The sequence below is a fragment of the Thalassospira sp. TSL5-1 genome, from assembly GCF_001907695.1.
Lineage (GTDB): Bacteria > Pseudomonadota > Alphaproteobacteria > Rhodospirillales > Thalassospiraceae > Thalassospira.
Genome location: NZ_KV880638.1, coordinates 574,255 through 631,925, shown reverse-complemented (window position 1 = coordinate 631,925; position 57,671 = coordinate 574,255). Strand labels below are relative to the sequence as shown.

58 protein-coding genes (2 of these 58 only partly in view) are annotated in these 57,671 nt (G+C 55.3%); 12 read left to right on the top strand and 46 right to left on the bottom strand.

From position 1 onward, the window contains the following. The 10 genes from ureC to LF95_RS12320 all read right to left on the bottom strand — a co-directional run. Positions 1-1,034, bottom strand: partial view of an urease subunit alpha gene (ureC, locus tag LF95_RS12365; protein WP_073955414.1) — the 5' portion only. The gene continues 676 nt to the left of window position 1, outside the view; only the first 1,034 of its 1,710 coding nucleotides appear in the window; it begins with the start codon at positions 1,032-1,034; its stop codon lies off the left edge, out of view. A gap of 2 nt (positions 1,035-1,036) precedes the next feature. Continuing rightward, positions 1,037-1,348 carry an urease subunit beta gene (locus tag LF95_RS12360; protein WP_073955413.1) on the bottom strand — a complete coding sequence of 104 codons (312 nt, stop codon included), beginning with the start codon at positions 1,346-1,348 and terminating at the stop codon, positions 1,037-1,039. 16 nt (positions 1,349-1,364) lie between these two features. Beyond that, on the bottom strand, positions 1,365-1,667 hold the full coding sequence (locus LF95_RS12355; protein ID WP_073955412.1) for an urease subunit gamma: 303 nt from the start codon (positions 1,665-1,667) through the stop codon (positions 1,365-1,367). 38 nt (positions 1,668-1,705) lie between these two features. Further along, positions 1,706-2,611, bottom strand: coding sequence for an urease accessory protein UreD (locus LF95_RS12350; RefSeq protein WP_073955411.1), 906 nt, complete (start codon positions 2,609-2,611; stop codon positions 1,706-1,708). 248 nt (positions 2,612-2,859) lie between these two features. Continuing rightward, complete coding sequence (urtE, locus tag LF95_RS12345; RefSeq protein ID WP_073955410.1) at positions 2,860-3,555, bottom strand: urea ABC transporter ATP-binding subunit UrtE; 696 nt, start codon at positions 3,553-3,555, stop codon at positions 2,860-2,862. 2 nt (positions 3,556-3,557) lie between these two features. After that, positions 3,558-4,346, bottom strand: coding sequence for an urea ABC transporter ATP-binding protein UrtD (urtD, locus tag LF95_RS12340; RefSeq protein WP_252509806.1), 789 nt, complete (start codon positions 4,344-4,346; stop codon positions 3,558-3,560). A gap of 2 nt (positions 4,347-4,348) precedes the next feature. Next, positions 4,349-5,545, bottom strand: a complete 1,197-nt coding sequence (urtC, locus tag LF95_RS12335; RefSeq protein ID WP_073955409.1) for an urea ABC transporter permease subunit UrtC — start codon at positions 5,543-5,545, stop codon at positions 4,349-4,351. Positions 5,546-5,548: 3 nt separating this feature from the next. Continuing rightward, positions 5,549-7,213, bottom strand: a complete 1,665-nt coding sequence (gene urtB / locus LF95_RS12330; RefSeq protein WP_168173698.1) for an urea ABC transporter permease subunit UrtB — start codon at positions 7,211-7,213, stop codon at positions 5,549-5,551. Positions 7,214-7,354: 141 nt separating this feature from the next. Beyond that, positions 7,355-8,632, bottom strand: coding sequence for an urea ABC transporter substrate-binding protein (gene urtA, locus LF95_RS12325; protein ID WP_073955408.1), 1,278 nt, complete (start codon positions 8,630-8,632; stop codon positions 7,355-7,357). 206 nt (positions 8,633-8,838) lie between these two features. Then, positions 8,839-9,813, bottom strand: coding sequence for a LysR family transcriptional regulator (locus tag LF95_RS12320; RefSeq protein ID WP_073956237.1), 975 nt, complete (start codon positions 9,811-9,813; stop codon positions 8,839-8,841). A 123-nt stretch (positions 9,814-9,936) separates the two neighbouring features. Here LF95_RS12320 and LF95_RS12315 point away from each other — a divergent pair, with 123 nt between their 5' ends. Further along, on the top strand, positions 9,937-10,848 hold the full coding sequence (locus LF95_RS12315; protein WP_083607667.1) for an MBL fold metallo-hydrolase: 912 nt from the start codon (positions 9,937-9,939) through the stop codon (positions 10,846-10,848). 73 nt (positions 10,849-10,921) lie between these two features. Here LF95_RS12315 and LF95_RS12310 read toward each other — a convergent pair whose 3' ends face one another. Further along, complete coding sequence (locus LF95_RS12310; RefSeq protein ID WP_073955407.1) at positions 10,922-12,112, bottom strand: urate hydroxylase PuuD; 1,191 nt, start codon at positions 12,110-12,112, stop codon at positions 10,922-10,924. 329 nt (positions 12,113-12,441) lie between these two features. On the opposite strand from LF95_RS12310, the gene LF95_RS12305 reads away from it, so the two are divergent. After that, positions 12,442-13,365, top strand: coding sequence for a LysR family transcriptional regulator (locus LF95_RS12305; RefSeq protein WP_073955406.1), 924 nt, complete (start codon positions 12,442-12,444; stop codon positions 13,363-13,365). Positions 13,366-13,376: 11 nt separating this feature from the next. Here the strand turns inward: LF95_RS12305 and LF95_RS12300 are convergent, their stop codons facing one another. Both LF95_RS12300 and LF95_RS12295 read right to left on the bottom strand, forming a co-directional pair. Then, positions 13,377-14,081: an LrgB family protein gene (locus LF95_RS12300; RefSeq protein WP_073955405.1), complete on the bottom strand. Its 705-nt coding sequence runs from the start codon at positions 14,079-14,081 to the stop codon at positions 13,377-13,379. Further along, entirely contained in the window at positions 14,068-14,640 is a 573-nt protein-coding gene (locus LF95_RS12295; RefSeq protein ID WP_083607770.1) for a CidA/LrgA family protein, read from the bottom strand. Before LF95_RS12295 ends, LF95_RS12300 begins: the two co-directional genes overlap by 14 nt. An 88-nt stretch (positions 14,641-14,728) precedes the next feature. Between LF95_RS12295 and LF95_RS12290 the strand changes: the two genes are divergently transcribed. Then, positions 14,729-15,628 (top strand): LysR family transcriptional regulator, encoded by a 900-nt coding sequence (locus LF95_RS12290; protein WP_073955404.1) that lies wholly within the window; start codon positions 14,729-14,731, stop codon positions 15,626-15,628. A 22-nt stretch (positions 15,629-15,650) separates the two neighbouring features. On the opposite strand, the gene LF95_RS12285 is transcribed toward LF95_RS12290, so the two are convergent. The 3 genes from LF95_RS12285 to LF95_RS12275 form a co-directional block, all read right to left on the bottom strand. Then, the gene (locus LF95_RS12285) at positions 15,651-16,757 is read right to left on the bottom strand and encodes a histone deacetylase family protein (RefSeq protein ID WP_073955403.1); all 1,107 of its coding nucleotides are present in this window, start codon (positions 16,755-16,757) and stop codon (positions 15,651-15,653) included. 68 nt (positions 16,758-16,825) lie between these two features. Further along, a complete protein-coding gene (locus tag LF95_RS12280) occupies positions 16,826-18,004 on the bottom strand; it encodes a methyl-accepting chemotaxis protein (protein WP_073955402.1) in 1,179 nt (392 codons plus the stop codon). A 25-nt stretch (positions 18,005-18,029) separates the two neighbouring features. After that, positions 18,030-18,563, bottom strand: coding sequence for a PAS domain-containing protein (locus LF95_RS12275; protein ID WP_073955401.1), 534 nt, complete (start codon positions 18,561-18,563; stop codon positions 18,030-18,032). Between the two features lie 387 nt (positions 18,564-18,950). Here LF95_RS12275 and LF95_RS12265 point away from each other — a divergent pair, with 387 nt between their 5' ends. Next, positions 18,951-19,562, top strand: a complete 612-nt coding sequence (locus tag LF95_RS12265; RefSeq protein ID WP_073955399.1) for a hypothetical protein — start codon at positions 18,951-18,953, stop codon at positions 19,560-19,562. A gap of 103 nt (positions 19,563-19,665) precedes the next feature. Here LF95_RS12265 and LF95_RS12260 read toward each other — a convergent pair whose 3' ends face one another. Continuing rightward, complete coding sequence (locus tag LF95_RS12260; protein WP_073955398.1) at positions 19,666-20,859, bottom strand: helix-turn-helix transcriptional regulator; 1,194 nt, start codon at positions 20,857-20,859, stop codon at positions 19,666-19,668. A 135-nt stretch (positions 20,860-20,994) separates the two neighbouring features. On the opposite strand from LF95_RS12260, the gene LF95_RS23055 reads away from it, so the two are divergent. Beyond that, positions 20,995-21,501, top strand: a complete 507-nt coding sequence (locus tag LF95_RS23055; protein ID WP_073955397.1) for a hypothetical protein — start codon at positions 20,995-20,997, stop codon at positions 21,499-21,501. A gap of 88 nt (positions 21,502-21,589) precedes the next feature. Here the strand turns inward: LF95_RS23055 and LF95_RS12250 are convergent, their stop codons facing one another. The 9 genes from LF95_RS12250 to uraH all read right to left on the bottom strand — a co-directional run bounded on the left by LF95_RS12250 (position 21,590) and on the right by uraH (position 32,490). Then, on the bottom strand, positions 21,590-22,660 hold the full coding sequence (locus LF95_RS12250; protein ID WP_073956234.1) for a BMP family ABC transporter substrate-binding protein: 1,071 nt from the start codon (positions 22,658-22,660) through the stop codon (positions 21,590-21,592). Positions 22,661-22,783: 123 nt separating this feature from the next. Then, on the bottom strand, positions 22,784-23,704 hold the full coding sequence (locus tag LF95_RS12245; protein ID WP_073955396.1) for an ABC transporter permease: 921 nt from the start codon (positions 23,702-23,704) through the stop codon (positions 22,784-22,786). Beyond that, complete coding sequence (locus LF95_RS12240; protein ID WP_073955395.1) at positions 23,704-24,783, bottom strand: ABC transporter permease; 1,080 nt, start codon at positions 24,781-24,783, stop codon at positions 23,704-23,706. The genes LF95_RS12245 and LF95_RS12240 overlap by 1 nt, the downstream gene beginning before the upstream one ends. After that, positions 24,770-26,380 (bottom strand): ABC transporter ATP-binding protein, encoded by a 1,611-nt coding sequence (locus tag LF95_RS12235; RefSeq protein WP_371440822.1) that lies wholly within the window; start codon positions 26,378-26,380, stop codon positions 24,770-24,772. Before LF95_RS12235 ends, LF95_RS12240 begins: the two co-directional genes overlap by 14 nt. A 103-nt stretch (positions 26,381-26,483) precedes the next feature. Then, positions 26,484-26,936 (bottom strand): nucleoside deaminase, encoded by a 453-nt coding sequence (locus LF95_RS12230; RefSeq protein ID WP_073955394.1) that lies wholly within the window; start codon positions 26,934-26,936, stop codon positions 26,484-26,486. Positions 26,937-27,096: 160 nt separating this feature from the next. Further along, positions 27,097-28,206, bottom strand: coding sequence for a xanthine dehydrogenase accessory protein XdhC (gene xdhC / locus LF95_RS12225; protein ID WP_073955393.1), 1,110 nt, complete (start codon positions 28,204-28,206; stop codon positions 27,097-27,099). 5 nt (positions 28,207-28,211) lie between these two features. After that, positions 28,212-30,650 (bottom strand): xanthine dehydrogenase molybdopterin binding subunit, encoded by a 2,439-nt coding sequence (gene xdhB / locus LF95_RS12220; protein ID WP_083607665.1) that lies wholly within the window; start codon positions 30,648-30,650, stop codon positions 28,212-28,214. Then, on the bottom strand, positions 30,643-32,121 hold the full coding sequence (xdhA, locus tag LF95_RS12215) for a xanthine dehydrogenase small subunit (protein ID WP_073956232.1): 1,479 nt from the start codon (positions 32,119-32,121) through the stop codon (positions 30,643-30,645). Before xdhA ends, xdhB begins: the two co-directional genes overlap by 8 nt. Positions 32,122-32,136: 15 nt before the next feature. Next, positions 32,137-32,490 (bottom strand): hydroxyisourate hydrolase, encoded by a 354-nt coding sequence (gene uraH, locus LF95_RS12210; RefSeq protein ID WP_073955392.1) that lies wholly within the window; start codon positions 32,488-32,490, stop codon positions 32,137-32,139. Positions 32,491-32,904: 414 nt separating this feature from the next. Between uraH and puuE the strand changes: the two genes are divergently transcribed. The 4 genes from puuE to LF95_RS12190 all read left to right on the top strand — a co-directional run bounded on the left by puuE (position 32,905) and on the right by LF95_RS12190 (position 36,083). Next, the gene (puuE, locus tag LF95_RS12205) at positions 32,905-33,819 is read left to right on the top strand and encodes an allantoinase PuuE (RefSeq protein WP_073956231.1); all 915 of its coding nucleotides are present in this window, start codon (positions 32,905-32,907) and stop codon (positions 33,817-33,819) included. Positions 33,820-33,908: 89 nt separating this feature from the next. Continuing rightward, positions 33,909-34,466 carry a 2-oxo-4-hydroxy-4-carboxy-5-ureidoimidazoline decarboxylase gene (gene uraD / locus LF95_RS12200; RefSeq protein ID WP_073955391.1) on the top strand — a complete coding sequence of 186 codons (558 nt, stop codon included), beginning with the start codon at positions 33,909-33,911 and terminating at the stop codon, positions 34,464-34,466. Between the two features lie 35 nt (positions 34,467-34,501). Next, a complete protein-coding gene (alc, locus tag LF95_RS12195) occupies positions 34,502-35,521 on the top strand; it encodes an allantoicase (protein ID WP_073955390.1) in 1,020 nt (339 codons plus the stop codon). A gap of 31 nt (positions 35,522-35,552) precedes the next feature. Then, complete coding sequence (locus tag LF95_RS12190; protein ID WP_073955389.1) at positions 35,553-36,083, top strand: ureidoglycolate lyase; 531 nt, start codon at positions 35,553-35,555, stop codon at positions 36,081-36,083. Positions 36,084-36,099: 16 nt separating this feature from the next. On the opposite strand, the gene LF95_RS12185 is transcribed toward LF95_RS12190, so the two are convergent. The 3 genes from LF95_RS12185 to LF95_RS12175 all read right to left on the bottom strand — a co-directional run bounded on the left by LF95_RS12185 (position 36,100) and on the right by LF95_RS12175 (position 39,456). Then, complete coding sequence (locus LF95_RS12185) at positions 36,100-36,771, bottom strand: HAD family hydrolase (protein WP_073955388.1); 672 nt, start codon at positions 36,769-36,771, stop codon at positions 36,100-36,102. A gap of 36 nt (positions 36,772-36,807) precedes the next feature. After that, the gene (locus tag LF95_RS12180) at positions 36,808-37,575 is read right to left on the bottom strand and encodes a tetratricopeptide repeat protein (RefSeq protein WP_073955387.1); all 768 of its coding nucleotides are present in this window, start codon (positions 37,573-37,575) and stop codon (positions 36,808-36,810) included. An 87-nt stretch (positions 37,576-37,662) separates the two neighbouring features. Beyond that, positions 37,663-39,456, bottom strand: coding sequence for a DUF4153 domain-containing protein (locus LF95_RS12175; protein ID WP_073955386.1), 1,794 nt, complete (start codon positions 39,454-39,456; stop codon positions 37,663-37,665). Here LF95_RS12175 and LF95_RS22960 point away from each other — a divergent pair. Both LF95_RS22960 and LF95_RS12170 read left to right on the top strand, forming a co-directional pair. Then, a complete protein-coding gene (locus LF95_RS22960) occupies positions 39,449-39,928 on the top strand; it encodes a hypothetical protein (RefSeq protein WP_168173697.1) in 480 nt (159 codons plus the stop codon). The genes LF95_RS12175 and LF95_RS22960 overlap by 8 nt on opposite strands. 12 nt (positions 39,929-39,940) lie before the next feature. Continuing rightward, the gene (locus LF95_RS12170; RefSeq protein ID WP_073955385.1) at positions 39,941-40,492 is read left to right on the top strand and encodes an NADPH-dependent FMN reductase; all 552 of its coding nucleotides are present in this window, start codon (positions 39,941-39,943) and stop codon (positions 40,490-40,492) included. Positions 40,493-40,604: 112 nt separating this feature from the next. On the opposite strand, the gene LF95_RS12165 is transcribed toward LF95_RS12170, so the two are convergent. From LF95_RS12165 to LF95_RS12110, 12 genes are all read right to left on the bottom strand, one after another. Further along, the gene (locus tag LF95_RS12165) at positions 40,605-41,387 is read right to left on the bottom strand and encodes a succinate dehydrogenase iron-sulfur subunit (RefSeq protein WP_073955384.1); all 783 of its coding nucleotides are present in this window, start codon (positions 41,385-41,387) and stop codon (positions 40,605-40,607) included. 25 nt (positions 41,388-41,412) lie between these two features. Then, positions 41,413-43,209, bottom strand: coding sequence for a succinate dehydrogenase flavoprotein subunit (gene sdhA / locus LF95_RS12160; RefSeq protein WP_073955383.1), 1,797 nt, complete (start codon positions 43,207-43,209; stop codon positions 41,413-41,415). Between the two features lie 3 nt (positions 43,210-43,212). Further along, positions 43,213-43,596: a succinate dehydrogenase, hydrophobic membrane anchor protein gene (gene sdhD / locus LF95_RS12155; protein ID WP_073956230.1), complete on the bottom strand. Its 384-nt coding sequence runs from the start codon at positions 43,594-43,596 to the stop codon at positions 43,213-43,215. Positions 43,597-43,622: 26 nt separating this feature from the next. Further along, positions 43,623-44,003, bottom strand: coding sequence for a succinate dehydrogenase, cytochrome b556 subunit (sdhC, locus tag LF95_RS12150; RefSeq protein WP_073955382.1), 381 nt, complete (start codon positions 44,001-44,003; stop codon positions 43,623-43,625). A 244-nt stretch (positions 44,004-44,247) separates the two neighbouring features. Then, positions 44,248-45,306 (bottom strand): MaoC family dehydratase, encoded by a 1,059-nt coding sequence (locus LF95_RS12145; RefSeq protein WP_073955381.1) that lies wholly within the window; start codon positions 45,304-45,306, stop codon positions 44,248-44,250. A 50-nt stretch (positions 45,307-45,356) separates the two neighbouring features. Continuing rightward, the gene (locus LF95_RS12140) at positions 45,357-46,238 is read right to left on the bottom strand and encodes an HpcH/HpaI aldolase/citrate lyase family protein (RefSeq protein WP_073955380.1); all 882 of its coding nucleotides are present in this window, start codon (positions 46,236-46,238) and stop codon (positions 45,357-45,359) included. Between the two features lie 271 nt (positions 46,239-46,509). After that, on the bottom strand, positions 46,510-47,409 hold the full coding sequence (locus tag LF95_RS12135) for an efflux RND transporter periplasmic adaptor subunit (protein WP_073955379.1): 900 nt from the start codon (positions 47,407-47,409) through the stop codon (positions 46,510-46,512). 3 nt (positions 47,410-47,412) lie between these two features. Beyond that, positions 47,413-47,619, bottom strand: a complete 207-nt coding sequence (locus LF95_RS12130) for a DUF1656 domain-containing protein (protein ID WP_083607662.1) — start codon at positions 47,617-47,619, stop codon at positions 47,413-47,415. Then, entirely contained in the window at positions 47,616-49,859 is a 2,244-nt protein-coding gene (locus LF95_RS12125) for an FUSC family protein (protein ID WP_073955377.1), read from the bottom strand. The genes LF95_RS12130 and LF95_RS12125 overlap by 4 nt, the downstream gene beginning before the upstream one ends. A 9-nt stretch (positions 49,860-49,868) precedes the next feature. Beyond that, positions 49,869-50,345 (bottom strand): MarR family winged helix-turn-helix transcriptional regulator, encoded by a 477-nt coding sequence (locus LF95_RS12120; protein WP_073955376.1) that lies wholly within the window; start codon positions 50,343-50,345, stop codon positions 49,869-49,871. A gap of 224 nt (positions 50,346-50,569) precedes the next feature. Continuing rightward, positions 50,570-51,685 (bottom strand): serine hydrolase domain-containing protein, encoded by a 1,116-nt coding sequence (locus tag LF95_RS12115; protein ID WP_083607661.1) that lies wholly within the window; start codon positions 51,683-51,685, stop codon positions 50,570-50,572. Between the two features lie 167 nt (positions 51,686-51,852). Next, positions 51,853-52,212 carry a hypothetical protein gene (locus LF95_RS12110; RefSeq protein WP_143182026.1) on the bottom strand — a complete coding sequence of 120 codons (360 nt, stop codon included), beginning with the start codon at positions 52,210-52,212 and terminating at the stop codon, positions 51,853-51,855. Positions 52,213-52,455: 243 nt separating this feature from the next. Here LF95_RS12110 and LF95_RS12105 point away from each other — a divergent pair, with 243 nt between their 5' ends. Next, complete coding sequence (locus tag LF95_RS12105; protein ID WP_073955374.1) at positions 52,456-53,799, top strand: DUF4123 domain-containing protein; 1,344 nt, start codon at positions 52,456-52,458, stop codon at positions 53,797-53,799. A 1-nt stretch (position 53,800) separates the two neighbouring features. On the opposite strand, the gene LF95_RS12100 is transcribed toward LF95_RS12105, so the two are convergent. From LF95_RS12100 to LF95_RS12080, 5 genes are all read right to left on the bottom strand, one after another. Continuing rightward, a complete protein-coding gene (locus LF95_RS12100) occupies positions 53,801-55,081 on the bottom strand; it encodes a T6SS phospholipase effector Tle1-like catalytic domain-containing protein (RefSeq protein WP_252509805.1) in 1,281 nt (426 codons plus the stop codon). A 42-nt stretch (positions 55,082-55,123) separates the two neighbouring features. Then, positions 55,124-55,780, bottom strand: coding sequence for a hypothetical protein (locus tag LF95_RS12095; protein ID WP_073955372.1), 657 nt, complete (start codon positions 55,778-55,780; stop codon positions 55,124-55,126). Then, the gene (locus tag LF95_RS12090; RefSeq protein ID WP_143182025.1) at positions 55,777-56,658 is read right to left on the bottom strand and encodes a hypothetical protein; all 882 of its coding nucleotides are present in this window, start codon (positions 56,656-56,658) and stop codon (positions 55,777-55,779) included. The genes LF95_RS12095 and LF95_RS12090 overlap by 4 nt, the downstream gene beginning before the upstream one ends. 82 nt (positions 56,659-56,740) lie before the next feature. Further along, positions 56,741-57,379 (bottom strand): EndoU domain-containing protein, encoded by a 639-nt coding sequence (locus LF95_RS12085; RefSeq protein WP_073955370.1) that lies wholly within the window; start codon positions 57,377-57,379, stop codon positions 56,741-56,743. Positions 57,380-57,436: 57 nt separating this feature from the next. Further along, positions 57,437-57,671 carry the 3' portion of an ATP-binding protein gene (locus LF95_RS12080; protein WP_073956228.1) on the bottom strand. 1,142 nt of this gene lie beyond the right edge of the window, so the window shows 235 of its 1,377 coding nt (coding positions 1,143-1,377); its start codon lies beyond the right edge, outside the window; its stop codon occupies positions 57,437-57,439.

Genomic DNA, 57,671 nt, shown 5'->3' with positions numbered 1-57,671 from the left:
GCAATGGTTTCGCGGCGAATACGGCTTTCGGCAAAGGCCACATCTTCGGGAATTTTCGGATCGAGATGGTGACACACCATCAGCATATCCAAATGCTCGTCGATGGTATTGACCGTAAAGGGCCGGGTCGGGTTGGTGGAGCTGGGCAGCACATTGGCTTCGCCGCACAGCTTGATGATGTCGGGCGCATGGCCGCCACCGGCCCCTTCGGTATGGAAGGTATGGATGGTGCGGCCCTTGAACGCCGCCCGGCTATGTTCGACAAAGCCACTTTCATTAAGCGTATCGGTATGGATCATCACCTGCACGTCAAGGTCATCGGCAACCGACAGGCAGCTATCAATCGTGGCGGGGGTTGTGCCCCAATCCTCATGCAGTTTCAGGCCACAGGCACCGGCCTTGACCTGTTCGATCAGCGAAGCGGGCAGCGTGGCATTGCCCTTGCCAAAATAACCGACATTCACCGGCAGGCCATCAGCCGCCTGCAACATCCGGGCAATATGCCAGGGGCCGGGGGTGCAGGTGGTGGCATTGGTGCCCGCCGCCGGGCCGGTACCACCGCCCAGCATGGTGGTGACACCGGAATAAAGCGCCTCGTCGGCCTGCTGCGGGCAGATCCAGTGAATATGCGCATCAATGCCGCCTGCGGTAACGATATTGCCTTCCCCGGCAATCACCTCGGTCCCCGGACCAATAATAATATCCACATCGGGCTGAATATCCGGGTTCCCGGCCTTGCCAATGGCGGCAATGCGGCCATCGCGCAGGCCAATATCGGCCTTCACAATGCCCCAATAATCCAGGATCAGGGCATTGGTAATAACCGTATCAACCGCGCCCTCGGCACGCGATGCCTGGGATTGTCCCATGCCATCGCGGATAACCTTGCCGCCGCCAAATTTCACTTCCTCGCCATAGGTGGTGAAATCCTTTTCCACCTCGATGATCAGGTCGGTATCGGCCAGGCGCACCTTGTCGCCCACGGTCGGGCCAAACATGGCGGCATAGGACGGACGATCAATTTCATAAGCCATTTTCAGCCCCCCAACGCGCCATTGATTTTGCCATTAAACCCGTAAACCACGCCCTTGCCGGCATAGCGCACCAGTTGCACCTCGCGGGTTTGGCCCGGTTCAAACCGCACCGCACTGCCTGCGGGCACATCAAGGCGAAAGCCGCGGGCGGCCTCGCGGTCAAAATCAAGGCCGGGATTGGTTTCGTAAAAATGATAATGCGAGCCCACCTGCACCGGGCGATCGCCGGTGTTTGAGACGGTCAATGTCAAGGTTTCACGCCCGTCATTCAGGGTCAGGGTGCCAGAAGCCGTGATAATTTCACCAGGGATCATGATCTTGCCCTTCCTGTTAGCGAATGGGTTCGTGAACAGTCACCAGCTTGACCCCGTCGGGAAAAGTGGCTTCAACCTGAATTTCCGGGATCATTTCGGCAATGCCCTCCATCACCTGATCACGGGTGATCACCGTTGCCCCGTCGCGCATTAGATCGGCAACAGAAACCCCGTCACGCGCGCCTTCGACGACATAATCGGTAATCAGGGCAATGGCCTCGGGATAATTCAGCTTCACCCCGCGCTCCAGCCTGCGGCGCGCCACCATCGCGGCCATCGCGATCAGCAATTTGTCCTTTTCACGCGGCGTCAGGTTCATGACATCATCCCTTTTGCATTTAATGCTTTACGCATTGCTTAAATCTCCCACATGCGCGGCAGGCGGGCGGGCAGGTTATTCACCCGGTTGCGAAAGGCCGCCCACCAGATGCCATAGGCGCTGCGCAACCGCATGGGTTCGACCGCCAGCCACCGCACAATCACAATATTTGTCATTGCGGTAGCGGCGGCCAAAACGCCATCCCCCTGTTGCACAGCGCCCTCCAGGCACTCACGGGCCGTGCCCAGCGTTTCTTCGGCCCCCCGACCGACAAAAACCGCCGTCGCACTGGCCCGCGCCCCATTAAAACAGGCTGGATGATCCAGCACCGGTAAAATATCACCTTCAAGATGCAGCGCATCGCGCCAGACCGGGCGACCATCCAGCGACACATCCCAGGCATCGCGTGCCAGCCCGCGGGTAAAAACCTCACCCCGGGCGAGGCGGCCAAACACCATCATTTCCCCGGCCAGAACCCGGCCAGAACCCGAAACCGAAACCGACGTGGTGCGACGCAGACGCGCCCCGTCAAACAGGATGGTTTCCTGTGGCAGCCATTCCAGCCAGGAATGGTTATCGGCGGTTAGCGCCACCTGCATTTTGCCATCCGGCCCCAACGACCGGTAAACCTTCTCGGCAGCCTGGGCGGTAATGAGAAGGCGGGCATTTTCCCCCGTGCGCCCGGCAAATGAAAGCTGGTCGCCGCCGACCATGCCACCCGATGTTGTGGCCAGCACCGCCTGGCTGATATCGCCGGGCTGCGGGCGCGGAAACAGCATTTTCATTGGATCGCGGTAATAAAGATGATCCAGGCTGGAAGGCATATGGGAAACGGGTGCGGCCTTGAAGGCCACCTCGGCCCGGCCATCGGTCACGATTGGGCGCAGGGATGCCAGCATGGCAGCGTCATTGCGCGCAGAATTTTCAATCTTGCCGAGTTGCACGAACCCACCCAACGCCGTTTACCACTGTAAAACGCCCCGTGGCAGCCAATATTCAATCCTGAATTTACCATACAGGACCAACCATGCGCCACAGCACGTTTCACGAGTAAAAGCAAAATGCGGGCCAGAATCCCCGTTCATCACAATGTGCGGCAATGCGGGGCAATACCGGCCAATCTGACAGACAATGCACCCGCCACGTCACAACCACGCCCGCCCCCATTGTGCGAATTTTAGGCAAATGCTGATCAAACAGTCAGATAGCTGCGTACATTTTCACGCTCCAAGGCGTCCTTTTTGCCCGCCAGCACCACTTCACCGCGTTCCAGCACCACAATTTCATCGGCCAATTCATGAGCAAAATCAAAATATTGCTCGACCAGCAAAATCGCCATATCGCCCCGATCGGCCAACTGTTTGATCACGCGCTGAATATCCTTGATGATGGAGGGCTGAATCCCCTCTGTCGGTTCATCAAGCACAAGCAAGCGCGGGCGGGTCACAAGGGCACGACCAATGGCAAGCTGCTGTTGCTGCCCGCCCGAAAGGTCGCCCCCGCGCCGCCCCAGCATGTCGCGCAGGACGGGGAAAAGCTCGAATATTTCATCGGGGATATGCCGCATGGCACGCGGCAGGGCAGCAAAGCCGGTTTCAAGATTTTCCTTTACGCTCAGCAGTGGAAAAATCTCGCGCCCCTGGGGCACAATGGCAATACCGGCTGCCGAACGTTTCCAGGCCGGATCACGCGATATGTTTTTGCCTTCCCAAACAATATTACCGCCCGCAACCGGATGCTGCCCGACAACAGCGCGCATCAGCGATGTTTTCCCCACCCCATTGCGGCCCAAAACCGCCGTCACCCTGCCGGTTTCCGCCTGCAACGACACAGATCGCAACGCCTGGGAAGCCCCATAGAAAAGGTCGATATTTTCAACATTTAACATGATCAGCGCCCCAGATAGACTTCAATGACACGCGGGTCTTTTTGCACACTATCGAGCCGCCCTTCCGCCAGGACCGATCCTTCATGCAGCACGGTTACCTTGCAATCCAGGTCGCGGACAAATTCCATGTCATGTTCCACCACCACGACCGACCGGTTTTTGGCAATGTCGCGCAGCAAAATGGCCGTTTGCTCGGTTTCGGAATCCGTCATGCCCGCCACGGGTTCATCCACCAGCAGCAATTGGGGTTCCTGCATCAGCAACATGCCAATTTCCAGCCACTGCTTTTGCCCGTGCGACAGGTTTGCCGCCATCATATCGCGCAAATCCCCCAGGCGGATGGTGGCAAGGGTTTCCTCGATCCGCTGCTTTTCGCGGTTTGCCAGCCGGTGAAACAGCGCCTGAAACACCCCTCGCCCGCCCGAACAGGCCAGAAGCAGATTGTCAAACACCGTATGGCTTTCAAAAACGGTGGGTTTCTGAAACTTCCGCCCAATGCCCAAATTGGCAATGTCGGCTTCATCCAGTTTGGTCAGGTCCACGTCGCTTTTAAACAGCACATCGCCGCTATCGGGCCGGGTTTTACCGGTGATAATATCCATCATCGTGGTTTTGCCTGCCCCGTTAGGGCCGATAATGGCGCGAAGCTCCCCCGGTTCGACATAGAAGCTCAGGTTATTGAGCGCGCGAAAGCCATCAAACGTGACCGACACCCCATCGACATACAGGATGGTCGCAGCCTTTTCGCTTTGGATCATGCGGCTTTCTTCAACCAGTAAATCTTCTGCCATGCTCATGCTTTGCCCCCCTGATTGCCCCGCCAGGCTGCCAGCCTGTCACGCCAGCCGCCGGATGTACCCGATGCCCCGACAGCACCTGCCCCACCAAAGGCCGGGACCGCACCAATCACCCCCTTGGGCAAAAACAGGGTGACGGCAATAAACAACCCGCCCAGGAAAAACAGCCAGAAATCGGGCATCACGCCGGTAAAAAAGGTTTTGGCATAATTAACGATAAACGCGCCCAACACCGCGCCATACAATGTGCCGCGCCCGCCAACCGCGACCCAGATCACCACTTCGATACTGGCCGCCGGGGCAAATTCGCCGGGGTTGATGATGCCGATTTGCGGCACATAAAGCGCCCCGGCAATGCCCGCCATCACGGCCGAAACGGTAAAGACAAACAGTTTGTAATATTCCACCCGATAACCGGTAAAACGCACCCGGCTTTCGGCATCGCGAATGGCGATCAACACCTTACCCAGCCGGGACTGGGTAATCCCGCGCGACACCACATAACAAATCCCCAGCATGATGGCGGACGCCACCACCAGCACACAGCGCGTCTGGTCGGACTGCAAATCAAAGCCCAGAATATCCTTGAAATCCGTCAGGCCGTTATTGCCGCCAAACCCCATATCATTGCGGAAAAACGCCAGCAGCAGCGCATAGGTCATCGCCTGGGTAATGATGGAAAGATAAACCCCCGTCACACGCGACCGAAACGCCAAAAAGCCAAAGACAAAGGCCAGCAATCCCGGCACCAGCATCGCCATGATCACGGCAAAGCTGAAATGATCAAACCCGTACCAGTACCAGGGCAGTTCCTTCCAGTTTAGAAACACCATGAAATCGGGCAAAACCGGGTCGCCATAAACGCCGCGATCGCCGATCTGGCGCATCAGATACATGCCCATCGCATAGCCGCCCAGGGCAAAAAACGCCCCATGCCCCAGGCTGAGAATGCCGCAAAAACCCCAAATCAAATCAACGCTTAGGGCCAACAGCGCGTAACACAGATATTTACCCAACAGCCCCAGCATCCAGGTCGGCACATGAAAGGCCGACCCTTCGGGCACTACAAGGTTGCCGATGGGAATAAGGATGCAGCCCAGCAGCAAGATGCCCAGCAGGATCATCCCGCCCCGGTCCTGCAGCAACCAGCCCAGAACCGGCGTCATTTTATATTTCTGGCGATAGTCGGTCATGGATCAGGCCTCCACCGCGCGGCCCTTAAGGGCAAACAACCCTTTGGGACGTTTCTGGATAAACAGGATCAGTGCGACCAGAACAAAGATCTTCGCCAGCACCGCGCCTGCCGCGGGTTCCAGGAATTTATTGACAATCCCCAGGCTAAACGCGCCCAAAACCGTGCCCCACAAATTGCCAACACCGCCAAACACCACGACCATGAAACTATCGATGATATATCCCTGGCCCAGATTGGGGCTGACATTGTCAATCTGGCTGAGCGCGACACCGGCTATCCCGGCAATGCCAGAGCCCAAACCAAATGTCAGCGCATCAACAGTGCCGGTGCGAATACCGACGGAGCCCGCCATACGCCGGTTTTGCGTTACCGCGCGCATTTGCAGGCCAAAGGCGGTGTAACGCAGCACAAAGGCAATGCCGGCAACAACAATGACACTAAACAAAATGATCCACAGCCGGTTATAGGTCAGCACCAGGCCGGTTGAAAATTCGATGGCACCACTCATAAAATCCGGGGCAACAACCTGGCGGTTGCTGGCGCCAAAGAGGCTGCGAATGGCCTGCTGCAACATCAGGCTCAAACCCCAGGTTGCCAGCAGGGTTTCCAGCGGGCGACCATAAAGAAACCGGATAATCACCCGTTCAATCACGACACCTACCCCGCCCGAGACCAAAAACGCCATTGGCACCGCCACGGCCAGCGACCAGCCAATCCCGGCGGGCCAAAAGGCGGCAAAGGCCTGCTGCACCGCATAAGTGGTATAGGCGCCAATCATGATCATTTCGCCATGCGCCATATTGATCACCCCCATGACGCCAAAGGTGATGGCCAGCCCGACGGCCGCCAACAGCAGAACCGAGCCCAGGCTGATACCACGATACACATCCCCGGCGGTCTGCCACATTTGCAAACGCCCCTCGACCGAGGCCACCGCATCCTTCGCCGCCGCAACCACCTTGGGGTCGTAATTCTCGCTTTCGGCGGCATTAACAAATTGCAGCAGCACGGCACGAATTTGCGGGGTGGTCTGGCTGGCAAGAACATCAATCGCGTCAAGCCGTTCTTGCGACGTTTTTCCCGCTGCCAGCGCCATTGTCGCCTGTGCCAGTTCCATTCGCGCCAGAAGGTCCGGGTCTTCTTCGCGTTCGATGGCACGTTTCAAAAGCGGGGCTATTGCCGGGTCGCGAGAATCCATTATGGTTTCCACCGCTGTCCGGCGGGTTGCCAAATCCGGGCTAAACAAATTCAGGCTTGCCAGCGCATCGCGCAGCGCCCCGCGCAGCCGGTTGTTAATGCGAATTTTATCAAGATCGCGCGAGGCACTTTCGCCCGTTACCTTGCCGCTGACCACATCAATATGCTGCCAGACTTTGCCCTGCTTTTTGCCAATCACCACCCGGCCATCGGCCTTGCTGACATAAAGATCACCTTCCAGCATCGCCTGAAGCACAGGCACCGCACGCGGGTCACCATCGGCGGCTATTTTATCAATGACCTCAAGTTTCCTGTTCGAGCTTTTGCTATCAAGTTCTTCAACAATCTGGCGCAGTTCTTCATCGCTAAAGGCCCAGGCAGGCCGGGCGACCGACAGCACACACATCACGGCCAGCATGGCAACAATCGCCAACATCGACAAACAGGGCAGGGACTTATCTTGACGCATGATCAAAACCTTTGCATCGCGCATTCAAGGAAACAGGCATGCCGGAAAATTCAGCCAGACCGGCATGGCCTGACCGTAAAGCAGCAATAAAACGGGCCGGAATACACTCAAATTCTGGCGCATCCGGCCCGTCAGGTCCGATTAATATTTCGGTGTTTCGCAGTTGCCGCACACCCAGGGATAGGTCCAGTCCGCCGTCAGCTTTGCGCTTTCAGGAATGAAATCCGACCAGGAATCCCCCACGACCACGTCATCGGTGCTCCAGACGGTATCAAACTGGCCGTTATCCTGCACTTCGCCAATCAATACCGGCTTGGACAGGTAATGATTGGTATTCATCACGGCGACACCGCCGGTCAGGTTCGGCACTTTCTGGCCATACATGGCCTGGCGCACGGCATCCACATCGGTGGTGCCCGCCTGCTCAACGGCCTGTTTCCACATGGTAAAGCCAATATAGGTGGCTTCCATCGGGTCGTTGGTCACACGTTTTTCATCGCCAATATAGGCATGCCATTTTTTAATGAAGGCGGCATTGGCGTCGGTATCGACACTTTCAAAATAGTTCCACGCGGCCAGATGGCCGACCAGCGGGGCGGTATCAATCCCGGCCAGTTCCTCTTCACCGACCGAAAAGGCAACAACCGGAATGTCCTCTGCCTTGATGCCCTGGTTTGCCAGTTCCTTGTAGAACGGCACATTGGCATCACCATTGATGGTGGAAACCACAGCGGTTTTCTTGCCAGCAGAGGCAAAGGTTTTTACGTCGGCAACAATCGACTGCCAGTCGGAATGACCAAACGGCGTGTAATTTTCCATAATGTCTTCATCGGCGACACCCTTGCTGTGCAAATAGGCGCGCAGGATTTTGTTGGTCGTGCGCGGATAAACATAATCCGTCCCCAACAGGGCAAAACGCTGTGCGCCGCCGCCATCTTCGCTCATCAAATAATCCACAGCCGGGATCGCCTGCTGGTTGGGCGCAGCCCCGGTGTAAAACACATTGCGCGAGCTTTCCTCGCCCTCAAACTGGACCGGATAAAACAGAAGACCGTTATCTTCTTCAAAAACCGGCAGGACCGATTTGCGCGAAACCGACGTCCAGCAGCCAAAAACAGCGGCAACCTTGTCTTTTTCCAGAAGTTCACGCGCCTTTTCGGCAAAAAGCGGCCAATCGGATGCCGGATCCACCACAACGGCCTCGACCTTTTTACCCAGCAGACCGCCATTTTTATTAATATCATCCACCAGCATCAGGACGGTATCCTTCAGCGTGGTTTCCGAAATCGCCATCGTCCCCGAAAGAGAATGCAGAACGCCAATTTTAATCGTGTCATCAGCAGCCTGTGCAGGCGTCATCGCCATCGCAGACCACGCCAGCGCCCCCGCGCCAGCGATTGCCTGAAGCATCGTTTTCATTAGTAGCCTCCACTGCATGTTTTTTATTGCACCGCAGCAGCACTAGCCAAAACCATGCCAGATTTTGAAATTTTATGCTTTTTTGGCAAATCCGAAGGGATTCAACGCAATTTCCCGATAGCACAATCCAGTTCCGTAGAAAATTATTGCGCAACGCTTATTTGATGTGACTATTTTTCATTCAATTGATTTTTTATGACTGTTTTTTAATCAACCCTGAAGTGTTTCCCTTCATCCGACATATCCCCACCGGCACCCTCAACATCTTTCAGGCAGGCACGAATACAGGCCCGCAACCAGGACAGGGCCACGTCATGTTCGGTATGACTGGCCCAGACCATATGCGACGATGAAAACCCCGATCTTGCGGGGACCGGGCCAACCGTCAGGCCAAATTTGGCGGCATACAGGCGGGCAATCCTTGCGGGGACGGTGGCAATCAGGGGGGCCTGTGCCGCCACGGCCAGCAAGGGCAAAAAGGCCGGTGCGGCAAAACCAACATCAAGCACATGGCCGGTTGCGCGGTAAATTTCGCCAACGCATCCTGATATATCGCCCACTTGTGAAAACACGGCATGGCGGCCCGCAAAATAGGCCGCATCATCTAAGGCCCCCTTAAGGCCAATCAGATCGGAGCGAAAACAGCAACAGGCCTCTGCCTCAAACAGGCGCTCGCCCATAAACGCCCCTTGCGGAACATAGGGCACACCAACGGCCACATCAATCTCGCTGCGGCTTAGCAACTGCTCAACCGTTGCCAGGCTTAGATCGCGGGTCAAAATGCCAATATGGGGTGCCTTTTGCGCCAGATCGGCCATCAAAGCGGGCAAAAGCACCTGTGCCATTTCATCGGAAACACCAATGCGAAAAACCCGCTTTTCCGTTGACGGGTCAAAATGCAGGCCCACTTTCAGGGCAGCCTGGGCCTGATGCAGGGCCTCGCGTATGGGACCTGCCAGGCTTTGCGCCCGGGCGGTTGGCTGCATTTTCTGGCCCATACGCACAAAAAGATCGTCGCCCAATAACAGGCGCAGGGTTGCCAGGCTGTGGCTCATGGCGGGCTGGCCGATCCGCAGCTTTTCGGCCGCACGGGTCACACTGCCTTCGCTGATCAGCGCATCAAAGGCCACCAGCAAATTCAGGTCAAAGGACCGCAAATTGAAATGGTCGATGTTTTTCATTACCCGCATCGATTTGATTGATGATAATGGCAGATATACCCTGTTTGACACGAATTCAAAAGCATCAACCGCCCTGCCTGCCCCCTGCCAGCAGAAATCAAACAGATCAAACAGGAAACCATCATGGACGTTTCAGCCCATCACCCTGCCCGCCCCAATGCCGCCCCGGGATTTCACCTCACCCGGCAGGGTAACACCGCCATCATCGCCCTGTGTGATGGCAGCCTGCCCTTTCCGCTAGACAAGCTGTATCTGAACACCACGCCCGAACATGTGCGCGAAAGGCTAAGCGCACACCGGCAGGAACTGCCAGCGCCGGGGGCCTTTAACGCATTTTTGATTGTGCAACATAGCCACGTCATCCTGATTGATACCGGCAGCGGCGATTTGGGCGGCCCGGCGCTAGGCCAACTGGCGGGCAACCTTCAGGCGGCGGGATATCATCCTGATCAGGTCGATGATATTATCCTGACCCACCTGCATAGTGACCATTTTGGCGGGTTAATCCGCAACGGTGACATGGCATTTGCCAATGCCCGTGTGCATATCCCCAAACGCGATGCCGATTTTTTCCTGGACCCCGCGCAAATGGCAAAGGCACCCGCCCCCATGAAGCCGCATTTCAAAAATGCGATGGCCTGCATCACCCCCTATGCCGATGTCGGACGCGTTACCCTGTTTAATGATAACGAAGCCCCGCTTCCCGGCATTGCCCGCTCTGCTCTGCTGCCCGGCCATTCACCGGGGCATAGCGGCATTATCATTAAAACGGGGGCGAGTGATGTTTTCTGCTGGGGCGATATAATGCACGGTGACGTCCTTCAATTTGAAGACCCCGATATCGCCATTTGTTTTGATGTTGATGCCAGGGTCGCCATTAGCAGTCGCAAACAGGCCCTGGACCTGGCCGCGCAGAAAAACTGCCTGGTGGCAGGCAGCCACATTGCCTTTCCGGGCTTGGGCCATGTTTCGCGCCATCAACATGAAAATGCCTATTGCTGGCACCCGGTTGCTTTTGAAAACAGCCCTGAATAAGCCGCAAATACAAACAGGGATGCCACTTGGTCATCCCTGTTTGATGGCGGCGTCAACCCAAATGGAAGAGGGTCTAGTCCGGCATTTTCGCCCGGATCCACTGACCAAGCTTTGCCCGTTCATCGTCGGTCATTTCGGTCAAATTGCCCAGCGGCATGGATTTGCCAATCACCGCCTGGGCCATAATGCGCTGCGCATTGGCATGGACCTGATCAAGGTTATCAAACATCACCCCGGCCGGGGCTTCGTCAAAGCCATCCTCGGTCGGATGCGCGGAATGGCAAACGGCACAGCGGGTTTGAATAATGCCAATCGCCTCGCTTGAGGAAATCACATCGCCCGCGCGTGGCGCATTGGGATCGTAAGAAACAAACACCACCAAAATTGCCATGAAAACGGCAGCAGCGGGCAATTGCCAGGCAATGGCGCTGCCACTGCCGCCCGCATTGCGGGTATTGAAAAAATGCCGCACCAACCCGCCAACAATCAGGATCAGACCAATCACGATCCAGGAATGGTCATGGGCATAGGTCATCGGGTAATGGTTGCTGATCATCATCGCCAGCACCGGCAGGGTGAGATAGTTATTGTGCGTTGAACGCTGCTTGGCTTGCAAACCCAGTGCCGGGTCCGGTTTTTCCCCGGCCATCAGCGAGGCGACAACCTTTTTCTGATTGGGAATGATGATGCGAAACACGTTTGCCGCCATGATGGTGCCGATCAGCGCGCCAACATGAATAAACGCGCCACGCCCGCTAAAGACATGGGTGTAAAGCCAGGCAAAGGCCATGATCTGAATAAACAGCGCCACCGCAAGGGTGCTGGTTTTCCGGCCAATCGGGCTTTTGCAGATCAAATCATAAATAAACCAGCCCGCAACTAGGCTCATCAACCCGGTCAGGATCGCATCCCATTTGGTCATCGGCATCACCGATGGATCAATCAGGTAGGATTCCGCACTCCAGTAATACATCGTCACCAGCAGGGCAAAGCCGGTCAGCCAGGTGAAATAGGCCTCGTATTTGAACCAGTGCAGGTCATCGGGCATTTTGGCGGGTGCCACCATCCATTTATTGACATGGTAAAAACCACCGCCATGCACCATCCAGGCTTCGCCATAGACCCCCTCATCCATACCGGGTCGCTTGCGCAGCGACAGGTCCAGCCAGACAAAATAAAATGACGAGCCAATCCACGCGATACCCGTAATCACATGCGCCCAGCGCAGGATCAGATTGATCCAGTCCTGAAACAGAATGTCCACCTGTTTGATCCCTCTCTCTTACCGGGGGCACCGCAATGTGCGCCGTCCCATCCCCGGTTCCCGTCCCTGATATTGCCTTGCAGCATATTATGAAGCGCGTTTTCAGAATTCTTATAACCCTATTTTCCTAACACAGGGCTGGCGGACGCTCTATTATTTAGCAAGCCTGCATAATCGAAATGACTTTCAAGACATTTTTTAAAATGGCACAGTATCGGAAGGGTTCCCCTGCCCGTCAGGGGCTTCGCCATCGCAGCAAAAAATACGGGTACCTGTCAAAATGCCCGATAAAACAGCCTTTAAACCGACAAGAGTGAGATCATAGTGCCATGTCCGATTTTGAGGACATCCAGATTTTTGTCCGTGTTGCCGAACTGGGCAACCTTTCGGCCGCCGGGCGCGAATTGCGCCATTCCGCTGCGGTGGTGTCAAACCGCATTGCCCGGCTGGAAGAACGGCTGGGTGTACGTTTGCTGAACCGCACCACACGACGGGTGGGCCTGACGACGGAAGGCGACATTTATTATCGCCATTGCCAGCGTATTCTGGCCGAAATGGAAGAGGCCGAAAACGCCATTGCCAACCAGAAAAACACCACCCGTGGCCCCGTGACCGTGACCTGCCCGGTGGCGTTTGGTAATATGTTCGTCGCCCCGATCATTCCCAAATTCGTTGAAAAAAACCCTGATGTGCAAGTGCGCCTGCATCTGTCCGACCGGCTTCTGGACCTGTTGCAGGACAAGGTGGACCTTGCCATTCGCATTGCCGAGCTTAAGGAAAGCTCGCTAATTGTGCGCAAACTTGCAGCCAACAAACGGGTGCTGGTGGCAAGCCCGGCTTACCTGAAGCGCAATGGCACCCCGCGCACGCCATCGGACTTGCTGGATCATAACTGCCTGTTGCTGCGCTTTCCCGGTTCGCGCCAATATCAATGGACATTGCAGCGCGAGGGTGACGAGGCCCCAACCACCCTTTCGGTATCGGGTTCAATGGATTCGGACAATGGCGAGGTTTTAACCCGCTGGTGCCTGGACGGGCACGGCATTGCCCTGAAATCCATGTGGGAGGTTGGGCCGCATATTCAGTCCGGTGCGTTAAAAATCGTGCTGCCCGACTGCATACCGCCATCACACGCGGTATATACGCTGTATCCTGAAAATCGCTATCTGCCGACACGGGTGCGCGCCTTTGTTGATTTTCTGGTTGCCGAATTTGGCGGCACGCCGCCCTGGGAAAGACTGAACGCGGATTAAGGCAACCATTGTTACCCGCGAAAAAACAGCGCAATCGCCGGTGCGACCAGTACATTCAAAAGACCAACCAGCACCATGATCAAACCGGCGACTGATCCTTCCTCGGTGCCAATTTCATGGGCCTTGGCCGTACCCGCGCCATGTGCGCCCATCCCCAGCGCCGCACCGCGCGCCAGGCTGGAGCTTACCGGCAGGCGGGCCAGCATGATTTCACCCAAAACGGCCCCCAAGACACCGGTAATCACGACAAAAACAGCCGTTAAATCCGGGATACCGCCGATATCGCCCGAAACCTCCATTGCAAAAGGCGTGCTGATGGATCGGGGCAGCAAACTTAACCGCAAGGCCCCATCCAGCCCCAAAAATGTTGCCAGGCACCAGCCGGTGATCATGGCCGTGGCACTCCCGGCCACTGCCCCCACCGCCAGGACCGGCCAGTGGCGCAAAATGAATTTGCGCTGTTCATAAATCGGGATGGCAAAGGCCACCATTGTCGGCCCCAGCAGCGTCACCAGCCAGCCGGTTCCGCGAATATAATCGCTGTAATTTTCATGCAGCAGCAAGGCCAGCGCCATCAAAATTACCGGTGTGATCAAAAGCGGGGTTAACCAGCCATGTTGCCAGCGCCGGTGCAGCTTGCGCGCGACCAGATAAAATCCAATGGTGGCAAACGACCAGAAAACACCCTGCACCACCGGGTTTTCAAACCAGACCATGCCGCCCCCGAAACCGCATAAACAGGTCCATCACCAGCGCCGTCACCGCAATGACAGACGCCGTACTGCCCAAAATCACCAGCAACACCTTGGCCCCCAAAAGGCCAAACAGTTCATGATGGTTCAAAAGCGCCAAAACGGCCGGAATAAAAAACAGCAGCATTTCCGCCAGATACCATTGTGCGCCGCGGCGCATGCTGTGCAGGCTGATCCGGCGGCTGGCCAGCAGGACAAACACAATCACCATGCCAATAATGCCGCCCGGCACGGGAATGCCCGCAAAACGGACAATCGCTTCGCCCAACAGCCAAAAGGCAAAAATCGCCGCGATTTGCAGGATCGGACTGTGGCGCAACACATATCGCCCCCGCACCGACAAACCGGCCAGCGGCAGCACCGGGCGCACTGCCGGGCTGGCACAACCTGCCGCCCCACCGGTAACGTGCAAACGGGATACAGGCGCGGCACGCCCGGCGTCATTGACGGCATTGGTGGCATTGGCCGTGCCGGAATCCGATTTCCTGAAGGGGGTAAAAAAGCTGTTTAAACGATGGGTCATGGTGTTCTCCTTGACCCACAGCATAGAACCATCCATTTTATGATAAAAATGAATTGATTTACTCAAATCTATTCCCAATAGGAATATTATGGATATCCGAACCCTTCGCGCCTTTGTCGAGGTTGTTCGCCAGGGCGGGTTTTCGCAGGCGGCAAAAACCGTTTTCGTGACTCAATCCGCCATCAGCAAGGCCGTGCGCCAGCTTGAAGACGAAATTGGCATTCCATTGCTGGAGCGCATCGGCCACAGTAGCCGCATGACGGCGGCAGGCGAAGTTGTTTATGCCCGCGCACTGCGCATCCTGGCAGAACGCGAAGACCTGCTGGCCGAACTGGATGAAATTCGTGGCCTGAAACGCGGGGCCCTGCATTTGGGGCTGCCCCCCATTGGCAGCAACACACTGTTTGCCCCGGTTTTTGCCATCTATCGCAAACGCTTCCCCGGCATTGATATTCGCCTGGTTGAACAGGGCAGTACCAGATTAGAAGAAATGCTTGAAAGCGGCGATATCGAACTGGGGGCATCACTGTTGCCAACAATGGCCGGCTTTGCCTTTCAACCTGTCCGGTGCGAACCCCTTGTCGCCCTGCTGCCGGCCACGCACGAGGCCGCCCATAAAACCCGCATAAGGTTTGAGGACCTGGCCGATACCGCGCTGATCCTGTTTGAAAAGGGGTTTGCCCTGAACCGTGTGCTGATTACCGCGGCACGGCGCAAAAATATCGAACCCGACATTGCCGCACGCAGCAGCCAGATCGATTTCATCACCGAGCTGGTTGCCGCCAATCTGGGGGTCAGCTTTTTGCCCCGCATGATCGCCCGGCAACGCCCGCATCCTAACGTGCGCTATATCGAGCTTAATGAACCCGACACCCAATGGGACATGGCGATGATCTGGCGGCAAAACGGCTTTTTATCGCACGCTGCCCGCGCCTGGCTGGAAATTGTCCGGGAGATTTACCCCGCTTCGCCAACCGATCCGTCATAACTCGACGTCACAGAGCACAGACTTAACGTTCGGCTGCACCGCCAACACCCGCCAAATACCCCGCCAGTACCGCCGCAACATTTTGCCCGATCACATCATGGGCATAGCCCCCTTCCATGACAAACAGGGTGCGAAGGCCAATTTGGGCAATCTGCCCGCCGATTTTTTCATAATCGGCTGTCGTCAGGTCGAGGCGACCAAAAGGTTCAAATTCGTGGCCATTAACACCCAGCGATACAATCAGCATGTCGGCATTAAAACGGGCAATTTTTGCCGCTGCCTGCGCCATCGCGGCCTCAAATCCTTCAAACCCGACGCCATCGGCAAGGGGAAGGTTCAAATTGGCACCATATCCTGCATCTGCCCCCTGTTCACGAGCATAGCCGGTAAAAAAGGGAAAATGACTATCCGGATGGGCATGGATGGATACGGTTAATACATCACTGCGCTGATAAAATATCTGCTGGGTACCATCGCCGTGATCCTGGTCAATATCCAGAATAGCAATGCGTGCGACGCCCTGTGCCCGCATATGCTGCGCGGCAATGGCAGCATTGTTTAACAGGCAATATCCGCCATAGCGTGCGGCATGGGCATGATGCCCCGCCGGACGCCCCAGGCAGAAGGCGGCTTCACCATCCTGCAATACCGCGTCGGCTGCCGAAATGGCAGTTTGTGCGCCCCAATAGGCGGCCTGCCAGCTACCCTCGCCAATCGGGGTATCAATGGCATAGGCATAATATCCCAGCTTTTTGAGGATATGAATTGTCGCGGGTGATTGTGCGGCACTGTTACCATTTTTGACGGCAGGCTGATACAAATTTGTATCACCGTCATTCAGGCAGCGCGCAGGCCAAATCGCGGGGATGGCATCGCCATCATAACCGGCCTCTTGCCAGTCGTGCCAGGCATGGGCCAGAAACTGAAGATACCCCGTATCATGCACAGCGCAAATCGGGGCCATCCCATGATCGGTGGGGTCCACAAGACGGGCGGAAATTTTATGGGCCAGGGCATCACGAATGATGCCCATCCGCCGTGGATCATCAAGCGGCGGGATCGTATGGCCGTGATAAAACTCCGATTTAACGTCATGGGCGTCATGACGTGCATTGAAAAACACCCGCATTGTCATATCCCCGGTCCGCTCCACAAGCCCTGACCGGCCCGAATACATACCGGAGATTTACTTGCGGATTATTTTTTACGCTCTGAAGTATACAGTACTTTTGTAATATTATCGAGAAAACTGCCAAGCTGGCTACGCAGGCTTTCGGCCTGGCGGGCAAGATCGGTTGCCATTTCGCGGGTGGTTTGGGCGGCCTGCCCGGTTTGCGACGTCATATCAGAAACAACCGAAATATTATCGGTCACTTCGCGCGCCCCGCCCGACGCCTGTTCAACATTGTGGATCATATCACTGGAAAGCGACGTTTGTGTCTGCACATTGGTTGAAATCAGGTCCGAACGCGCAGCAAGATCATCAATTACCCCGGCAATCTCGCGAATTGATCCGACCGAAAGCTCGATCGCGGTTTGAATATCCTGAACTTTTTCCTCGATGCTTTCGGTGGCCTTGCTGGTCTGATTGGCGAGCCCCTTGACCTCGTTGGCAACCACGGCAAAGCCTTTGCCCGCCTCGCCCGCGCGGGCGGCCTCGATGGTGGCATTCAGGGCCAGAAGGTTGGTTTGGGCGGCAATATCACGAATGAAGCTGACAACCTCGACAATCTCGACCGCGGCGGTTTCAAGCTGGCCGATGCGGCCATCGGTTTCGCGCGCCAGGCCATTGGCACGGTGCGCAATATCAACCGATTCCCGCGCCTGCTCGCTAACATCGCGAATGGAATGGTTCAGTTCCTCGGAGGCTTCGGAAACACCCGATACGTTATCTGCTGTCTGGCGGGCTGCCGCCGCCACCGCCATTGACCGGCTGCTGGTTTCCTGGGCGATACGGCTGGCATCATCCGATGCGCCTTCCAGCGCGACCGATGCGTCGGCAATGCGGTCCACCGCGCCAAAAGAACCGCTGCGGAAATCATCGACAACCTTTTGGAACCCGCCCAGTTTCTGCTCGATCATGCTGGTGGCACCATTGATTTCGCGTGCCGACGTCAAATAAGACCCGACAAGGCCGGTTTCGACGATGCGCCGGTAATACCGGTTTTCGGCCACCGCCGCCATCGAGGCGGCGCTTTCGCGCAAAAACGCATCATTACGGTCAATCAGCCGGTTGATCGCATTAAACAGGTCACGCATTTGCGGATGGCTGTCAACATGGGTGATTCGCTGCTCATAGTCGCCATTTGCCGCCGCCTCGACCACTTCCAGCGCCTTTTGAATTCCCGACTTTGTAGACCCGCCAAACAGGGACATCTTCTAACCTCGGCTTTAACGTTACTTACAGGCTTTGCACAAACTGGTCGTAATCAAGGCCCAGATCCTTGACCTTTTGCGCCATTGCGCGTGCCGCCATATTCATGCCGTCCTTGCGGCTGGGCTGGCTTTCCTCGATTTTGCGCAATTCGGCATAAAGCGGTTTGACAACTTTATCGACCACCCCTGCTTCTGGCACACGACGGTTGGAATGATAGCCCGTGATGGTTCCATGCGGGTCAAAGCTGGGCGTTACATGGGCATAAACCCAGTAATGATCCCCGTTTTTTGCCAGATTGACGACATAGGCAAAAATCTCGCGCCCGGCTTCGATTTCAGACCATAACAACTGAAACACGCAACGCGGCATGTCCGGATGACGGATAATCGAGTGGGGCTGCCCTAAAAGTTCTTCCTCGGCGTAATCGGCGACACGCAAGAACACATCATTGGCATAGGTGATCCGGCCCTTCAGGTCGGTTTTGCTGACAATCAGTTCATCGGCACCAAAATGGCGTTCAACGCCTGTTGGCTGCACATGTGATCGTTTTTCTGTCACGCTTCTTCCCTGGTCTCTATTTTCATTCAGCCAATAGCGGCCCCGGCAATGCCTGCCATTAAGAATAAGGTGTACCGCGAACACGACATCATACCAACGTAAATTTTACTCTTGATCATCGCCTAACACCCCTTGTCGAAATTAGAGTAATTCCACAAATCTCCATCCGAAACCATAGGGATGCTGCCAGGATATCAGCAGAATGCCGCCGGGATGCAACTGGCACGGTGCGCCGAATATGGCACACGCAGACGAAAAATCGCTGCCATATCCCCCACATGGGGGATTTGCACCAGGTTAAAATCGCGTTGAATAACCGGGAGCAAACCCGCGTGGCCTGCATTTGGGGACAAGGCAGGCCGGGTTTTGAACACCAGGGAGACTTTGATGAAAAAACTGATTATTCCTTTTGCCATGCTGATGGGGCTGGCGGCCTGTCAGACAAGCAGCAATGTTGTGCGCAACAGCCAGGTCAGCCTGCTGTCGCTGGCCAAACCGGACCTTGCCGTCGGTGACACCTATGCCTATTACCGCAATGGCAACAAAGAAACACTGACCGTTACCGGCAAAAATGCCGACCGTTTAATGTTTGAAATTACCGAAGGGCCCAATGCCGGCTGCACATCAGAGGGCACAGACTTCATAAGCCCCGACACCAAATGGACCAATTGCGCCGGATCAAACGGCGTACAAAAAGTTGTCCAGACAGGCGATATCTGGCCGTTGAAGCCTGGTGCGATGGAATCCTTTGAAATTGAAGGCACAGACGGCAAAGACACATGGACCGCAACACGCGATTGTAGGGTTGTCGGAACCGCAATGGTCACGGTTGGCACCAAAACCATCCCGACCTATGAAGTCATTTGCAAAGATGCCTCAAACACCCGCAGTTGGTTTTATTCCCCCGACAGCAAATGGCCGATCAAATTCACCAAGGTCCACAAAAAACGCGGCATGGTCGAAGATTACGTGATCGATCTTGGTCAGGGTGCCAGCTGATCATCCTTCACGGCACAGCATATACAAGCACGACCAAGGGCCCGGTCGATGAAATATCAAGCCCCGCAAACAAAACGACCGGGCCATAACCGGCCAGCCCATTTTAAAGACCCCGTCCAATCGCCGGTTTTTGGGTGTCGCCGTCATCGTTTAGCGGAATGATCAGCTGAACAGCAAGGCGCACAAGCTCCAGCCGGTCACTGGCCCCGGTTTTACGAAAAATGCTGGCCAGCTGGGATTTGACAGTTTCACGTCCCTTGCCCAAATGATCGGCAATATCATTGTTGCTTAATCCGCGCAGAACCGCGTCAAAAACATCGATCTCGGTTGTGGTCAATTTATAATGCTGACGCATCAGACCCACATTCAAATCAGTGTACCAAAACGGGTCCACCACGGTTACCAGCACACCGGAAAACTGCCCGCCAAAAGCGCCACGGGTTTCGCGCAAGGGCGACAGATCCAGCAAATAGGCGCTGTTTTCATTAATCCGGCTGCCAAGGCGAATGCTTTGCGATACCTTACTTAAATGGTCCTTGCGGCTTAGCTTTAAGATGGCATCGCGCAAAAAACGCGCATCATGGTCATCGTGCGCCGACAGACTGGCCCCAGTCCCCAACACCAGGCTGTCACCGGTTGAAACGATGCGATTGAATTCTTCATTGGCAAGGACCAGTTCTGATCCCGCCGTGACAATGCCCACCCCGATCCGCAAACGGTCCAGCACATCAAGAAATGCGCCGTAACGGTGCCGCAAAAGATTGACCGGCCGGTTCATTTCCAGAACCTTTGTCAGATGGGGGCCGATAATGCGCAGCATACGGGCCGCTTCATGCGGGACAAAAGGCCCGTCATCACGATAATGGGTGATTAAAATATCATAGCCAGACGGGTCATTTGACAGACACAACCCCGCTGCCAGATTACAGCCGACAACTTTTTCAAGCCACGGATAAAAACGCGACGGGGACATGTCCCCGTTACGGTGACGCATTTCGTCGCCGACTGAAAATTCGTACAGATCAAGCTGATGAAAATAGGCCGAGCCATCATTATGGTTCAAACCAAGTCGCAGATATTCGGCCGTCATTTCCGGCGTGATCAAGCTGTTGGCATGAAAGGAATAATCGGAAATTTCCGGGCGAATGTTTTCAATATGCACCAGAACAATGTTCTTGCTGCGCAATATACCGGTCAACCAGTCAAGGCGCTCTGTCCACAATTCCGGCGAAATCGCTGCCTCGTATAATGCCGGTATCATCGGATTTAGAAGGCCAAATTCTCTCTCGTCGATCATTCCAAACACCCCCTAACGCCAGCTCCCCCTTTAAACAGATAAACTGTTCTAATTATAAGACAACGGATTTATGCGTCTTTTAAAACAGCTTGATGTATCATCAGGACACAGGCACTGGCTTTGGTTGGGGGACAAATGCAAAAAGATCTTCGGAATTTTCCCTTTCGGATCGTGATCCACGAAAGACAATCTGCCCAACCCATCCTGGACTGGCTGGACCGAAACATTCGCCATGACCGCTGGAACATGGGCATTCGCAATATTGAACTACCGCGATCCGGGCAAAGTGCACCTTACGTCGATATGGTGATCCATTTTGCCCGCAGCGACGACATGGAACTGTTTCGTGAAAAATGGGCCGGAGAAAGCCGCCAGCGCCGGGTAAAATTAAAATTTATCCGCGCGGCCTGGTTCGCGCTGACCCATCCACGGGCCGAAATGATATTTTACGAAACCCTGTCCGATCCCGATGAAGACCGAAATGCAAAGGCGCGCGCCCAGGAACAGGCCGACAAAAAAGCCAAGGAAGATGCCGAAAAGCTCGACGCGGCGGTGAACGCCGCCGAGGCAGCACTTGATCCCGCCCGTCAAACCAAACCCAAAACAGGCGAACCACCCCAAAACAAACGCAATAGCACATAAAAACAGCCCCGCCAGATAACCAGCGGGGCTGTTATGCAACCATATTCCCGACCGGGGATATTCCCCGGCAGGATAACAAGACTTTGTTTTACTTCGGTAATTCGGCGTCGATGCCTTTAATGTACCAGTCCATGCCCAGCAGCATTTCGTCCGGCGCGACTTCGCCTTCCTTCACGCGCAGTTCACCTGCCTGATCATAAATCGGACCCGCAAAAATCTTGATGTCGCCCGAAGCAATCTTGTCTTCGGTTTCCTTGGCAAGGGCGGCAACATCGTCGGGCATGTTGGTGAACGGTGCCATATGGACCATGCCTTCTTTCAGGCCGTGCCAGGTGTCTTCGGCTTTCCAGGTGCCATCCATAACGGCCTGAACACGGTCGATATAATATTCGTCCCAATGGTCAACAATGGCCGTCATCTGGGCTTTGGGGGCAAATTTGATCATGTCGGATGCCTGACCAAAACCCTTGATGCCCCGGTTCTCGGCAACCTGAAGCGGTGCCGGGCTGTCGGTGTGCTGCACCATAATGTCCGCACCCTGATCGATCAGGGCCTTGGCGGCATCGCCTTCTTTGCCCGGGTCATACCAGCTGTTCACCCAAACGATTTTAACCTTCACATCCGGGTTAACCGACCACGCACCGCGCATGAAGGCGTTAATGCCACGTACAACTTCGGGGATCGGGAAGGAACCGACATAACCAATGACGTTGCTTTTGGTCATTTTACCGGCAATCACGCCCGCAACATAACGGCCTTCGTAAAAACGGGCGGCATAGGTCGCCACGTTATCGGCACGCTTGTAGCCGGTTGCATGTTCAAATTTCACATTCGGAAACTGCTTTGCCACCTTGATGGTCGGGTTCATGAAACCAAACGAGGTGGTGAAAATCAGGTCATTGCCGGTCTGGGCCAACTGGCGGATCACACGTTCGGCGTCTGCCCCTTCCGGCACGCTTTCGACAAACGTGGTTTTAACCTTGTCGCCAAATTTCTTTTCAACCGCCTGGCGGCCCTGATCATGCTGGTAGGAATAGCCAAAATCCCCAACCGGCCCGACATAGACAAAACCAACCTTAAGCGGATCAGCGGCCTGTGCCGCCCCCATGCCCAAGGCCAATGCGCCAACAGCGGCAAGTGCTGCTGCCGTGCGCTTCATAAAACGTGCCTTCATAAGAATGTCTCCCTTAAAACCTTCTGCACAGGATTTATACCTGTTATCGCGTACAATCAACAATGCGCGTCATAATTGAGTGTGACGCACCTCCCACATATGCCGGCGTTATTGCGCCGGTCGGAACGCCTTGCCGATGCAGGCCGGCGCGTTAAGGCGAATTTTGGTAACATCACTGGAAATAATCACCAGGACAATCACCGTTGCCAGATAGGGCAACATGGACATAAATTGCGACGGCACATTGATGCCCGCACTTTGTGCATGAAGCTGCAAAACGGAAATACAGCCAAACATATAAGCCCCGGCCAGCAACCGTCCCGGCCGCCAGGTGGCAAACACCACCAGCGCCAGCGCGATCCAGCCGCGCCCGGCTGTCATGTTTTCCGCCCACATCGGGGTATATGACAGCGACAGATAGGCCCCGGCCAGGCCTGACATCGCCCCGCCAAACAGTGTTGCCATATAGCGAATGCGAATAACGTTATATCCAATGGCATGGGCGGAATCATGGGAATCGCCAACTGCCTTTAAAATCAGTCCGGCACGGGTTTTGGTTAAAAACCAGCCCGAAGCAACAACCATGAAAATAGACAGATAAACCAGAAAATCCTGCCCAAACAGGACCGGCCCGATCACCGGAACATCGGAAAGGAACGGAATATGCAGGGACGGCAAGGGTTCGATGGCAAAACCAACAAAACCCGACCCGACCAGCGCGGAAAAACCAACCCCGAAAATGGTCAGCGCCAATCCGGTTGCCACCTGATTTGCCATCAGGGTCAGGGTTAAAAAGGCGAAAATCAGCGCAATCGCCATACCGGCAATCGCGGCGGCAATAATGCCTAGCGTTGCCGACCCTGTTGATACGGTGACGGAAAAACCGGTGATGGCGCCAATCAGCATCATGCCCTCGACACCAAGGTTCAAAACACCTGATTTCTCGGTTATCAATTCGCCGGTTGCCGACAGCAAAAGCGGAGTCGATGCCGTAATCACGGTGAGGATTAAGGGTACGATCCAGTCCATTATGCCAGCTCCCCGGATTTGCTACCCGATCCGAAACGGATGCGGTATTTGGTCAAAACATCACAGCCCAACAGGAAAAACAGCAATATCCCCTGAAACAACCCGGTGACGGCACTGGGCAGCCCCAAACTGATTTGCGCCAGTTCACCACCAAGATAAGTCAGGGCCATTACCAGCCCGGCAAACAAAATGCCGATGGGATGCAAACGGCCCAAAAAGGCAACGATAATGGCGGTAAAACCATAACCCGGCGAAATGGAAGGCTGAAGTTGCCCAATCGGCCCCGCCACCTCAAACATCCCGGCCAAGCCCGAAAGCCCGCCAGATAACAGCAAGGTAAACCACACCATGCGTTTTTGCCGGAAACCGACATGACGGGCCGCCTGTGGTGCCTGACCGACCACGCGCAACTGAAACCCAATCACGGATTTGGTCAGCAAAACCCAGCCGCCTGCCACAATCAGCAGGGCAAAAATCGCGCCTAAATGCACACGGGTGCCGTCATAAATAATCGGCAGCAAGGCGGCATCGGGAAAAGCACGGGATTCAGGAAAGTTAAAGCCTTCGGGATTGCGCCACGGCCCATAAACCAGATAGCTGAGAAACAGGGTCGCAACATAGGTCAGCATCAGGCTGGTGAGAATTTCATTGGCATTAAAGCGCGTACGCAACCACGCCGGAATAGCGCCCCAAAACGCACCGCCAAGGGCCGCCAGCACAAACATGCCCGGCAGCAAAAACGCGCTTTCGCTGTCGTAAAACGCCAGAGCCAGACCACCACCAAAGATGGCCCCCATCGTTAACTGCCCCTCGGCCCCGATATTCCAGACATTGGCACGAAACCCCATCGCCAGGCCAACCGCAATAATCACCAGCGGCGTTGCCTTTACAAACAGCTCGCCCACGCCATAGGCGTTGTTGATCGGCATGATGAAAAAGGTATAAAGCGCCTCGATCGGGTCCTTGCCCATAAAGGCAAAAATGACGGCACCACTTATCAGGGTGAGAAAAATAGCCAGCAGCGGCGAAAGATAGACCATCTTTTGCGAATGCTGGCGACGTGGTTCAAGCCGGATCATGCTGGCCTCCGTTTTGTTCCGGGGCCGGATTTGCGCCCAAGTCATGAAGCCCGCCCATCAGAAGGCCGATTTCATCAATCGTTACATCTGCCATATTGCGCGCCGAGGACATTTTGCCCCCTGCCATCACCACAACCTGATCACAAATGGCATAAATTTCATCCAGGTCCTGGGAAATCACCAAAACCGCCGTGCCCTTTGCCGCCAAATCCAGCAAGGCCTGATGAATGGCGCTGGCCGCCCCGGCATCTACCCCCCAGGTTGGCTGGGAAATGACCAGAACGCCGGGGTCCTGCATAATTTCGCGGCCGACGATGAATTTTTGCAAATTTCCGCCCGAAAGGCTGCCTGCCTCTGCCCCGTGGCCGGTGGTGCGCACATCGAATGTTTTAATGATGCCTTCGGCAAAACTGCGCGTCGGCACCTCGCGGATCAAACCGCGCGCCGACAGGGCCATGCGGCGAAACGCGGTCAAAAACCCGTTTTCCGCCAGGCTCATATCGGGCACAGCCCCGTGCCCATTGCGTTCTTCGGGCACAAAGGCCGCCCCCAAACGACGGCGGCGGCGCGGACCAAACCCGGCGACGGGCTGTTTATCGATAACGATGCAATCGGGTGTGCCCTGAATTTCGGTTTCACCCGCCAGCGCCTGAAACAGTTCGTTCTGACCGTTCCCGGCCACACCGGCGACGCCCAAAATCTGCCCGCCGCGCACCTCGAATGAAATGTCCTTAAGGTCGGTGCCAAATTGCTGATCACTGACCAGCGACAGGTTCTTGACCGACAGGCGCACATCGCCGGGTGCCGGGCGAACGCCCCGATCCGGGGCGACCAGTTTTTGGCCGATCATCATTTCGGCCATTGATTTTGCGGTTTCGGCACGGGGGTCGCAGGTATCGACCACCTTTCCGCCGCGCAACACCGTGGCATGTTCGCACAGGGCCTGCACTTCATGCAGCTTGTGGCTGATATACAGGATGGCGCAGCCTTCGCTGGACAAACGCCGCAGGGTTTCAAACAGCTTGTCCACTTCCTGCGGGGTCAGCACCGATGTCGGTTCATCCAGGATCAGAAGTTTGGGATTTTGCAAAAGGCAGCGGACAATTTCGATGCGCTGGCGTTCGCCAACCGACAGGGTATAAACATGGCGGTCCGGGTCCAGCGGCAGTCCATAGGTTTTTTCAACCTCGATCACCTGCTGGCGTAACACCGCCATATCGCGCACATCATTCATGGCAAGCGCGATATTTTCCAAAACCGTCATGGTTTCAAACAGGGAAAAATGCTGAAAAACCAGACCAATACCCATTTCGCGCGCATCATGGGGGCTGGCGATGGTCACAGGCGTGCCTTCCCATAACAGGTCCCCGGCATCGGCCTGCATCACGCCGTAAATCATTTTAACCAGCGTGCTTTTGCCTGCGCCGTTTTCCCCCAACAGCGCGTGGATTTCGCCTGGCTCGATCCTGAAACTGATATTGTCATTGGCCAGACAACCGGGAAAAGCCTTGGTCACGCCGCAAATTTCTAGCTGCGCGGGCCCTGATCCCGTTCGTTGTTTGACGGCCCCGGTTTTATTGCCGGATATCGCGGTCACTGTCTGCCACCCCCTGATTGCGATCCGATTACATGCGCCAAAGGCGTTTTACCCCTGCCCGGTGCCGTAATCAAACTGTCTCGATATTTTTTTAAGCAGTTTGTTAGTAAGCGATCTTGTCTTCCTTGGCCGCCCATTGATCAAAGACATCGGCCGCCTCTTGCATTTCAATATGTTCACAGGGCAATTCGCGCTGCGACAGGGGCTTGGCAACCTCGTCATATAAAAACTGGTCATCAAACCCGATGGCCGCGGCATCCTCACGGCCATTGGCATAATAGATGCGGTCAATCCGGGCCCAGTAAATCGCCGACAGGCACATGGGACACGGTTCACAACTGGTATAAATCTCGCATCCGGCCAGGCTGAAATCGCCCAATGCCGCACAAGCGGCGCGAATGGCGGAAACCTCTGCATGGGCTGTTGGGTCCATGCTCGACGTCACATTGTTCCAGCCCTCGGCAATCACCTTGCCATCGCGCACAATCACCGCACCAAACGGTCCGCCACAGCCCTCCTGCATCTTTTGGCGGGATAATTCTATGGCGTGGCGCATATGTTTATGCCTGATATCATCACACACAGCCCATTCTCCTTATTCTTGTCCTGCCCCGGATATCCGGGTTTTATTTGATCCGGTTTTATTGCCGGGCAGAGCCGGTAACGCACCGTTTGGGTTTTTCCGGGGCACAAGAAAACCCCGAAGTTAAAATCGTTTAGCCAATATCGCGACCCGCACCGGTCGATGAGGCCGCCTGTTGCGCCTGCCCCTGCTCGCGCAGGCCCACCAGTTGCGCCACCACCGATGCCGCAATCACCGACGGATGCTTGCCGGTAATGCCGGGCACGCCAATCGGGCAGCACAGGCGCGATAAATCGGCATCGGGCACCCCCCGTTCGCGCATTCGGGCCATAAACCGTGCGCGTTTGGTTTCACTGCCAATCATGCCAACAAAGGAAAGATCACGACGCATCAGGGCGTGGCGGCAAATCTCGAAATCTTCGGCATGGGAATGGGTTAAAATCAGCGCCATCGCGCCTTGCGGCATATCGGCGATTTCTTCCCACGGGTCAGGGCTGTGAATGGGATGCAGGCGCGGTTTTGCCGGAATATCAATATATTCGGCACGCGAATCCACCCAATGCAGCGCAAAGGGCAAGGGTTCAAGGGCGCGCGCAATCGCGGCCCCCACATGCCCGGCCCCAAAAAGCCAAAGCGGCGTTGCCCCGTCATCCAGCCGCACCAAAACGGCCTTGCCCGACGCCCCCGGTGCAACGGCAGCGCCCAAAGCACCCAAACCGGCAGTCGCCACAAATCCGCCCCTAACCACACCAAAATCCTGCGCCAATTGCTGTGCAGGCTGCCCGATCAGGGGCACAAAGGAAGCATTTGGGGCATCATCACCCGGCAGAATCATCCAAACAGGATCGCCCGTGCCGCATTGAACGGCCTTTAATGCACGATGCAAGGCCTGCTTGCGCCCCGCATCCAGAGCATGAAACGCCACCTCGACCGCGCCACCGCAACATTGCCCCAACGCGGGCCCCAGCGGATAGCGCATGAAATGGGCATCGGGTGTACCGCCCTCGGCCAGCATTTTGCGCACATGGCGCACCAATTGATGTTCCAGATTACCGCCACCAACCGTTCCCGCCGTTTCATGCCTGCCGACCAGCATAAAGGCCCCGGCCTCGCGCGGGGTGGACCCGGCAATGGCAGCCACCGTTACCATGACAACGGGCTGATCCTGCTGATCCTGCTGTCCCGCCGCAAGCAGAGCCGACCATGATTGCGCATCCAGCGAGAGGGGGGACAAAACGGACATGGACGTTACACCCCTGTCTGCGGGGCACCAACCCCGGCCATTTTCGCCTCGGCACCAGCTGTGCCGAGTTCTTTCGCGTCATGCGCCCCGCCATCGGCCAACGTGGCCGCCTGTTCCGTTAACCGCGTCACCGCCCGCAAAATGGCTTCGGGGGTGGCGGGCGTATTCAGGGCTGGCACAAATTGATGCCCGGCGACTGATGCCACGGCTTGGGCAATGGCCCGATGCACCGAAATTGCCAGCATCAGGGGCGGTTCCCCCACCGCCTTGGACCGATGGATGGTTTTCTCCACATTACGGCCCGAAGACCAAAGCTCCAGCCGGAAATCATCAGGCCGGTCCGAACAGGCCGGGATTTTATAGGTTGATGGTGCATGGGTGCGAATGCGCCCATGATCATCCCACCAGAGTTCCTCGGTTGTTAGCCACCCCATGCCTTGAATAAAGCCGCCTTCCACCTGCCCCCGGTCAATCGCCGGGTTCAGGGACTGGCCCACATCATGCAAAATATCTACCCGAGTAACCTTGTTTTCACCCGTCAGCGTATCAACCATGACTTCGCTGCACGCCATGCCATAGGCAAAATAATAAAAGGGCCGGCCCGATGCGGTTGCGCGGTCATAATGGATTTTCGGTGTGGCGTAATAGCCCGTTGCCGACAGCGAAATGCGCGCGAAATAGGCCATTTTCACCAATTCGGCAAAGCTGAGATCGGCAACATCACCGACCTTGACACGACCCGGCACAAAGCGAATGGCGCTTTCACCAACCCCGTAATGGCTGCTTGCAAAGGCCACCAGCCGGTCCTTGATGGTGCGCGCCGCATTACGCGCGGCCATGCCGTTCATATCCGCCCCCGACGATGCTGCCGTCGCCGATGTGTTCGGCACCTTGCCGGTATTGGTGGCGGTAATTTTGATATTGTCGAGATCGATCTGGAATTCCTCAGCCACGACCTGGGCAACCTTGACAAACAGGCCCTGACCCATTTCGGTGCCGCCGTGATTGAGATGCACCGATCCATCCTGATAGACATGCACCAAGGCCCCGGCCTGGTTAAGAAACGTAGTGGTAAAGGAAATACCGAATTTGACCGGCGTTACGGCAATGCCGCGTTTAATCACCGGACTTTGCGCATTAAAGGCATCAATTTCGGCACGGCGCGCCCGATAATCGCTGCTAGCCAGCAAATCGCGGGTTAGTTCCGGCAGAACGTTATCTTCCACCGTCATATGATAGGGGGTGATATTGCGCCCGGCACCACCGTAATAATTGGCAATGCGCACATCAAGCGGGTCCAGGCCCAGCGTCAGGGCGATTTCATCGATAATCCGTTCAATCGCCACCATGCCCTGCGGGCCGCCAAAACCGCGAAAGGCGGTGTTCGAGACCAAATTGGTTTTGCAGCGATAGGAGCGGATTTCGACATCGCCCAGATAATAGGCATTATCGGTATGGAACATCGCACGGTCGGCAATCGCAGATGACAAATCGGCGCTGAAACCACAATTGGCAGCATATTGAATATCTGCGCCACAGATACGCCCGGTATCGTCAAAACCAATGTCGTAATCGACAATAAAATCATGCCGCTTGCCGGTCATGATCATATCATCATCGCGGTCCAGGCGCATTTTGGCCGGGCGGCCGGTTTTAACCGCCACAATGGATGCCAGTGCGGCCCATTGCATAGATTGTGTTTCCTTGCCGCCAAAGCCCCCGCCCATGCGGCGCACTTCCACCGTCACCGCATTGGCCGGGCGGCCCAGAACATTGGCGATATTGTGCTGCACTTCGGAGGGATGCTGGGTGGAGCAATGAATGAAAACGTCACCATCTTCCTGCGGGATGGCAAAGGATATATGCCCTTCGAGATAAAAATGGTCCTGCCCGCCAATTACCATCCGCGCGGCATGGCGATGCGGGGCGCGAGCGAGGGCAGCGGCACTGTCGCCCCGTTTCATCACATGCGGTTCAGCAACATAGGATTTTTGCACCATCGCATCGTCAATCGACAGGATGGCAGGCAGTTCCTCATATTCAATTTCGGCCAGTTTGGTTGCGGCACGGGCCTGTTCCCGGGTTTCGGCAGCAACGCAAAATACCGGCTGGCCGTAAAACTGCACAATGCCATCGGGCAAAACCGGCTCGTCATGGGTATGTGCCGGTGAAATATCGTTGGTGCCGGGAATGTCATCGGCAGTTAACACACAGACAACACCGGGGGCCGAGCGCACCTTTGACAGGTCCAGTTTGGTGATACGGCCATGGGCAATAGTTGCCGCACCGGGGGCAAGATGCAGGGTGCCGTAAGGCTCGATAATATCGTCGATATAAACGGCTTCGCCGGTCACGTGTTTGGGGCCGCTATCATGCTTGATGGCGGTGCGCACACCGCCTTTAAGTGTCATTTCAGGCATGGTGATGTCGCACGGATCAGCCATTGGATGCCACCTTTCCGACCAGCCGGGTGGTCACATCGGGCTGTGTGGTTTCGATATAAAGTTTGCCAAGCAGGTTTTGCGCCACCAGCATGCGATATTCCCCCGAGGCCCGCATATCCGTCATGGGTTTAAAATCCTCCGCCAGGGCCAGACGGGCCGTGTTTAAGGTAGCCTCGTTCCAGGGCTGGCCAATAAGGGCGGCTTCGCATTTTTTGGCCCGCATCGGCGTGCCTGCCATGCCGCCAAAGGCCATGCGAATATCGGCCACCGACCCGTTTTCCAGCGTAAGGACAAAGGCCCCCAAAACAGCGGTAATATCCTGATCAAACCGTTTGGAAATTTTCCAGGCGCGGAACTGAGTACCGCCTGCGGGCCTTGGCACAATGATTTTTTCTACAAACTCGCCCTTGGCGCGGTCCTGCTTGCCATAGGTGATGAAAAAATCCTCCAGCGGTATTTCGCGGCGCACATCGCCCATGCGCAAAACCAGCCGCGCACCCAGCGCAATCAGCGCAGGCGGGGTATCGCCAATCGGCGAGCCATTGGCAATGTTGCCACCCACCGTGCCGGCATTGCGGATCTGGCGCGACCCAATACGGCGCACCAGCTCACCTAAATCAGCAGCAACCTCGCCCAAGGCGTCATGCGCCGCGCTATAGGTGGCACCAGCACCGATATGCAAATCGCCCGCGTGCCATTCAACATATTTCAAATCCGCCACATCACCGATATACACAATCGGGTCCAGGCGTTTCAGGTGTTTTGTCACCCACAGGCCCACATCCGTCCCGCCCGCCAGAATAACGGCATCGGGATGAGTCACCAAAATTTGCGCCAGTTCATCGCTATTGCGCGGGGCGAAATAACGCCCGCCCGGATGGTCAATTTCCAGCCCGGCTCCTTCCGCCATCAGCCGTTTCAAACGGTCCGCCACATCCTTTCGGCGTGATTGTTCAACAGCATCATCAATTGTAGCCCCGCCGGAAGTTCGCGCCGCCTCGATAATCGGGCCATAGCCGGTGCAGCGGCACAGATTTCCTGCCAGCGCATCATTGATGGCACCGCGGTCATCCTCGCCGCCATCCAGCCAGATTTTATACAGGCTCATGACAAAGCCGGGCGTGCAAAACCCGCATTGCGACCCATGTGTATCGACCATCGCCTGCTGAACCGGATGCAGGCTGCCATCGGCGCCTTTCAGATGCTCGACCGTTAGCAACTGTTTGCCATCAAGGGTTGGCACAAACTGAATGCAGGCATTGACCGTGCGATAGCGCATGGCACCGGGGGCTGTTTCATCCACCTCGCCCAGCACAACGGTGCAGGCCCCGCAATCGCCCTCGGCACAGCCTTCCTTGGTGCCGCATTTATGTTCGCTTAGGCGCAGGTAATTCAAAACGGTGGTTTGCGGGTCAATATTTTCGATCCGGCGTTCTTCATTGCCCAGCAAAAAGCGGATGTCGCTTCGCATCTTTGTCATTGTCTCTTAACTGCCGCGATAGGTGGAATAGCCAAAAGGCGAAAGCAAAAGCGGCACATGATAATGTGCCTCGGCATCGGCAATGCCAAAGCGGATCACGACCTGATCGAGGAATTTGGGATCGGGCAGATCGTAACCGGCAGCATCGAAATAATCCCCGGCCTGAAAGACCAGTTCGTATTTGCCCGGACGAAATGTTTTACCGTCGAGCAACGGTGCATCGGTGCGGCCATCGGCATTGGTGATGGCCTGGGCGACACGGTCATCATGGCCGCCATCAAAACGGTGCAGTTCAATGCGAATGCCCCCCGCCGGGCAGCCGCGCGCCGTATCAAGCACATGTGTGGTCAAGCGCCCCATGGCGGGCCTCCTTTGCATCACTGAACCAGGGTTCTCGTTTTTATCGATATAATTTTAGAGCGGTTGCCCGCCGGCCTCTCTGATCCGGTCTTGTGACTGTTTTGAAGCCCAAGGCCGGTTGTTTGTCATTTTTTTAAAAAGGTCGCACTGCAACAGGCATTCAGAAAAGAGGCGATAAAGTGAAACTATATCAACAATTCTTTGAAAAAGGATCAGAGGACTACCGCCCGAAAGCCATGAATGCCAGAAAACCCGCGTCTTTGCGCGTTATCAGACAGGTCATATTTTCAAAAACGCCTTGAAAATTTCCCGCATATCGCGCACGAGATTCTCTTGCTGCACCGCAGCCAATGGTTAATGCTACACCAAATAACCCGGCGAACCAAACCGGGATTGATCTGTCTGGAGGCAAAGATGACCAACACGCCCTATGCGCGCGACCTGATCGGGTATGGCGCGAACCCGCCGCATGCCAACTGGCCAAACAAGGCCCGTATCGCGGTACAGTTTGTGCTGAATTACGAAGAAGGCGGTGAAAACTGCATCCTGCACGGGGATGCGGCATCGGAAGCCTTTTTGTCCGAAATGATCGGTGCCGACATGCGCCAGGGCGTGCGCCATATGAGCATGGAATCGATCTATGAATATGGATCGCGTGTTGGGGTCTGGCGGATATTGAACCTGTTTCGCGAACGCGAAATCCCCATCACGCTGTTTGCCGTGGCAATGGCGCTTTCGCGCCAGCCCAAGGTGGCCGAAGTCGCCCTGAAAGACGGCCACGAAATTTGCTCGCACGGCCTGCGCTGGATTGATTACCAATATATCGAGGAAAATGTCGAACGCGACCATTTGCACCAGGCCATCGACATTATCAAAAACATTACCGGCGAACGCCCGCTGGGCTGGTATACGGGCCGCACCAGCCCCAATACACGCCGCCTGGTCGCCGAAGAAGGCGGTTTCCTGTATGATGCCGATGATTACAGCGATGAATTGCCGTTCTGGAGCACCCAGACCCAAACCCCGCACCTTATTGTGCCCTATACGCTGGATGTCAATGACATGCGCTTTGCCGCCATGCAGGGCTTTAATTCCGGCGAGCAATATTACCAGTACCTGAAAGACAGCTTTGATACCCTGTATGAAGAAGGGGCGCACACTCCCAAAATGCTGTCGGTCGGGTTGCATTGCCGCCTTGTGGGCCGTCCGGGACGCTTTGCCGCGTTAAAACGCTTTGTCGATTATGTGCGTAGCCATGACGACGTATGGTTTGCCCGGCGCATCGATATTGCCCGGCACTGGCGCGAACATCATCCCCATACGGGGTAAGAACGCAGGATGAGAACGCGGAACAAGCCACCGGTGTGAATACGGCAGATACACCGCTTCCCCGGGCCTGACGAACAGGATTACAGGATATGACTCCCAACACCACCTCCCCGGACAGCACGCCGGGCAACCAAAGCTCGCTTTTTGCAACCAACCCGCCCAGCACATTGGCGACCAGGTCTTTCGTCAATTTATATGGCGGGGTGTATGAACATTCGCCCTGGATTGCCGAACGCCTGGCCGAAGGCGGCATCAGCCCCGCACTGGATGCCCCGGAAACCCTGGCATCGGCCATGCAGGTGGTGGTTGAACGCGCCACACGGGACGAAAAACTGGCCCTGTTGCGCGCCCACCCCGACCTGGCCGGTAAACTGGCCCTGGCCGATTTAACAACATCGTCACGCAACGAACAGCAGGGTGCCGGGTTAGATCAATGCAGCGCGGAAGAACTTGCGCGATTTTCCAAACTGAACGATGCCTATAAGGGCAAGTTCGGTTTCCCGTTTATCTTTGCGGTAAAGGGGTATCATCGTCGCGACATTCTGGCCGCCTTTGAACGCCGGGTGAATAACGATATCGAAACCGAATTTAACGAAGCCCTGCAACAGGTTCACCGCATCGCCCTCTTGCGATTACAGGCCCTGTAAGCTGGCACAAAACATTATCAGCAGGACGCAAACCCATGAGCCATTCAAGCAGCGATACCGCCCCGGATTTTACCCGCCGATTTGTCAATCTGGCCGATGAACGGCTTGGCGCGGTTGCCATTTTTGCCACCGACGATTTTTTTGCCGATAAACAGCGCATGCTGCAATCGGCCCCGGCCATTTTTTACCCCGACAAATACGACGATAACGGCAAATGGATGGATGGCTGGGAAAGCCGCCGCAAACGGGTGGAAGGCCACGATTACGCCATTGTCCGCCTGGCAACATCGGGCCGGATTTATGGTGTTGATATCGATACCAGCCATTTCACCGGCAATTTCCCGCCCGCGGCCTCGCTGGAAGGCTGTTTCTGCCCCGAAGGCGACCCGGACGACACCACCACCTGGACCGAAATTGTCGCCCCGCAGGGGCTGGGGGCCAGCGCGCATCATTATGCCGATGTCACTAGCGAGGCGAATTATACCCATGTGCGCCTGCATATTTACCCCGATGGCGGCATTGCCCGTCTGCGGGTATATGGCCGCCCCAACCGCGACTGGACGGAAATGGCCGCCAAGGGCGAACAGGTGGACCTGGCTGCCATGATCAATGGCGGCATCGCCCTTGCCTGGTCGGATGCCCATTATGGCAACCCCAATGTGGTGCTGGCCCCGGGGCGCGGGGTGAATATGGGCGATGGCTGGGAAACCAGCCGCCGGCGCGAACCGGGCAATGAATGGCTGATTATTGAACTGGGCCATCCCGGCGAGATTGATAAAATCATCATTGATACCTGCCATTTCAAAGGCAACTTCCCGGACCGCGTTTCGGTTCAGGGGGCGTATGTCGAGGGCGAAAAGGACAAATCCATCATCGCCCGCTCAATGTTCTGGCAAACCGTTTTGCCCGAACAGAAAATGCAGGCCGACCGCATCCATGAATTTGGCGGGGCGGCCATAACCGCACGCGGACCCATATCGCACCTGCGCATTAACTCAATACCCGATGGCGGCATCAGCCGCATTCGCATTCTTGGCAAACCTGCCAGACCCTGATTACGGGTTTGGCTGGCAAAAGGGGGCTAAAATGAAACTGACTGTCGAACCGCTGACACCCGAAGCCTTCACCGAATTTGGTGATGTCATCAGCACGGAAACAGCCCGCAAATCCTTTGGCATCAATCAGGGGACAACGACCCGCTATCACGATATTTCCGGTATCGATACCGGCGAGGATGGCGGACGCCCGATCATCAGCATTTTTCGCGGCAATCCGCGCCCCCTGCCGATCCGCATTTCCATGATGGAGCGCCATCCGCTAGGCTCCCAGGCCTTTATCCCCATGCAGGGGCAACGGTTTTTAATCGTTGTCTCCCCGGCCAGCGACCTGCCCAAGGCAGGCGATTTGCGGGCCTTTATCACTAATGGCAAACAGGGCATCACCTATGACAAGGGGGTGTGGCACCATCCGCTTTTGGTACTGGAACCCGACAGCGAATTTCTGGTCATTGACCGCTCCGGCCCTGGCAACAACCTCAATGAAGTGGATATGGGCGACATTGATGGTGTGCCCATCAGCCTGGACTGGCCGCCTGCGCAAATGGCGAAAATCGCCTGATCACATGCCGGGCCGTTTATCGCGCCAGGCCCATATCGCGCAAACAGGATAAAAGCGCATCGCCAGAAGCAACGACATGGCAGGCCCCGGCATCATGCAATAGGGCGGGGTCGGCATTCTGGCGATGACGCCCGCCCAGAAAACCCACTGCCTGCATCCCTGCCCTATTGGCGGCAACCACACCCGACGGGCTGTCTTCAATCACCAGGCAATGATGCGGGCTTATGCCCATCTGTTTGGCTGCAAACAAAAACAAATCCGGCGCAGGCTTGCCCTTTGCCACCTGTTGCGCGGAGAAAACACGGTTTTTAAAGAAATTTTCAAGCTGCGTTATGCCCAGGCACAAGGCAAGCCGGTCCAGATCACTGCCCGAGGCCACACAAACCGGCACCCTCAAGTTTTCCAGCACATTTGCCATGCCGTCGATGGCCCGAAGCTCGCGCCGGAAAACATCGTATAGAATATCTTCGCATTGCTGCTGATAGTGCGCGGCATCAAGTGCCATATCAAAGCGTTCATTCAGGGTAGAAACCATCTCGCCATAGCTGATACCGCCAAAATCACGCGCAATTTCATCAGGCTGTAAATTGATGCCATACCCGGCCAGAATTTGCTGATCGACGGCGAATGACAGAATTTCACTGTCGATCAGAACGCCGTCGCAATCAAAAATAATACAATCAATCACGCCAACATCCCCAAAGCGCCATACAGCCCTTTGCCTTTACTTGCGAATACCACCCGCCATATCAATTGCCAGCAACTGTTTTTGAATGCGCTGGGATAAAACCGGGTCCGGGTTGGCATCAAGCGCCCGTTGATAGGCCACACGGGCCATATCGCGCTTGCCCATTGCCAGGGCGTTATCGGCAAAATGGGCCAGATGCTCGGCAATCGGGGCGGCCTTGTTGGCCTGGATCAGGGCTTCCTCCGCCGCTGCATAATCGCCCTTTTTATACAGGATCAGACCATAGGTATCCTGAATGGACGGATTATCGGGCTGCACCTTAAGCGCCAGTTTGATCAGCCGTTCGGCTTCACCCAGATTTTCGCCCTTGGTAGCATAATGATAGGCCAGCCAATTGGCCGCCTCGATATTGCCCGCCCGGGCCGCCTGGGTGGCTTCGGCGGTTAACGTGTCATTATAGGATTTGATCACATCGCTGACCGCCTGCTGATCCAGGCCCTCGATCGAGGTCAAACCCAAACGGGCAACGCGGCAATTGGGACCCCCGGCATTCTGGCACATGGCAAGGGCCAATTGCCCCGCCCCCACCACCGTGGCACTGGGACCGGCATAAAAAGGCTTGCCAGTATCATCGGTCGCCATTGCCTTGAAATCCACCATGCGGGCATATGTGTCATTCAGGTTTTTCTGCTCTGCCGGGCCGCCCATCATATCCTGGGGTTCCCATTTGGGCGATGTCTCCCCGCAGGCGGCCAGCCCGAAAAGGGCGATACCAGCCATCATATATCGGAAACGGATCGGCATGGTGCGGTCTCTCCTTACTTGTCGTCTTGCTTTGCGCTCCGAAATACGGGGTGCCTGCCAATCATAGCAAAAACACCCCGCATTGCATTAACGCGATTGTTGCCAGCGCGCACCGCCAACGGAAAGGTCCGAATAAACCGGTTTTTCCGGCGAAAATGCGCCCTTTTGAAGGGCTTCCAGCATATTCCCCGCCAACGTGGCCGCGTCCATCGCGGCATCATCGCGGCCTGTTTCGCGGTACATATCATGCAGTTTTATCCAGTCATGCCGGGCCGGACGGAAGCGGAAAACCGGCGCATAATTGCGCAACGAGAAAAACACCGCCTCGCTTTGCCCATCCCCATCCAAATCAACCAGCAACAGGGCGCATTTATTGCCCTGACCGGGATGATCCGGATCATCCGGATGATTGGAATGCTCTTTGTCGCTTTGGCAGAACATCCGGTCATATTGCAAGTTATGATCAATCAGATTGCGCAAATCATCGTCGGAAAAAGGGTGATTTTGCGGAAATACCGGAATTTCTTCAAATGAAGGTGTCTGAACATCTTCATAGGCGGGGTAATAATTGCGCAATTCCTCAATATCGGGCACGCGATCGGGGTTTTCTGTGCGCAGGGTTGTCAGGGCCTCTTCGCCCGGTTTGCCCAATTGTCGGGCCATGAAGGCCAAATCGGCCTTTGGCATATCATTTAACAATCCCAGCCGGGTTTGCTGGCTGGCAGCGGAAATACTGACAGGGTCCAGCCAGGGCAGGTGCATGACAAAGGCCACAACAATGCCCCCCACCGCAACCTGGCCAAAGGCGCGCTGCACACGCGAGATCATGCCATCACCGCGTATCATGCCCGCCCGCATGATCCAAACGGTCGCCCCCAAAACATAAAGGCCAAGCCAGGTGGCATAAAGACGCAGCGGGGTTAACCAATAATCTTCCACCCGCAACCAGATACAGCCCAGGGCGGCCAGCGCACAAACCGGTGCCATCCACAGGCTGTAGCGAAAAACAACATCGCCCCAGCGACCAAACAACGTGGTTGTCGCACCCGATTGCACCGCGCCAAACAGCAAATAACTGATCCACAAGGCCGCAGCGAGCACCACCATACTAATGCTGGTGTCCCGGCCCAAAAGCTGTTCCCAACCGCCAAGCGCGCCCAGCAACAGAAACAAAAAAACGCCCGCCGCCTGTAGCGGATAAAAGAAACGGTACAATGTTCCCAATACCTGACGGACTGCCTTTAAAAGTGCCGGTTTTTCCCGTGTCAGCATGATGCCCGTGGCAAAGGCCGCCCCCGTCAGCATGGAGCCGCCCAGTGCGGATTGCAGAAAATCCATAAAGGCGGTAAAGCCGACTACATTAAACAGCGTGCCCAGCACATAGGCCATAATCCAGAACACGCCAATCGACACCAGGCCAAAGGCCAGCGACAATTTGACATCCCAAATCGCCGGACCAATCGCCCGATAGGGCACATGCCAAATCGGACCACGCGCTGCATCAGCTACTGCCGCCCCCGTCTTTTCATGATCGGTTGCATCATAACGCGCCCGCCACAACGCCACCAGCAAACCCACCCAAGCGATCTGGCTTACGAAAAAGCCAAATACAACCATATCGTCCAGATAATCAAAACCGACAATATGCTGAAAAACGGCAACCTGCCCCGCCGCCAGTACCGCGACCAGCCCGGTAAAGGCAAGGGCGGCAGATAACCGGCCATACGTTAGGGCAAACCAGCAACCATAGGCACTTGCCGCCACAAACATTGCCAGTGGCGCGACAAACAGGCTTTGTTCATCAAACTGATCAAACAAATACCATGCTGCCACCCCGTACAATCCGCCACTTAACGGGAACAGCCACCAAAATTTGCTCATCGTGCATCCATATCCATTTATTTTGTTTTTCCTTTGGGCGATCAGCCTGCCATGCCGGATTTTCCGGGACCAACTGCACAGCGCCATTTTTTGCGTTTTATGCGAAACACACTCGGCCACGGGATTGCGAAGTTTTCAAGGCCAGGTTGCAACCAAAGGTGATTATCAGCAGTTTATGGAACAACTGGCTAAAAATAAAAGAGAGATTGATTTCAAAGCCATAATATATCGACGTTTGCCAACTGGCGGGCTTTTACCAGGTTTGAGGAACAAACGGCCCGCCCTGTTGTTATCAGGGAAACGATTTTCATCAGCTTATCGGCGACGGGCGGAAAGCCAAACACTTTGGTCACTGGCCCCCTACCCCGACCCTTGGCCCCTTGTCGTTTGTCTTTTGCCCGCGCATTGGCGCTTACTGCCAGTAAACAACGCCGAGGCTGAACATCCAGTCCCTTTTTACAAGGCATTTTGAAAGGAGTTCCCAATGGCAAAATTGAAACTGGCCGTTATTGTTGGCAGCAATCGCACCGGGTCAATCAATCAGAAACTGGCGCGCGCCATGATTGAGCTGATCGGCGATCGTGCGGATACCCACATGATCAAAATTGATGATCTGCCGATATATAACCAGGACCATGAGGGCAACCGCCCCGATGTGGTCAACCGCTTTACCCGCGAGGTTGCCGCCTGTGATGCCGTCCTGATGGTCACACCCGAACATAACCGTTCCATCACCGCAGTTTTGAAAAACGCCATCGACTGGGGTTCAAAACCGGCGGATAAAAATGTCTGGAAAGGCAAGGCAATCGCGATGACCGGCACGTCGCCCGGTGCCATCGGCACAGCAGTTGCCCAGCAGCATTTGCGCCAGGTCATGGGCATTCTTGGTGCGCTGGTAATGGGCGGTGAAGCCTATATCGCCTTCAAAGCCGAGTTGATTGGCGATGATGGCAGCATTGCCATCGAGGATACCAAAGCCTTCCTGCAGAGCTATCTCGACAATTTCCTGAATACTGCCGAAAAACTGGCGGTCTGAACGAGGCAAAGCCGGAAATTCCCTGAAACACACTGCAAAACACAAAGAAGCCGCCGGGAAATTCCGGCGGCTTCTGTGCACAGAATGACTGTATGGTACGCGGGCCGATTGATCAGGCGCCGCGTTCCGCAATCATCTTCTTGATTTCGGTAATCGCCAGCGCCGGGTTCAGGCCCTTCGGGCAAGTATTGGTGCAGTTCATGATCGTATGGCAACGATACAGGCGGAACGGATCTTCCAGCGCGTCAAGACGTTCGCCGGTATATTCGTCACGCGAGTCTGCCAGCCAGCGATAGGCCTGGAGCAGAACAGCCGGGCCGAGGTAACGGTCCGAATTCCACCAATAAGACGGGCACGCGGTCGAGCAGGAGAAGCACAAAATACATTCCCACAAGCCGTCCAGTTTGGCGCGCTCTTCACGCGACTGCAGACGTTCCCCATCGGGCGGCGTCGGGCTATCGGCCTTAAGCCAGGGCTCGATTGAAGCCAGCTGGGCATAGGGCTGTGACAGGTCCGGCACCAGATCCTTAACCACCGGCATATGCGGCAACGGATAGATCTTCACATCACCGTTAATGTCTTCGATCGGTTTCAGACAAGCAAGGGTGTTGCGGCCATCGATATTCATCGCACACGACCCACAGATCCCCTCGCGGCAGGAACGGCGGAAGGTCAGGGTTGCGTCGATTTCATTCTTGATCTTGATCAGCGCGTCCAGAACCATCGGGCCGCAGGCATCAAGGTCAAGTTCATAGGTATCGGTGCGCGGATTATCACCGGAATCCGGGTCATAACGATAGATCTGGAATTTCCGGGTATTTTTCGCGTTCGCCGGTGCAGAAAACGATTTACCGTCCTGCACGACCGAATTGGCGGGAAGTTTGAATTCAGCCATCTCTCAAATCCTCTCTCTCCGCGCCTTAATATACGCGTTCCTTCGGCTCGATATATTCAACTTCATCGGTCAGGGTGAAGTTGTTGACCGGGCGATAGGTGAGGTCAACGCCATAGTTGTTGTCCCAGGCAACTTTGGCAATGGTGTGCTTCATCCAGACTTCGTCGTCACGCTTGGGATAATCCTCGTGGGCGTGTGCGCCGCGCGATTCATGGCGTGCATCGGCAGAATTCATGGTGGAGGCGGCACAAACCATCAGGTTTTCCAGCTCCATCGTTTCCACCAGATCGGAGTTCCAGATCAGCGAACGGTCAGACACGGAAACATCTGACAGGGTTGCTGCGGTTTTGGCGAGTTTTTCAACGCCTTCACCCAGGATTTCAGCAGTACGGAACACACCACAATTGGCCTGCATGACCTTTTGCATTTCCAGGCGGATTTCAGCCGTCGGACGGGCACCCTTGGCCCAACGCAAACGGTCGAAACGATCCAGCGCCGTCTGGCCATCGGAAGCCTTGAGTTCCTTGAACGACGATTTCGGATCAACAACCTCGGCGGCGTGCATGCCACAGGCACGACCAAACACAACCAGATCGAGCAGCGAGTTCGTACCCAGACGGTTGGCACCATGAACCGACACACAGGCCGCTTCGCCAGCAGCCATCAGGCCCGGTACGATCCGGTTGGGGTCATCGGCTGTCGGGTTAAGGACTTCGCCCTTATAGTTGGTCGGAATGCCGCCCATATTGTAATGGACCGTCGGCAGGACCGGGATCGGTTCCTTGGTCGCATCCACACCGGCAAAAATCTTGGCCGTTTCGGTAATGCCCGGCAGGCGTTCCCACAGGACTTCCGAGCCCAGATGCTCAAGATGCAGATGGATATATTCGCCATGTTCACCAACACCACGACCATCACGAATTTCCTGGGCCATACCACGCGACACAACGTCACGCGATGCCAGGTCTTTCACGGTCGGGGCATAACGTTCCATGAAACGTTCGCCTTCGGAGTTGGTAAGATACCCCCCTTCACCGCGTGCGCCTTCGGTAATCAGGCAGCCCGAACCATAAATGCCGGTCGGGTGGAACTGAACAAATTCCATGTCCTGAAGACCAAGCCCCGCACGAGCCACCATGCCATGACCGTCACCGGTGCAGGTATGGGCCGAGGTGCAGCTAAAGAACGCACGGCCATAACCACCCGATGCCAAAATGGTCATCTTGGCGTTAAAGCGGTGCATGATGCCGGTATCAAGATCCCAGGCCACCAGGCCACGGCAGGTACCGTCATCATCCATGATCAAATCAATGGCGATATATTCAACAAAGAATTCGGCCTTGTGCTTCAGGCACTGCTGATACAGCGTGTGCAGCATGGCATGACCGGTACGGTCAGCTGCGGCACAGGCACGTTCGACCGGGGCCTTGCCGTGGTCACGGGTATGGCCGCCAAACGGGCGCTGGTAAATTTTACCTTCGGCAGTACGCGAGAACGGCATACCGTAATGTTCAAGTTCATGAACCGCCGGAACGGCGTTACGGCACATATATTCAATCGCGTCCTGGTCACCCAGCCAGTCGGACCCCTTGACGGTGTCATACATATGCCACTGCCAATGGTCCTCGGACATGTTACCAAGGGATGCACCAATACCGCCCTGGGCGGCAACGGTGTGCGAACGGGTCGGGAAAACCTTGGTGATACAGGCGGTCTTCAGACCGGCTTCGACCGTGCCGAGCGTTGCGCGAAGACCCGCGCCACCGGCACCCATAACGACAACATCGTAGTTATGGTCGATAATTTTATAGGATTCTGTCATTGCTCAGGCTCCGGCAAAAACGATTCGCAGCACCGAAATAATCGCGGCAACGGTCATAAAAACCGTGAGCGCACGAATCAGCAGCAGCGAAACGATTTCTGCTTTACGGTTATGCACATAATCTTCGATCACAACTTGCAGGCCGAGAACGAAATGCCAGGCAACCGAAATGACCAGCAGGATCATCATGGTTGCGTGGAAATAGCTGCTTAACCAGGCATGAACGGCATCAAAGGATGCGGTATGCCCTGCAAGGATCGAATAAATAAACCACAGTCCCAGCGGCAGATTGGCCGCAGCGGTGACGCGCTGCGCCCACCAGTGCGAAGAGCCGCTTTTGGCGGAACCAAGGCCGCGCACACGGCCCAGATCGGATTGCATCTTCATAACAACCTTGTCCCCATTTGCCTGGATCAAACCAGACCGATAATCCAGGTGATGATGGTCAGCACGACTGCCGCGCCAAGAACGATCGGGTTCGACTGTGCCGCCCCTTCTTTCGTCAGGCCGCGACCGGTATCCCAGACAAGATGCCGGAGACCGTTGCAGGCGTGATAGAAAAACGCCACTGTCCAACCGAACAGCAACAACAAACCAAACCACGAGGTGAAAAATGCCTGATAGCCCTCGAACGTATTCCGGCCATCGCCAGCGGCGATAAGCCACGACGTCAGGAATACGAAACCAATGGCAAGGCCAATGCCCATGATGCGGAACGAAATGGACATTTTGGCCGTCAGCGGGAGCCTATACACCTGAAGGTGGGGAGACAGCGGCCGATTGGCTTTGCTCATAACGGAATTGCCTCTTCTCAAATAGCTGGCGGGAAAGCAGGGATTATTTACCCACGCGATGGGGGTAAGTCAATCTCAACGCCTTTGAAAACCAAAGAAATCTGCGAATTAACGCCATTTCTGCCGGTGTTTTAGACTTGTTTCATATAGTTAAACCCAAGGCAATATCCCCCTTAGTCGGAGATATATCATGCTGTAACGCACCCAAAAAGCTTCGGGTGCGCTTTTTTGAACTTTCTACGTTTCAACGCCGTTTGGGGATCAATATAATATGATCAAAATCCAAAAGCACGGCGGAGTCATATTTTCCGGTATCATCGCGCAGGGCAAAATCGGCCGCCTCGCGATCCCGCATGGCAACCAGCCGGACCCGTAATGCCCCGACATCATCGCGCCCCGGAATGGCAAATTTATCCAGAATTTCCGACCAGGCAAAAACAGTATTTCCGGCAAAGGCGGGGTTGGCGTGGCTACCGGCATTGATCGCCAGAATTTTAAAGGCATTGCCCAACCCGTTAAAGGACAGTGCGCGCGCCAGCGACATGACATGCCCCCCATAAATCAGCCGCTTGCCAAACCGCCCCCGATTGGCATTGACTTGGTCAAAATGGACCTTGGCAGTGTTTTGATAAAGTCGGGTTGCCAGTTGATGCTCCGCTTCCTCTATCGTCATACCATCGACATGATCGATCTTTTCGCCAATTTCATAATCATCCCAGAAATGCGGCGAACCGGCCAAATCACAGTCATACCGCGCCAGATCCAGCCCAACTGGCACCTGAAGGGCACGGGGGTCCACAACAGAAGGCAAATCGGGCAGGTGGATTTCGGGCGCAGGAGCATCGGGGTTCTTTTTGTGGACCATGACCCAGCGGTTATAATCCACCACCATTTCACCATGCTGGTTCCGCCCGACCGAATTGACGTAAACCACCCCGGTTTTACCGTTAGAGTTTTCCTTAAGGCCAATCACCCGTGATACGGTGGCAACCGTGTCGCCCGTATAAACCGGAACCCCAAATACGCCACCGGCATAGCCAAGATTCGCCACCGCATTCAGCGACACATCGGGCACGGTTTTGCCAAACACCATATGAAAAACCAGAAGGTCATCCACCGGAGCATCGCGAAACCCGATCGCCCGGGCAAATTCGGCCGAGGATTGCACGGCAAAACGCGGACCATAAAGGGCGGTATAAAGCGACACATCCCCCGCCGTGATCGTGCGCGGGGTGGCATGGCGCAATTCCTGCCCCAGGTGGAAATCCTCGAAATAATGGCCGGGATTGTTTTTGGATGTCATGGCCTGTCCCCCTGTTTCCGACCCATCTGCGGGCATAAAATACGCAATGGTCAGTCTTGCACCGACATCGCGGCAATGCGCTCAGCCAGGGCAACCAGCCGCCGGGCGGTGACCACATGCAGGTTTTCAATCAGCTTGCCATCCACCACAACAACGCCCTGCCCCTTAGCCGCTGCCTCTTCGTGTGCGGCAATGATTTTACGCGCCCAGGCAATTTCGCTTTCCGCCGGGGCAAAGGCCTGGTTGGCTGCCTCGATGGTTTTGGGATGAATCAGGGTTTTGCCATCAAAGCCCAGTTCGCGGCCCTGTTGGCAGGCATGGGCAAAGCCATCCTCGTCCGACAGGTCCAGATGCACCCCATCCAGAATGGCAAGGTCAAAGGCACGCGCCGCCAGCATACACAGGCCCAAACTGGTGATCATGGGCAGACGGTCGCGGGTATGGGCGCAGTTAAGGTCCTTTGCCAAATCCGATGTGCCCATCACAAAACCGCCCAACAGCGGATGCGCCCCGGCAATATCGCGCGCATTAAGCATGGCAAGCGGCGTTTCCATCATGCACCAGATGCGCATACCCTCATGCGCCCCTTCGGCCTGCATGATGGCGGCAACCTGACGAATGGTTTCCGGGCTTTCGACCTTGGGCAGCAAAATGGCATCGGCGCGGCTTTTGGCAACCGCCACCACATCGTCATAGCCCCACGGGGTATTCAGGCCATTGACCCGCACCTGAATTTCCCGCGGGCCATAGCCGCCTTCATCAAGGGCGGCCACAATCTGTTCGCGTGCCGTTACCTTGGAGTCGGGGGCAACGGCGTCCTCGATATCAAGAATAAGGCCGTCGGCGGGCAATGAACGCCCCTTTTCCAGCGCCCGGGCATTGGACCCCGGCATATACAGAACCGACCGGCGTGGACGCGCGGGAACTGCCATGACAAGCCTCATTGTAATTTTAGTTTAAAACGGTGAAATTTTCTTTCGTAAAATTACCAAAATATGTCGCAATGCAGCAAGCGGAAATTTCATTACCCCGCCATTTACAAAACCCAAAAGCTGCATTTATGCCAATACAGGATGAAACATCGCAGCAACCAAAACTTGCCGCCATCATCCGGGCGACAATAGCTGGTATCAAAACCCGGATATGCGGCCAAAAAGATTAATGGCGGCCCCGCATTTTGCCAGGCCGCCATCTTCATAAACATCAAAACAAATTATAAACCGGACTGCTGGCTGCGGCATCCATCACGCGCACGGTTGCGCTGCGCCCGGCGACTAAACGTACATTTTGCGGCACGTCATCCAGGCTGATGCGGACCGGAACACGCTGGGCGAGGCGCACCCAGCTAAAAGTCGGTTTGACATTGGCAAGATTGCCATTGGCCCCACTGCGTTCGCTGTCCTGAATCCCGGCAGCAATGCTTGCGACATGGCCGTAAATCGGATTTTGCTCGCCCATCAGTTTAACCTCGACCCGATCTCCCACGGTGATGCGGGGCAATTTGGTTTCTTCAAAGTACCCCGCCACATAATAGGAACTGCCATCAATCAATGCGGCAATGGCCTTGCCTGCCCCAACATAATTGCCTGGGCGCAGGGAAAAGTTGGTCAGGGTGCCATCCACCGGCGCAACAACACGGGCACGATCCAGGTTAAGCTTTGCCAGATCAAGGTCGGACTGCGCCAGGGCCACCTTGGCCTTTGCCGTGGCAAGGGCGGTTTCCACCTGTTCCTTTTTCTGGCGCGAAACGGCATCGCTGCTAAGGTTTTGATAACGATGGACTTCGCGTTCAGCCTGCTTTTCACTGGCAAGCGCGCTGTCTAACTGGGCCTGTGCCTGATCTTGCGCCACCTTAAAGCGGGCGGTGTCAATTTCAAACAGGGGATCACCGGCTTTGACCGTCTGGTTGTCGGAAACATAAACCTTGCTGACCAGGCCGGAAACATCGGGCGCAATTGCCACCACATCGGCACTGATGCGGCCATCACGGGTCCAGGGATCATTCATGTAATAATCCCACAATTGCATACCGGCGATAATTGCTGCCACAACCACAACACCGGACAGCAGAAACCGACCGGCACGGGAAAACCATTTTTTCATAACTCACCTACCTACAAATACTGCCGTGATCCCGGCCAGCAGCAACACAAACAGCGCCAGGTCGATCAAAGCAGGATGAAACGTGGCTCGGTAAAAACCCGCGCGCAGCAAAACTTTTCGCAGCACAACCAGGCTGCCCCAGGCCAAAATCGCCGAGACCAGAAAGCTCGGCAGAAAAACGCCATACACATCTACCATTGCGTTCATCATGCGTGTCCCTCCAGGCTGACCGGGGTTTGATCATTTGCCCCAGCAAAGGTCAGGGTGACCGGGCGAAAATTTTTGCCAAAATCCGGTTCGTCATCTCGGGCAAGAACCCGGCGCATGGCAACAAGCGTTACCACCAGCCGCCGTTTGACATGCGGAGCAATGCCGCCCCCCTGCCTGACCGATTTTGCCTTGCCCTGGGACACACTGCCTTCCGACCGCGATGCCGACTGGACGGCAACTGGCAACACCTGCCCCGGCGAGCAGGATATCTGATGCGGAAAAACATCTGCCGTCACCCGCATCAATATCTCGTCAAGCAGTTCCAAAAGTTCGGCATCGGGGGCACGGTCATAGTCACGGGTGCGCAAATCGAAATGCGTACTCATAACCACCAGGAAACGATCCAGCCGGCTGCGAATATCATCCGGCAGCATCCGGCGCACCCGGCGCAGGTCCAGAAGATTGGCCGCAATCGAGACTTCGGGCATGGCGCGCATCAACCTGGTCCCATGCACCGGAGCCTGGGCCAGCCTTGGCAAGATCAACCCCTGCCGGTCCAGCAAACGGCGCAAAACGGCCATGCGAGGCATTGTCCAGTCGTGCCGGGCAAGGCTGGAAAGATCCCGCCAATTTGCCTCCAACATGCGGCGAATGCTGTGGTCGGGCGAAATGGAACGCACCATCGATGTCACCACGGCGGCCACAATAAAACCCGTAATCATTGCCACCGACGCATCAATCGAACTGGCGAAATTACCGCTATATCGTGTCGAGATATTGAGCAGCATCACCGTATTGACCGCCATTGGCAGCGCAAAAACGAAGGTTTTTGGCGAGGGGATCAGCACCCCGATCCACAACAGATAAGGCGCGAATACCGCTGCCAACAGCGGAAACCCGTCAATCGAGGGCAAAACGGCATAGCCATAAAACAGCGTCACAACGATGGAAAACAGCGTATAGGTAATAAAACCCTTTTGCGCCGGCACCGGATCATCCAAAAAAGACAGAATACTGGTGGCAACGGCGGCCATCATGGCGGCCTGGGCCCCATTGGGCCAACCGGTTTCAACCCAGATCAGGCACACGATCAATGTTGCGATCACCGCCGCCAAGGCAGAGCGAAAGGCCAGACCATGATCGACATGCAGCGCGGGTTTGTCACCCCGGTCGCGCCAGCGATCCACCACCATCCGGGGCGGATTGCCCTCGCGGATACCGGCCCAAAGCAGTTGGCAATCATCGTAAAACCCGATCAACCGATGCAAACGCGCACATAAATTGATCACCAGCAAATCATGCCAGTTGCGGTTCACCTCATACTGCCGGGAAACGGCGGTAATGTCGCGATGCAAGGCATCAATGCAGGTTCGATCAAACGGATTAGCCGACACATCCTGCATCCAGGCATCGACCTTGCGCAGCAAAGCCGATACATCTTGTGGCATGCCCTGCCCTGTGGCGTGCAGGGCATTGATGCGATCATGCAGGCTGTACAGCGACGGCACCAGCGCGGCCATTGCATTTTGCAGCGCCTGTAAAGGGCGCGTCATGCCATTAAGCGCCGAACGCTCATAGCCAACATGCACCGCCAGACCATGAATTTCACCAATATCGGCCAGGATACGGCTGCGGTCATGGTGCAGTTTTTCATCATCCGGTGCCCCGGCAAAGCTAAGGCTGGCAAGGTCGCGCACATCCTTCAGGGCGCGATCAATCCGGGCTGCCAGCACCGGCCCCAAATGACGCGGAAAAAAGACATGACTGACAATGGTCGCACACAGAATGCCCAGGGTAATTTCCTGCACACGCGCCACGGCAACATCAAAAATCGATCCCGGGTCCGTCACACAGGGAAAACCGATAATCGCCGCCGTATAGCCTGCCAGCATGAAAAGATAGCTGCGCGGCGTGCGGTCCAGGCGGGATAAATACAGGCACAACCCCACCCAGCCCGCTATCATCAGCGACAGCAAAACCGGCGCATCGACCATATTGGGAATAAGGGCCACGGCAAACACACCCCCAATAATGGTACCCACCACACGATACACCGCCTTTGAGGCCAAAACCCCGGTCAGGGGATTAGCGACGATATAAACCGTTGCCATGGCCCAAACCGGACGGTCGAGGTCAAAGGTCAGCGCGATAAACAGAGCCAGCATCGCCGCCACAAATGTTTTGGCGGAAAACAGCCAGTCATCCAGCCCCGGTCGGGACGCGAGAATATTTTTTAACATCAGCCCCCCTTATCGTGGCGTGGTTGTGGAATTCTTTTCTTCGCGACAGGTCAGCTTTGCCAAAAGCTGCTTTAAAACCGTCAGCGTCGTTTCCAGATCATCATCCTCAATGTCGGTCGTAATCGTGTCACGCACCTGAGCGAGAATCTGTTCAATCTGAACAGCCTTGGCCGCCCCTTGCGGGGTGAGGGATACCATCTTGGCGCGTCGGTCCGCCGGATCAGCCACCCTCTTGACCATCGCATCGGCTTCCAGCGCATCCATAACCCGGACAAGCGACGGGCCTTCCACGCCAATTTCGTCAGCAATGGCGCCCTGGCGCACGGTTCCGCCCCGACGATGGAGCACAATCAGGGGCAAGGCGGTTGTTTGCGACAGACCATGTTTCTGCAGGGCATGATCAATCTCGCGGCGCCATTTGCGCGCGACATTGATCAGGGCACTGCCAATGGTCAGATGTTCGGAAAAGCGGTCAAAATCTTTCATGGCAAAAAGTTAGCATTGAATTAGTTTGAATCCTATCTATTTTGATTCCAATCAGGCATGAGCTGATTGCATGGCAAAATAAATGATTTAAAACCAGACACTTATACAGAACCCGCACTGACCCGGCGATCAATTCAGCCCTAAATTCACGCAACAGGCGCTTCCTCCGGCATAGTGCACATGGCGGCAACCGGATCAGACCCAACATATGAACAGGGAAATATTTACGGGAACGGATTGCCAAACAAGCCCGGCAAAAGCTGCTGGGTGAAGGGCGAAACCTCGTTTAGCGGGCGGCCATTGGTCAGAAAGACAACACCGGTCTTCTGGTCGGGGAACCACGACATTTCCGCGCTATAGCCAAAATAGGTGCCATCATGGCCCCAAACCGGCCCCCAATCGCTTTCACCGACCATCACGCCATAGCCATAAGACCCATTCCCGGCAAACCGTGTGTCGGTTGTCATGCGTTCAATCGCCTTGGGGCCCAGAAGGGCACCATCGGCAAACAGGCCACGCAGAAAAGCCAGCATATCATGCGCAGTGGAAACCACCCCGCCATCGGCAAGATGGTCGCCCACATCATAATCCGTCACATCTTCAAGATTGCCGTCACCATCGCCATCGTCATAGCCGCGCGCAATGGCGCGGTCGCGCGGGAAACTGCCAAAGCTGGTGGCATCCATGTCCAGCGGGGTAAAAATGCGTTTTTCAAACACATCCTCAATCGGGGCCTGGGTGATCTGCTCGATGATATAGCCCTGCAAAATGTAATTGCTGTTGGAATTGGCATAGGCGCTGCCGGGCGAAAAAACCGCATCGCGATCGGCAATCAGGGGCAGCAGTTCGGCATTGCGCCAGCCATGTTGCGGTTCTCGCCCGACCAATTCAAAAAAGAAATCCCCGTCCAGATAATCGGGAATGCCCGAACTGTTATGCAGCAAATCGGTAATGGTGGCGGTTTTGGCATTAGCAATTGACTGGGCATATTCAGGCGGCAGCCAGCGCGCCGGATGGTCCGATAATTTAAGCCGCTGTTCGGAGGCCAGTTGCAAAATCACCACCGAGGTCATCATTTTTGTCAGCGACCCAATATAAAATCGCTCTGATCCGCGCATTTTGCGGTTGGGTTTGGCACTGGAAAGGCCCGCTGCGGCAAACCGGCTGCTGCCATCGGCATAGGAAATGCCCACCACCGCCCCGGGCAACCCAGCCTGCTGAACATAGGCCTGCAAAAAGGTTTGCAACGGATCGGACGGCGATGTTTGGCTTTGGGCCTGAACAGGTAAAAACTGCCCGCACAAAAGCCAAAACCCGACTGCCAGAAACAGGGTTGTCATAACACCCGGCTTCCACCTCACGTCCCTGTGGCATGCACGCTTAAGCACTGTATCTGTCCCCCGACTGATCCATCAGCCCCATCACTATGGACAGCATTTGCCCGCAATCAAAGGAAAACACAACGACAATCCATTATTATCGTAAAGGAATGCAACCAGCGGGGGATTTATTTGGAACCCAAACCCTTGATCTCGGCAATGCGCCGTTCAATCGCAGCCTGCAGGTCCGCTGTTTTGACAAAAACCGCGACCTCGCCGGTGTCATCAATCGCCGGTTCGATAACGCATTGCACCGGCCCCACAGACACACCATAGGCATTCATGACGATTTCACGCTGATCGGGGTCGCCCCCCTCGCGCTGGGTTTGCGCCAAAATGCACTTTCGCACGGCTTCCGCCTTTTCCAGCGACTGCTGAATATCAAGCACCAGCAATGCTGTAATACGGGCATGTCCCCCATCATTTGCTTTGCGCCCCGGCCAATCGGGCACAGTAACGCAAGGACCACCCAGTGATTCCCCCATCATCACCTCCTGTCACGGCAAAAAACATCAGAACAACATAATACTGGAATAATGCAAAAAACAGGACAAACTCTAGCAAAAACACGCAAAAAATACGCGACACGACAACCATTTACACATGACGTCGTTGGAAAGTTCAAAGGATGCAGAGACTTTTTGATTCGAGATTATGAGATTGCGATTTCCCGTCACCTGGGGTTGAATAAATTTCTACCCTACGATGAAGTACTATAAGGTTTGAGCGGAATGAGCGATTTTTGCGCCTGGATTGGAAACTGTCAGCTCCATGATCGGACCGGTCCGCCAACGGCCTACATCTGTCAGACCGCGATTTGGGCTGATAGCGAAAAAACATTTCACTATTTACTGGAACAGGAACTTTCGGCCCGCGATTTGACCATTATCTGGCTGGAAGAGGTTTTACCGGCAACGCAATATCTTGCCCGCCATGCCGATCAGCAGCAAAAAATTGGCCCGCTTGCCCGTGCGGTTCACGCTGGCAAACCGGTGGAAATCAGCCCGTTGACGCAAAAGAAAACGGGGGAAGCAACCGATACGCCTGCTTCCACTGCATCCTTCCTGCATGTCAGCCAGATTGAAAACATCACGCCACTGGATATGCAGTTGGGCGTGCATCCGCAAAAAACGGTACCTGATACGCTATTCCCGATACTGTTTGGCAAGGTTGTGACGCCAGATGATAGCGGTGGTGATGACAAAAGCATCGATCCCGCGCATGAAGATATACCCAACACCTTTGCGATCCTGAATGCGGCCAAGCTGCCCTATCACTTAACCACACTGCTGGAGGTATCGGGCCTTCGCTATCAATCGCTGTTTCAGGGCGACACCCAGGACGAACTGGGCGAACACGCGCCCTATCTGGTCGAACTTAAGGCCGATAACGGCTTTACCAAAACCCTGTTTACCGGACCCGATGGCATTAACGGGTTGTGGGACAGGGAACTGGGCATTTACTTGCGATCCCGCACCGGGTTTGATGACATTCGCAAACATTTTCGAAAATTCACCCGGCTGCGGGACGGGAATAATAAATGGTTTTATTTCGCCTTCTGGGAAGGTGAAACCATCCCCGCACTGGCGCAATATTTTAACGATCAGGATGGCCGCCCTTGCAGCCTCTTTTACCCCGGCGGGCGAGAGGCGACCTTTATCAGCAGCAAAAACAAACAGACCGTCACTATCACACGCAGCATTCCGGCCGCAAAAGGTGCGGAATTTGCCAACCTTGCCATCAGCCCGGCGGTGATGGAATGTCTGTCTCAGATGCGCCAGAACAAAAAAATATCGCGAATGGCAGAAGAACTGTTTGACTTGAAGAAAGATGCGGCCCACACGGAATTTAGTGCGTTTGCAGACGAAACCCGCCAGTTTTGCGAAATCGCCATTCGCGATTATCGCATTACAACGTCCAAATATTTAAAGGCGTTATGCCTGTGGAAACTGGTGATGGGCACCGAACTTGCACCCTTTGATGGCGTTTTACGATCCGGGCACAGCGAGGCGGAGAAAATCGGGCAGATCGCAGCACGGCTGAAAAAGGAAATGGCTGCAGAAACAAAAGGCTAATTCAGGGTTTGTTGGGGTAGATATCGCGTTCAAAATCCCACTCGACCATGTTGGACGAGAAAAAGCTGCCGCCGGAATTATGCACATATTTCGCACAAATTGGCAGGGCTGCCGCGCCGGTCACGCTGCGCCCGGTCGTTAACGCCGAGGTTAACCCCCGCAGGTCGGCAGGCACATCCACACCAGACAGTTCATTGATATCCAGAAACGGCACACCGGCGCTCTTGGCACGATTATACATTGCATGCAGGGGCGCATTGCCAATGCCGGGCTGAACCTTGCGGATATGGGTTACCACCCGTCGTTCGGGCATCCTGCCATAGCGGGGAAATTCCTGCACATGTTCCTCGGCATGGTCAAACCAGCCACGATTAACCAGTGTTGGCGCAAGTGGGCCTTTATATGTTTCCTCAACCATCGTGGTCGGCACGGCACCCCCCACATCCCCATGACAGCCGGGCATTTCAACCTCGGTCGCCTGGCTGGGCAAGGCACTACTTAACGGAAAGAACTGGCGATATTCATCTCCCGCCGTGATGTGAAAAACCGTATCTGCGGTATTGGCGCGGACATTAAGGTCAACGGTGCTTTCACTTGGAACCAGCAGACATAGCGGATTCAGGTTTAGCGGAAGCTTACAATAAGCTTGTGCGATTTCCGTTCCGACCGATGCCTCAGTGTGATTTCCCGGTATCCCAAAGGACCCGACGGTGTCGAACAATCCCAAGAATCGGATTTTGGCCCTGGGCACACGCCCTTCTGCAATCAGATTGGCAAAAACACGCGCCGTCGCCGCACCGCGCGAAAAACCAAACACATCAATCGTTAATGAGCGTAGCGACTCAACGCCTTGATATTTTTTCAAAATCTTCTGGATATCGAGATTAAAAACCTCTGCCAGTTTCTTCTGTATTCCGGTTTGCCCGAAACCAGTCGCACCAGCCAAATTGTTGTCCGGCGCACCGGTTTGGGTGCCAATGCCGCTTTTATATATCCGCTCAAATGCCTGATCTATGGAACCACAAGGCGCTCGGGTGTTGTTATCAAAGCTTGCATAAATCTCATGCAGTTTTGCAACGTTACTCGGATAGTTATTATAACTTCCTCCGGTATGATCGGTTTGCCCGCTCCGAAATTGCTCTACATTGCCAACATTATTGAAGGTGCCGTCAAAAAAGACACCGACGGTCAACGCCACAGCCGGACATTTTTGAACAGACGCGGCGACGGAAGAATTAGCAGAGGCACTCTCGTCACCAAGGATATCATCACTCAATCTCATTAAATTGTCGGAGAATTCATTCATCTGAGTGTCTCCCGTTAATTATGTCGACGGTTTACAGGCACCATCAGGAACAGGGTCGTTAAGCCGCTCCTTTACACGTTCAAGCAACTGCCCCTTTTTCGGGCCGGAGCCATAAGCAAGGCCGTGTTTTTCAGCCAGCGCATCGCCAAGAACCGTACCAGGTTGGGCAAGATCGGGTTCAGGCTCTCCACATCCCTGAAAAATCAGCATCGGACCATCGGCATCAGAACTATAAACTGAAAATTCGCCATGCTGTCCGAACCGGAAATAATGAAACAACCGCTGTTCTGGCGACGAACCTTTCGGGAAATCTTCCGGAGCGACCGAAAAAGCAATCCTATAGGCCTGTTTCGTCTTCCATTCGACCCATGAGAATTGCCAATCCACGGTATATTCGGGTTGGTCAGTAAGCCCAGGCAACACCACACCACTATAAACACTGCCCGTCGAAGGGGGCATATTCTGCGCGCCCGAAATCGCCGCTGACGGAGAATAAAGGCGAGTTCCATTTGCCTGCATCTCATAAATTATCGGCCAACCCGGATAGGCTGCTGGTTCGTCATAGCTAATTATGACCGGCTCGGGCTGGCGAGACCTGTACCACGCTTCATAGCCAGCAAATACAAAGATCGCCACTAGAACAACGCCAGAAACAAGCTTTATGGCATAGTTCATAAACAACCTCCATCCGGAACAGGATCGTTTACATGTTTGGCAATCCGCTCAATCAACGCGCCCTTTTTCGGGCCGGAGCCATAAACCAGACCCAGTTTGTCAGCAAGGGCTTCTGCCAAAACAGAACCCGGCTGTTCCAGTGCAGATGTGCGAGGGGTGCAGCCCTGATAGAGGACAACAAAATCATCCTTGCCTAGCGCCCGCGACAAACCGCCTTTGGGCAGTTTTTTTGCAAATGCCAAAACCGTCAGCTCACCATTTTTTCCAATGCGAATGAAATGATGAAAATTATCGGCACCATCGTTCGTGCCCTGTGATGCAACAGTCCCATTGCCCTGATCTGCTTGGGCATCACCATTGGTCGCGGCCTCAACCGCCGGGAAATCATGGGCTGAGATACGGAATTTTGCCTGATATGCATGGCCTGTATGCCATTCTATCCAGGAAATATTCCAGTCTATGGTGCCATCTGTCGCGTTTTTTATGCCAGGCAAGATGATGCCGCCAATAATGCCACCACCATCCGGTGGCAGGTCGTCCGCGCCGTAGGTAGCCGTTCCGGGCGAAAACAGCTTTTCGCCATTGGCCTGCAATTGATACATGACCGGCCAGCCACGATAGGCCGAAGGTTCTGTATAGCTGATATTGACGGGTTTTGACTGATCGTCTTGCGCCAAAAGTTCCCTGCTACCGAACAAGATAGCGGCAACGAGCGCAACTCCAAATATCAGCTCACCATACCTCATACATGTCCTCTGCCTGATTACGAGCTTTATACAACCCCTAAAAGCATACCAACCATATTTGCGACTTTGATTTGAAAGATATTCCATTATTAGTGGTGCAAAATAAATGGCACAATTATGACCATGGCCCATTTTTAGAGGTTCTCATACGAACAAACGACCTTCAGAAGCAAATTAATGACAGATGATCAAAACACGATCACCAAAATGCCGTTCACTTTTCGTCCATCAAAGGAAACGCCGTATTAAGGCGGCCATTATGGGGGGCAAAGGCAATGGTGAAACGCGATGACGGGTCTTTGCCAACACAATATTGATGTGCCTTCGCAGTCTCCGCGCCGTTACTGTCACCTTGCCCATCCGGTCGATTTAGCCCGCATTGGGTCCAGCCCGGTGCACCTGCGGGACACGAAGGAAGAGCATGACGGCTGGCATACAGAATGGAGGCAATGATCTGGTCCCGGCTGCAATCATCGGGAAACAGGGTGGAGAATTTGGACGCATTGGCCGGTCGCGCATCACCATCACGGTCCATATTCCAATAAACCGTGGCTTCATAAATGCCATTGGCATTTTCCGAGCCCGCCTCCACCACGACCCTGGCAATGGTTGCCGGATTACGCCCCTGCGGGCGGGCATGAAAACCGGTGAAGCGGTTTTTGCGGTTTATCTCGCCACAAAAAATATGCTCAAGGTTAATGGGAATCGCTTCAGTGCCATGCCCCTGACCGGGACAAACAACGGGCTGCGGCAAAACCTCGCCCGACTGTGCGGCCAATGTACCAGATAAACAAACCGCTGCGATAACCAGAAAACCCCGCACCGCGCGGCGCAACATTAATCGATCAAACATGCCACGGATTACCCTGTTTAAGGTGCCAAAAGCATATGAAACCTCTTTAACCACAACCTAAAGCTGGGAAAATTCCAGCCCGATCCGCAATGCCAGCACGCTGGCAGGTTCAAAGCGCATCGGCTCCCCGCCCAGTTTGCCGCCATGCCACTGCGCCTTGGTCAGCACAAACGCGCCCAATGGCAAATCATGGCTGGTTTTGAAATTAACCAGGGCGCGGACTTCCTTGGGTTTGCGAATGGCATCATCGCGCCACAGGCAATGATAGGCAAATAACGGCGTGCCACTGCGC

Coding starts and splice junctions, on each gene's coding strand:
- LF95_RS12360 (WP_073955413.1), bottom strand. CDS start 1,348: ATGATCCCTGGTGAAATTATCACGGCTTCTGGCACCCTGACCCTGAAT.
- LF95_RS12355 (WP_073955412.1), bottom strand. CDS start 1,667: ATGAACCTGACGCCGCGTGAAAAGGACAAATTGCTGATCGCGATGGCC.
- urtE (WP_073955410.1), bottom strand. CDS start 3,555: ATGTTAAATGTTGAAAATATCGACCTTTTCTATGGGGCTTCCCAGGCG.
- urtD (WP_252509806.1), bottom strand. CDS start 4,346: ATGGCAGAAGATTTACTGGTTGAAGAAAGCCGCATGATCCAAAGCGAA.
- urtC (WP_073955409.1), bottom strand. CDS start 5,545: ATGACCGACTATCGCCAGAAATATAAAATGACGCCGGTTCTGGGCTGG.
- urtB (WP_168173698.1), bottom strand. CDS start 7,213: ATGCGTCAAGATAAGTCCCTGCCCTGTTTGTCGATGTTGGCGATTGTT.
- urtA (WP_073955408.1), bottom strand. CDS start 8,632: ATGAAAACGATGCTTCAGGCAATCGCTGGCGCGGGGGCGCTGGCGTGG.
- LF95_RS12320 (WP_073956237.1), bottom strand. CDS start 9,813: ATGAAAAACATCGACCATTTCAATTTGCGGTCCTTTGACCTGAATTTG.
- LF95_RS12315 (WP_083607667.1), top strand. CDS start 9,937: ATGGACGTTTCAGCCCATCACCCTGCCCGCCCCAATGCCGCCCCGGGA.
- LF95_RS12305 (WP_073955406.1), top strand. CDS start 12,442: ATGTCCGATTTTGAGGACATCCAGATTTTTGTCCGTGTTGCCGAACTG.
- LF95_RS12300 (WP_073955405.1), bottom strand. CDS start 14,081: ATGGTCTGGTTTGAAAACCCGGTGGTGCAGGGTGTTTTCTGGTCGTTT.
- LF95_RS12295 (WP_083607770.1), bottom strand. CDS start 14,640: ATGACCCATCGTTTAAACAGCTTTTTTACCCCCTTCAGGAAATCGGAT.
- LF95_RS12290 (WP_073955404.1), top strand. CDS start 14,729: ATGGATATCCGAACCCTTCGCGCCTTTGTCGAGGTTGTTCGCCAGGGC.
- LF95_RS12285 (WP_073955403.1), bottom strand. CDS start 16,757: ATGCGGGTGTTTTTCAATGCACGTCATGACGCCCATGACGTTAAATCG.
- LF95_RS12280 (WP_073955402.1), bottom strand. CDS start 18,004: ATGTCCCTGTTTGGCGGGTCTACAAAGTCGGGAATTCAAAAGGCGCTG.
- LF95_RS12265 (WP_073955399.1), top strand. CDS start 18,951: ATGAAAAAACTGATTATTCCTTTTGCCATGCTGATGGGGCTGGCGGCC.
- LF95_RS12260 (WP_073955398.1), bottom strand. CDS start 20,859: ATGATCGACGAGAGAGAATTTGGCCTTCTAAATCCGATGATACCGGCA.
- LF95_RS23055 (WP_073955397.1), top strand. CDS start 20,995: ATGCAAAAAGATCTTCGGAATTTTCCCTTTCGGATCGTGATCCACGAA.
- LF95_RS12250 (WP_073956234.1), bottom strand. CDS start 22,660: ATGAAGCGCACGGCAGCAGCACTTGCCGCTGTTGGCGCATTGGCCTTG.
- LF95_RS12245 (WP_073955396.1), bottom strand. CDS start 23,704: ATGGACTGGATCGTACCCTTAATCCTCACCGTGATTACGGCATCGACT.
- LF95_RS12240 (WP_073955395.1), bottom strand. CDS start 24,783: ATGATCCGGCTTGAACCACGTCGCCAGCATTCGCAAAAGATGGTCTAT.
- LF95_RS12230 (WP_073955394.1), bottom strand. CDS start 26,936: ATGCGCCACGCCATAGAATTATCCCGCCAAAAGATGCAGGAGGGCTGT.
- xdhC (WP_073955393.1), bottom strand. CDS start 28,206: ATGTCCGTTTTGTCCCCCCTCTCGCTGGATGCGCAATCATGGTCGGCT.
- xdhB (WP_083607665.1), bottom strand. CDS start 30,650: ATGGCTGATCCGTGCGACATCACCATGCCTGAAATGACACTTAAAGGC.
- xdhA (WP_073956232.1), bottom strand. CDS start 32,121: ATGCGAAGCGACATCCGCTTTTTGCTGGGCAATGAAGAACGCCGGATC.
- uraH (WP_073955392.1), bottom strand. CDS start 32,490: ATGGGGCGCTTGACCACACATGTGCTTGATACGGCGCGCGGCTGCCCG.
- puuE (WP_073956231.1), top strand. CDS start 32,905: ATGACCAACACGCCCTATGCGCGCGACCTGATCGGGTATGGCGCGAAC.
- uraD (WP_073955391.1), top strand. CDS start 33,909: ATGACTCCCAACACCACCTCCCCGGACAGCACGCCGGGCAACCAAAGC.
- alc (WP_073955390.1), top strand. CDS start 34,502: ATGAGCCATTCAAGCAGCGATACCGCCCCGGATTTTACCCGCCGATTT.
- LF95_RS12190 (WP_073955389.1), top strand. CDS start 35,553: ATGAAACTGACTGTCGAACCGCTGACACCCGAAGCCTTCACCGAATTT.
- LF95_RS12180 (WP_073955387.1), bottom strand. CDS start 37,575: ATGCCGATCCGTTTCCGATATATGATGGCTGGTATCGCCCTTTTCGGG.
- LF95_RS12175 (WP_073955386.1), bottom strand. CDS start 39,456: ATGAGCAAATTTTGGTGGCTGTTCCCGTTAAGTGGCGGATTGTACGGG.
- LF95_RS12170 (WP_073955385.1), top strand. CDS start 39,941: ATGGCAAAATTGAAACTGGCCGTTATTGTTGGCAGCAATCGCACCGGG.
- LF95_RS12165 (WP_073955384.1), bottom strand. CDS start 41,387: ATGGCTGAATTCAAACTTCCCGCCAATTCGGTCGTGCAGGACGGTAAA.
- sdhA (WP_073955383.1), bottom strand. CDS start 43,209: ATGACAGAATCCTATAAAATTATCGACCATAACTACGATGTTGTCGTT.
- sdhD (WP_073956230.1), bottom strand. CDS start 43,596: ATGAAGATGCAATCCGATCTGGGCCGTGTGCGCGGCCTTGGTTCCGCC.
- sdhC (WP_073955382.1), bottom strand. CDS start 44,003: ATGAGCAAAGCCAATCGGCCGCTGTCTCCCCACCTTCAGGTGTATAGG.
- LF95_RS12145 (WP_073955381.1), bottom strand. CDS start 45,306: ATGACATCCAAAAACAATCCCGGCCATTATTTCGAGGATTTCCACCTG.
- LF95_RS12140 (WP_073955380.1), bottom strand. CDS start 46,238: ATGGCAGTTCCCGCGCGTCCACGCCGGTCGGTTCTGTATATGCCGGGG.
- LF95_RS12135 (WP_073955379.1), bottom strand. CDS start 47,409: ATGAAAAAATGGTTTTCCCGTGCCGGTCGGTTTCTGCTGTCCGGTGTT.
- LF95_RS12130 (WP_083607662.1), bottom strand. CDS start 47,619: ATGATGAACGCAATGGTAGATGTGTATGGCGTTTTTCTGCCGAGCTTT.
- LF95_RS12125 (WP_073955377.1), bottom strand. CDS start 49,859: ATGTTAAAAAATATTCTCGCGTCCCGACCGGGGCTGGATGACTGGCTG.
- LF95_RS12120 (WP_073955376.1), bottom strand. CDS start 50,345: ATGAAAGATTTTGACCGCTTTTCCGAACATCTGACCATTGGCAGTGCC.
- LF95_RS12115 (WP_083607661.1), bottom strand. CDS start 51,685: ATGACAACCCTGTTTCTGGCAGTCGGGTTTTGGCTTTTGTGCGGGCAG.
- LF95_RS12110 (WP_143182026.1), bottom strand. CDS start 52,212: ATGATGGGGGAATCACTGGGTGGTCCTTGCGTTACTGTGCCCGATTGG.
- LF95_RS12105 (WP_073955374.1), top strand. CDS start 52,456: ATGAGCGATTTTTGCGCCTGGATTGGAAACTGTCAGCTCCATGATCGG.
- LF95_RS12100 (WP_252509805.1), bottom strand. CDS start 55,081: ATGAGATTGAGTGATGATATCCTTGGTGACGAGAGTGCCTCTGCTAAT.
- LF95_RS12095 (WP_073955372.1), bottom strand. CDS start 55,780: ATGAACTATGCCATAAAGCTTGTTTCTGGCGTTGTTCTAGTGGCGATC.
- LF95_RS12090 (WP_143182025.1), bottom strand. CDS start 56,658: ATGGGCCATGGTCATAATTGTGCCATTTATTTTGCACCACTAATAATG.
- LF95_RS12085 (WP_073955370.1), bottom strand. CDS start 57,379: ATGTTTGATCGATTAATGTTGCGCCGCGCGGTGCGGGGTTTTCTGGTT.